Raw genomic sequence first — 53576 nt, 5'->3', positions numbered from 1 at the left:
TTACCATTCCGAACAGAGAAGTTAAGCCCGTTAGCGCCAATGGTACTACAATCGTGGGAGAGTAGGTCGCCGCCTTCCTTGAAAACCCTTCATTATAACAATGAAGGGTTTTTTTATGAAGTAAACTGAAGCTCTAGAGAATAAATAATACCTACTGTTAATAGCAACAAACAACATTTTTTAATCAAATTAAAGAGTGTATGGTTTATATTTTATAGCTATCAATTTAAATTAGAATACTGTAGTGTGCTTAATATAGGTATGATTTTTATTCAAAAATAAAAGCCCAAATTGTAATGTAATTTGGACTTTTAAAAGAGAATATTAACCAGTAGCTAATACCTTTGAAGCGATTATAATATAACTTAGGAGGCTTTAGAAATCTCTCCATTTAGATTTGTTTCAATTTTGTGAAAGAATTCTTCATTTTTATAAGGTTTTCTAAGGAAATCGTTGAAACCAGAGTTGGAGTCTAATATGGCTTGTACGGTGTCTTGTGTATCAGATGCTGTTAATGCTATAATAGGAACTGTAGGATTAAATGTTCTTATTATTTTTGTTGCTTCCATACCTCCCATATTTGGCATGTTTAAATCCATAAGAATTAGATCGTAATGGGTTTCTTTAACCATCTGTGTGGCAATAAGACCATCGTCAGCAATCTCCGAAGGGTATCCTTTTGTTTTAAGAACATTTTTGGTAACAATCTGGTTTATTTTATTGTCTTCAACGATAAGGATTTTATAATCTTCTTTATTTAGAAGTGGTATACATTCTTTCTGTTTATCAATAGGGCTCACATTTTCTTTAGTGGTATCAATTTCAAAATCAACGGTAAAGTAGAACGTAGTACCTTCACCTGGAGTACTTTTGATTTTTATATCACCACCATGTAGATTAACCAAGTTTTTCACAATATGTAAACCTAAACCAGTACCTGTAGTATGATCTTTAGCATCTGCTTGTGAGAATTTTTCAAATATTATTTCTTGTTTGTCTAATGGAATACCTCTTCCGTCATCTTTTATTTCAAATTTGATTGATACTTTGTTGTTTTTTACAATCGGATTGATGAAATTTAGCCATATGTTTCCATTTTTTGTGAATTTATTAGCGTTGCTAATAAGATTAATAAAAATTTGGGATAATCTTACTTGATCACCTATTAAATGATGTGGAATGTTTTCATCAAAATTTAAGTGTAGTGTATTTCCGTTTTTGTCTGCTTGATATTCAAATGAGTTTTTAATATCATCTGCTAATCCTTTTATATTATAGCTAGTCTTGTCTAAGGTAATCTCATAAGATTCCATTTTTGTTACTTGTAGCACGTCATTAATAAGGTTTAATAGATGATCCGCTGAGAATTTCATGAGTTTTATGAATTTATGATTCTCTTCATCTTTAATTCTTTCCATAAGAATAGAGGATAAACCAACTACACCGTATAACGGAGTCCTAAGCTCATGACTTACAGTAGAAATAAACTTTGTTTTGACAGCGGCTAATCTGTCGGACTTTTCTTTGGAAATTTTAAGTTCTTTATTCCTAATGGCTAATGATTCACCTAAAACCTTTGTTTTTCTATGATTATAGATAAAGAAACAAAATAGAATAAGACATAATACTAATAAAGACAATGTAAAAATTGAAATGTTTTGGGACTGTTTTGCTTTTTGGGTTTGTATGGTATTATTTTTATTACTAACGACTAGTTTTTCTTTAAACTCATTATTTTCTAATTTTTCTATTTCTAATGCCGTTTCATGATGCGTGGTATACTTTTTAAGAATAGCGTAAGCCCTATCTTGTCTTCCTAGTTTAACCAGCAACTCTTCATATTTTTTGTAAACAGTCATAGCCTGTCTAAACATTTTATTCTTTTCGGCAATGGACGCGGCCATTTCGAAATAACGTATAGCATTACTATAATTTTTGTGAATTACAAAATATTCTCCAAACCTTGTGTAGGTGGTTAGCAGGTTTACTGGATATTGAGAATTGGTCTTAAAGTATTTTTGACACTTTTCTAATAGAGTATACGCCTTTCGGTAATTTCTTGTCTTTAGATAAATGTTTGCCAAATTAAGTTCCACTACATGCAAAGAATGCATGTCTAAATCTTCTGAATATTTGTAAATTTCTTTGATTCTTTTTAGTGCTCTACCTGGTTTATTAAAGCCTTCGAGATATACTAATGCAAGATTGTTGTTTACTTCTATGGTAAGTTCAGAATTATCTTTTAATTCTTTTATAAATAATTCAGCAACTTTGTATTCTTTTAGGGCTTTTTTGTATTCTTTGTTTGAATAATAGATATTACCTAATAAATTGTAAGCATACCCTTTAATATAATACTCTTGTTGACTATTGAACTTAGAAGAAACATCGATAATCCTTTCAATTATCATTACACCATTAGCCCTTCCAATAGAGTTTAAATGTTCTTCGGTATCTGTAATGATACAGGTAAGTTCGGAAAATGACATCTCCTCATATTGATTTGCGTATAGGGCAGAATGAAATAGATTAATACATACGAAACATATAAAATACTGAGCTATTTTAGTACTTTTCATTGTTTATAACAGATTTTGGGGCAATCAAATATAGTTAAAAAAAACAAAATAACGGTTTAAATACTAATTAAATACGGTTAAAGTGTATTTTATTACGTTTTGATATCCTTAAAATAGGTATATTCTTACATTTTAAATCATTATTTACAAGTAATAAATTTGAGTAAGTACAAATCACTTTTTTATTTTTGTTTTAATGAAACAGCAATCTGATTTAGAAGAAAGGTGGAATTGGCTTAGCCATGGTTTAGGTTTTATAATGGCAATATTAGGTCTCTTTGTATTAATATATTATGACAATAGTAAAACACAGTTCAGCAGATTTTCAATTTACCTATATGGTATTTCTTTAATTGTTCTTTATTTTTCCTCCGCTTTATATCATTATATAACAGATCTTAATCTCAAGAATAAATTGAGAGTTATGGATCATATTGGGATCTACTTGTTAATCGCAGGAACTTATACTCCCGTAACTTTAATAGCCTTGATAAGTAGCAAGGGATGGCTGCTTTTTATCTTAGTTTGGTCACTAGCTGTATTGGGTTCTATTTTGAAATTATTTTTTACAGGTAAATATGAAGTTGTATCGGTTCTTCTGTATTTGTTAATGGGATGGTTAATTGTAATAGATTTTTCACAACTTACAGAAATAGTTGGTAAAAATGGAGTCATGTATTTGATTTACGGAGGTTTAGCTTATACTGTGGGGATCATTTTTTATGCGGTTAAAAAGCTAAATTATAATCATGTGATTTGGCATTTTTTTGTTTTGGCTGGAAGCGTTTTTCACTTCATGTTTATTTGGAAATTCGTTATCTAAGATAGCACTATATCAGGCAAATTTAAGCCTGATATAGTAATAGTATTTTATAATTGAAGTTTATCCTCTGCATCCTCGAATGACACCAAATACATAATCATCGGCTGCTTCATTAAACTCATCACCACAATTACGATCACTGCTTCCACCACTTGCGTTATTCACATTACTGCATTGATCATGATCCATACAATCTTTTGTCCAGGCACTAGGAATCCACCATCTTCCACAATCAGCTCCGCATCTTCCCATGCAACCATAGTTTCTTCTTGGTTTACTTCCGACTTTTACACGATCTCTATGACTACCGCTAGAATCATCATATTCTGCGGTTACATATGTGTTTTTACGGATACAAGTGATTCCTTCATTTCTATTTTTTAGATTCATAGAATTTGATGGTGATTGAATACTCCTTTTTGAATAGATATACCCAACAGGTGATTTACCCCAATATTCCATTAATGTTAGCAAGGTATACTCTGTCATTGAAATATTTCCTTTTTTAGAATCTAGTAAATACTCGGAGATGATTTTTCCTGTATTAAGTAATGCTTCTTTTTGAGATTCAGAAAAATTATTGTCGTGTCCATCTATACTCATATTTTCGTTACCAAAATTAATAAGAGCTTCAATATTCTTTTTGTCAATAGATATTGATACTTTAAATTCGAGCTCAGATATTGCTTTTACAGAATATTCGATAGTGCTATTGTTAGTGTCTAACTTACCAGATAGCATATCTTCATTTTGTATTTCTAGACCGATTTCTTGAGCTTCGGGAGAGCTATTTTCTTTAGTACATTGAAGACATAAAAATGAGCATAGCACGATTGCTATGGAGTTAACATAGTTTTTCATAATTATTGAGTTTGTGTTTTAGTTACTCGTAAGGTATGAAAAACTTTCTAAAATGATAATTTATTAAAATTTTAGCACGAAAAATTAAAATTTGTTACAAAAAGAGGTGTAAAAGTATTATAATGCTAATCCTGGATAATATCCTTGTATTCTAAAAAGAAGTTTTCAAGTCTGTCCATGTAAGTGTTTAGGAACTTCATTGTTGTTTCCCATGTTTTTTTGTTATGAATACTTACACCTAGTAACTCGATATATATTTTAGAAATTACTTTACCGTTTTCTAGAATATATCGTTCATCAAAGATAATGTTACTTATATATTCTTCTTTAAGAATATTCTTTAGACTTAAAAATTTATCATAATAATATACCCGAATAAGATCATCATAGGGTTCAATGTCAATAGATACTTGAGCGATTTTGGTAGTAAACGTAAACTTTAGTGTTACGTCTTTGATTTTGGTATTATATAATAACCATTTTCTAGGATATTCGGTACCAAAAGTGGTCCAAAATTCTTGTCTTATTTTTTTTGATTCTTCTTTACTAAACATCCTAAATGAAATAAGCACTAGCGGTTGCTGCCAAAATAACCATTAATTTGGTAATATTAAATTTATGGCCTTCGTTGCTTTCAAATAATATGGTTGTAGATACATGCAAAAAAATACCAATTACAAGAGCAGTGATTTCCTTATAATATTTTTGTACGGCTTCAAAATGTTCTGAAATCAATGTTCCTAAAGGAGTCATTAAAGCAAAAATAAAAAGTAAGCCGATTATAGTAGTTCTTTTTATTTGAGTATTAATTAAAAAGGTGGTTAGAATCATAGCAATAGGGATTTTATGAACTATAATTCCCACAAGTATTCCTTCGGTGTGATGAATAGGAAAACCTTCTAGAAGTGCATGAATTCCCAAACTTATAAATAATAACTTAGGGATTCTTGTTGTCTTTTTGTGTAGGTGTATATGTCCGTGTTCTGCTCCTTTCGAAAAGTACTCCAATATTTTTTGAAGTAGAATCCCTATCATAATCCAAACCCCTGTTTGTTTGGCATGCTGATGATCTTCGAAAACTTCAGGTAATAAATTAAATATAGTAATTGCTAATAAAAAAGCTCCACTAAATGCTAAAAGTAATTTTAGATTTTTCTGATTACTGGGTTTAAATATATATACAATTAAAGACCCTACAAAAACTGCTAATATGGAAAAAATGTGGTGATACACTATTTAAAAATAAGAATGAGTCTAGAAGAATTAGTTTTGTGAAATTTTTGGAGTTGGTAATTCCCAAAAATATCAATTAAATCTGCTTTAGCTTCGCTAAAGTATGCTTTAAAATCTTCTAATGTTATTGCTTTTACTTTTTCAGTAAAGAAGTAATCTTCATTATTGTCTTCGAATCTAATTTCTTTATGGATGTATCCTTTTTCTACATACCTTTTTATATGAAAGGTAATTCCTGATACTTCTTTAGTTTCTTCCGGAACAAGATGATCAATAACATACTCTACATTCATAAAATCAATTACTCCAAATCCAGTTTCGTTTAAATTTGATTTTATAGCTTTAATTGTATTTAGATTGCATTCTTCTTTTTCAAAATATCCAAAACTAGTAAATAGATTAAAAACTCCAGAAAACTTTTCATGATAAGGTTTAGACATATCATGAACTCTGAATCTCAATGTTTCGTTTTCAAATTTAGAAGCATATTTTATGCTGTTTTTTGAGAGATCTACTCCTGTAACATCATATCCTAATTGGTTCAGATAGATACTGTGTCTTCCTTTTCCGCAGGCAAGATCAAGTAATTTTTCTCCAGGTTCTAGATTTAAATAATTACTTAAGTTATCCATGAATTGCTGCGCCTCTTCATGACCTCTATCTTTATATAATATATGATAATATGGTGTATCAAACCAAGATGCATACCACATTGTAGAATCTTTTAGCATAGGGCGCAAAATTAATGTATTTTTGCCGTTTAATAATAGCGAATTAGAAGATAGTGAGCAATTCATTTAAAATGGTAGCCAAAACCTTCTTTGGTTTTGAAGAAATATTAGCACAGGAGCTTAGGGATCTTGGAGCTCTAAAAGTTCAAGTAGGGAACAGAATGGTTAGTTTTTACGGTGATAAAGGATTTATGTATAAGGCAAACCTTTGTTCGAGAACTGCGTTAAAAATTTTAAAACCAATCGGCACCAAAAAAATTCGGAATGAAAGAGATTTATATAACTTTATACAATCTATTCGTTGGGAAGAATATTTGAATGAAAATGATACTTTTGCAATTTATACTACGGTGAATTCAACGATTTTTCGACATTCTCAATTTGTTTCCCTAAAGTCTAAAGATGCAATTGTAGATAAATTTAGAAAGGAAAAAGGCAAACGACCTAATGTAAATACAGATTATCCAGATTTAACTATCAATATACACATACAGCAGGATTTATGTACTGTGTCATTAGACAGTTCTGGAGGATCATTACACCATAGAGGATATAGAACGGCAACAAATATAGCGCCTATTAATGAGGTGTTGGCAGCTGGTTTGTTATTGCTTTCCGGATGGGATGGAAGATCTGATTTTTTAGATCCAATGTGCGGTAGTGGGACACTTGTTATAGAAGCCGCTATGATAGCCTGTAATATTCCCGCTAATCTAAACCGTAAAGAATTTGCTTTCGAAAAGTGGTTGGATTGGGATATGGATTTGTTTGAAAAAATAGAAGCTGCTTGCCTAAATAAGACCAGAGAGTTTCGACATAAAATTGTTGGTTTTGATAAAGCACCTTCTGCATTAAGAAAAGCAATAAAGAATGTACAAAACGCTAATCTTTCGGATTTTGTAACTATAGAAAATCAAAACTTCTTTGAAAGTTCTAAAGAAGTAGAAGATAAATTGCATATGGTTTTTAATCCTCCTTACGGAGAACGTTTAGAACTTAATGAAGAAGAATTTTATGGTAAAATAGGGGATACATTAAAACAAGAATATCCAAATACCAATGCTTGGTTTATTACTTCTAATCTCGAAGCTTTAAAATATGTGGGACTTCGACCTTCGAGAAAAATAAAGGTGTTTAACGGTAAATTAGAATCTCGCTTGGTGAAATATGAAATGTATGCCGGGAGTAAAAAAGCAAAATTCCAAAAATAGATATAAACTAGATTACCTCTTCTTTTTATAAAATGGGATTAAATAACTAATTGTATAGGTGTATCCAACATTAAATTCACTGAAATCATTAGTTCTTCCAAATCCAGGGATGAATAAATTTTCAAATCCTGTGGGATCTTGTTCATTTACAATTCTTCTTAAAGATACATTCGCACCTAAATAAATGTTTTTGAATAGTTCTACTTTAAGACCTAATACCAATTCGATCCAGCCTGCTGTTAAGCCCGTGGACTCTCTTCCTTCACTTCTGAAGTTTTCTAGATTATCAGGAGTATCAAAAAAATCAGTACCAGTGAATATATTATAGTCATTAAGTGTTTGGTCGAAAGTTGAAAATCCATATCTAAGCCCAGCATAAATACTGTTCTGCATGCCATACCAATTCTTATAAGTATTATAATCAATTCCTAATCTCACATAGCTTCCGGATCCTTCTACATTTATATTAGTTTCATCTCTTAGTAGAGATTCATTACCTATTTCAGCAGCGATATAATAATTTTTATATACTCTATAATCTGCATTGATTTCAAATCCTGAATAATCATCATTTACAGCAGTTCTTATAAATCGGGCTATGTCTACGCCTAATCTTAAACCATATTTTTCTGATGGAGGCAAAGTATCTCTTGCAGTAAGATTCGGTTCTTCCTGACAATAAATAATACCTGAAATTAGGATGCTAGTGAAAAATAAGTATATGCGCATTTGTTTCATCGATAACATCGGGTTCTTCTATTATTATATTTTTAATCCAATTCTGATCACCTTCTGGTATTAGGTTTTCTCCAAGTTCATTGTATATTACTCTAAAACCACAAGCACTGCTAACGTACTCTTCTACAGGTGCGTAAACAATATTTATTACATCTGTATTCGGATCATCACCGCCATCTTCAGTATCGGAATTAATAGTTAATTCAAAATTGGTTAATAAAGCGTTTGTACGTAGTGGGATCAATATAGAATCTTGATTTGTTTCATAGGTGATAATATTCTCAAAACCTTCTGCTTTTACCTGAAGTTCATCGGGTTGTTTAATATCGGTAGGAGTATCGAAATCCATAAATTTGATTATCAAGAAAGGAGTAGTAGGTGTGTCTTCTGCACAGATATCATCACGTTCGCAACTAGAACAGAGATGCATAATGCTAAGACAGCAAGTTATTATAGTAATAGTTTTATATAATTTCATTTCTATCTTTTTTCTAATAAAACCACATTTTCCACATGATGTGTTTGTGGAAACATATCTACAGGTTGTATTTTGGTAACTTTATACATGCTATCTAATAACGACAGATCTCTTGCCTGTGTTGCACTATTACAGCTTACATATACTATTTTATTTGGTGATATATTTAGTAATTGTCCTAAGACATCCTTGTGCATCCCATCTCTAGGAGGATCAGTGATTACAACTTCCGGTTGTCCATGTGCTGCAATAAACTGAGCTGTAAATACCTTTTTCATATCCCCTACATAAAACTCTACATTGTCTATTCCATTATGTTTTGCATTTGCTTTAGCATCTTCAATTGCCTCGGGTACAGCCTCCACACCAACAACTTTCTTAGCTTTTTTAGCTACAAATTGAGCTATAGTTCCTGTACCTGTATATAAATCGTAAACTAATTCTTCTCCGCTAAGACCAGCAAAATCTCGAGTGATTTTATATAATTCATAGGCTTGTTTAGAATTCGTTTGATAGAATGATTTAGCATTTATCTTAAAACGAAGTCCTTCCATTTCTTCTTCTATATGATCTTTTCCGTGATAACAAATCACTTCTTGATCATAAATAGTATCATTGCCTTTAGTATTAATAACATATTGTAACGATGTGATTTCTGGAAATTCCGAAATAATATAATCTAGTAATAAGGTTCTCTTTTCTATATCTTCATAAAAAAACTGAATTAATACCATTATTTCACCAGTAGAAACTATACGCATCATTAAGGTTCTCAAAAACCCTTTTTGGTTTCTGGCATTATAAAAAGTAAGGTCATTTTGCGTAGCAAAATTTTTAATCTTATTTCTTATAGCGTTACTAGGGTCTTCTTGTAGGTGGCATTTATCTATATCTAAGATTTTATCCCACATTCCAGGAATATGAAATCCTAATGCGTTCCTATTTTCAATTTCTGTATCACTTTGTATTTCTTCTAGTGTTAACCATCTGCTGTCACTAAAGGAGAATTCCATTTTATTTCTATAAAAAAATTGATCTTCAGACCCTAAAATAGGGGTAACTTCAGGTAGTTGAATTTTTCCTAATCTTGTTAGGTTGTTAACCACTTCCTGTTCTTTATAGGCTAATTGATGTTCGTATGCCATGAATTGCCATTTACATCCACCGCAAGTTCCAAAATGTTTACAAGCAGGAGTAACCCTTTTTTCAGATTTTTTATGAAAAACTGTAGCAGATCCTTCATAATAAGCTTTTCGTTTTTTGATAGTCTGAATATCGACTATATCTCCAGGAACTGCATTGTTTAAAAATATAATCTTCCCGTCTGGAGCTTTGGCGATGCTTTTTCCTTTTGCACCAGCATCGATCACTTCTATGTTTTCAAAAACCTTCTTTCTATTCTTTCTGGCCATAGCGCAAAAATAAGAATAGAAACCATATACTTATTAAATATTCAACATATCTTATAAAAAGATTAAAAAAAATGAACCTAAAATTTATTTCTACGTCTATAGTATAAAGGTTACCATGAAAGATGCTGATAAAATATTTGATTCCTTATTGGTTTTGAGATGTCAATCAGGAGATAAGATGGCGGCTACAATTCTTGTAAAAAGGTGGCATAAGAGATTGTGTAAGCAAGCGAATTGGTATGTAAAAGATATGCATATTTCTAAAGACATTACCCAAGATTGTTGGAACACGATTTTTTTAAAAATATCAGATCTTAAGAATACAAATAGTTTTGGTAGCTGGGCATTATCTATAGTAAACAGAAAATCTATTGATTGGCTACGTAAAAATCAGAAAGAGAAAGAAGTATTAGATTCCTATTCGAAAGAAGTAAATACTCCAATTTTGGAATATGAGATAATTGATGAATCTGAAAATAGGAAACAATTATTGAAAAGGGCAATTAAAAAGTTATCTATTGAACAACAGATGATTTTAAATCTTTTTTACAAAGAAGAGTATAGTATAAAGGAGATAAGTACGATTGTAGGGGTTTCTTTAGGAACTGTAAAATCACGCTTATTCACCGCAAGAGAAAAATTAAAATCAATTTTAAAAACCAAAAATAATGAATACTGATATGGAAGATATTGATAAATTAATAAAAGAAATGCTTACAGAGGAAGAAGCTAAATTCTATGATGATTTAGACGAACAAACCATTTTTGAAATGATAGGAGGATTATATAAGACCAAAAATAGGTGGATCATTGTCGTAATGAATATCGTTAACTTGATTGCATTTGGTCTATTTATTTATTGTATTGTAAAGTTTTTAGAAACGGAAAATACTAACGAGCTTATAAAATGGAGTGTAGCTGGTTTGCTGAGTATTATGGTTGCATCAATGCTTAAAATATATTCCTGGTTACAAATAGACAAGAATGCTTTGATTAGAGAAATTAAAAGATTAGAACTACAGATTTCTTCTTTAGCTAATAAGAAATGAATGGTATTTCCTCAAAAGATGATATTAAAAAATAATCATGGAAATCATCTATTATTTTGAATAATTAAAAATTGTATGCTGTAGATACACGAAAATTAAATAATCCATAAAGATTTAGTAATTTGCGCTTCTCTTAGGGATGATTTCTCTCCCACGCTGAATTTTCGAGTCTTTTCGAAAGGATAAAGGTATAGAAGGAATGGTTATTTTGTCAATTTAAATTATTAAAAATGGCTGTTTTAGAAAAATTAACTTCTCAACAAGCAATCGATTTAGAAAACAAGTATGGAGCTCATAATTACCACCCTTTACCTGTGGTATTAAGTAAAGGTGAAGGGGTATATGTATGGGATGTCGAAGGAAAGAAATACTATGATTTTTTAAGTGCATATTCTGCAGTAAATCAAGGACATTGTCATCCAAAAATTGTGGGAGCGATGATGGAACAAGCACAAACACTTACCCTAACATCGAGAGCATTTTATAATGATAAATTAGGTGCATATGAAAAATTTGCATCAGAGTTTTTTGGTTTCGATAAGCTATTACCAATGAATACGGGTGCTGAAGCTGTAGAAACTGCCTTAAAAATATGTAGAAAGTGGGCCTATGAGAAAAAGGGTATTCATGAAAATGAAGCGCAAATTATAGTTTGTGAGAATAATTTTCATGGTCGAACTACTACTATCATATCATTTTCTAATGATCCGGTAGCAAGAAAGAATTTCGGACCTTATACTTCAGGTTTTATAAAGATAGCGTATGATAATCTGAAGCAATTAGAAGAAGCTTTGGAGGCTAATAAAAATGTAGCTGGTTTTTTAGTAGAACCTATACAAGGAGAAGCAGGAGTTTACGTACCGTCAGAAGATTATTTAGCTAAAGCTAAAGCATTATGTGAAAAACACAATGTCTTGTTCATAGCAGATGAAGTACAGACGGGTATCGCAAGAACTGGAAGGTTATTGGCAACTTGTGGTAATTGTTCTTGTAGTGATAAAAATTGTTCAGGTACTCCAAATGTAAAACCGGATATTTTAATTTTAGGGAAAGCTCTAAGTGGAGGAGCGTATCCTGTTTCAGGTGTACTGGCTAACGATACTATTATGGAAGTTATAAAGCCAGGTAATCACGGTAGTACTTTTGGTGGTAATCCTGTGGCTGCAGCAGTAGCTGTAGCAGCTTTAGAAGTAGTTAGAGATGAGAAACTCGCGGAGAATGCTTTTGAATTAGGGGAATTATTCAGAACAGAAATGAACGAGTATATCAAAACGTCAAATATAGTTACCTTAGTTAGAGGTAAAGGATTGTTAAATGCGATCGTAATTAATGATCATGAGGAAAGTGAGACAGCATGGAATATTTGTGTAGCACTTAAAGAAAATGGTTTATTGGCAAAACCAACTCATGGTAATATTATTCGTTTTGCACCACCGTTAGTAATGAATGAAGAGCAATTGCTGGAGTGTGTTGATATCATTAAGAATACACTTAAAGAATTCGAATAATATCTTATCTTTTCTATTTATTGAGCTTTGACATGATCCATACATGTGGAAATGTTATTGCGGCGATTGAGGTAAAGAATATTGAAATAAAAAGGCGATCTTGGTTTTGAAAAGCTATAAAAATAGTGATTAAACCGATAATAGATAATGTCCATTGTAAAAGGGAGGATTTTAAATATTTAATAAAATTTTCCCTTTTATAATTTCCATATAAAAAATATACTTGATCTGCTAATGATGGAATACTATGCCAAAAAATGAAGTAAATAGCAAAAGCCCACAGTAAAGAAGCAGTGTTAAAAATCACGTAAAATAATAATAAATAAAACAATTCTTCCCAAATATTGACTCTTATCAATTTCATCCTTAGGCAAGTAATAAGAGTCCCGAAAAATATTACAAAGGAAAACATAGATGTATATAGATACACATTTTTTGAAATGTTAATCCCTGTGATGTTATGAATGATTTTTGTTACCTCTACATTATTACTTAAAAAAAGTACTCCAAGAATAACCATGCCATAAAAAATATATAATAAAGGTTTATGAGGGGATCGTTTAATAAATTTAGAAGTCCAATGCTGTTCCCCAAAGTGGTAGGCGCTGAAAAGTATAAATACCAATAAAGCAAATTGAGACATGAAATAAAAAAGCAGAACACCTATCAAAAGAAATAATAAATAAGAATATAGAATCTTCTTACTTACTTTTTTTTTAGACCCCTTCTCAATCAGTTTTATATCATTAGTACCATGTAATATGCCAATTGACATTATTAATATAAATGCTAATAGGTTTTCTATTTCTTCTCTAAAATAAGTAGCAATCCAAAGAGAGAAAAAAGTGAGAATTAACATGAAATTTCTCATATCAGTAAAAAAACGGCTATATTTTTTCATTTTGTTTAATAAAATTTTCATAAAGTTAAACATTTTTTGTTTAATGTTTCATAATTTTAGTTAAACAAAATAAATAATTATACTATGAAAAACTTTTTAACACCTTTGTTTTTGTCTCCGGAAATTGCAACTGATGATTATGTCGGTTTTACATTCTTTGTTGGATGTATGGCAATGATGGCAGCATCAGTATTTTTCTTTTTTTCTATGAATAACTTTGATAAAAAGTGGAAGACCTCCATTTTAGTTTCTGCATTAATCACTTTTATTGCAGCGGTGCATTATTGGTATATGAGGGATTATTGGTATACCCATGGAAATTCACCAACATTCTTCCGTTATGTAGACTGGATACTTACGGTACCTTTGATGTGCGTGGAGTTTTATCTCATTTTGAAGGCAGCTGGGGCTAAAAAATCTTTAATGTGGAGATTGATATTTCTTTCAGTAATTATGTTAGTTACAGGTTATTTCGGAGAAGCGGTTTATCGAGACCAAGCTTGGTTATGGGGACTTGTTTCCGGAGTAGCTTATTTTGTAATTGTATATGATATTTGGTTAGGACGCGCAAAGAAACTAGCTCAAGAAGCTGGTGGTGCTGTATTAGCAGCCCATAAGACACTATGTTGGTTCGTGCTAGTTGGTTGGGCAATCTATCCGATTGGATATATGGCTGGTACTCCAGGATGGTATGAAGGGATTTTTGGAGGTCTAGCAATGGATGTGGTTTATAATATCGGTGATGCGATCAATAAAATTGGTTTTGGATTAGTTATTTATAATTTAGCCGTTATTGCATCTTCCAAAGAAAATGTTACTGTTTAAAGCATTATTATTAAATTTTAAAAATCCCATCATAAGGTGGGATTTTTTTAGTTAGTGCAACTACGAAATAATTAAAGATGATTCTTTAAGGTGCTAAATGACAAAAAGGAGGAGTTGCTATGTTTCTTAAGATCCAGTAGCAAATTATCAAAACAAAAACAGTAATTGAAAAGTATTTATTATAGGTCCAATCAACTACTTCTCTTTTAAAAAAAGCTTTGGAAATGTAGTAATATCCCTTAATTCCTAAAACGACAGTAAGAATTATAAAAAGCAGGTTGTGTTTTAGTGCTGCTAGTATACGACCGTTTAATAAGTCATGAATAGCTCTTTGGCTTCCGCAGCCGGGACAATGATACCCCGTAAGAGAGTGAAAAATACAACTAGGAAAAAAGCTTTCACCAGTATTAACCTCTGGGTCGTGTGATTGATAATATCTGACCAAAAAAAATATAGGTACCAGCGCTAACAAGTACCCATATTTTAAATATTTATTTGGTAATTTAAAATGCACCTTGACTTGCTCCAGTAAAGATAGCTATTCCAAAAATTGCAAAATATATAACTAAGAATATTACTCCAGCTCCAATGCCGATTAATGCCCATAGTTTTGCATTTTTTGATGCTTTAACAGCGCCTTCGTAATCTCCAGCATCATATTTCGTATTTACTTGAGTTGAATAAATAATACTCACAATACCAGTAATTAGACAACACAAAATTGTAGAAATGATTGCTAGTGCTAGGTGGTTGTTAGGTCTTGGTTGATTAGCTTCCATATATATAAACTTAATTAATAATTAGTATTTTATTAAAAACAAACTTAGAACGTAGGGGTGTCGAATGTTTCAGAGCTACAATATACACAATTTGAGTATTCCATAAATTAATGTGTGTAAAAAATCTAATATTTGATACTTTTGCGATATGGATAAAACAAAACTTAAAAGAATTTTTAGTATTGTGTTGATTCTTGGAGGAGCTATTTTTTTAATTTTAGAATTAGCATCTTCTGTAAAGAACTATTATTTGCAAGCTATTGGAATTGTATGTTTAATGACTGGTTTGTTTATTGTGAATACTGCTGTTTCTAGCAAGTCTGAAGAAATAGATGGAACATTATTGGAAGTATCAGAGGAAGAAGAATAAAATAGTATGATAAAGATCGGCGATTTTGTATCGGTTTTAGATGAACCTATTAGTGGTAAGGTAATTTCTATTAATGGAGATCAGATTACGATAGCTTCTACTGATGGATTTAATATGCATTTTATGAAGAATGAACTGGTTCTAGAAGAATCAGATAACTCCTTAGTGCCATCTTACGAAGAGGTTCAAAAAAATCTTCAGCATAAAGAGGTCTATAGAAAAAAGCCCAAAAGGAATATAACAAGGCCTAAAGAAAAAAATGTTCCAGCTATGGAGGTAGATTTGCACATTCATAAATTAGTGAAATCAACTAAAGGGATGTCAAATCATGATATGGTCACATTGCAATTAGATACAGCGAAACGACAATTAGATTTTGCTATTAGTAAACGTATCCCGAATGTTGTATTTATTCATGGGGTAGGCCAAGGAGTACTAAAAGAGGAGTTACGATATCTGTTTGGACGTTATGATAATCTTAGAATTTCCGATGCTGATTATAAAAAATATGGTTTGGGAGCGATGGAAGTTTATATTGTGCAAAACCCTAGAAGTTAATTCTAGTTTGTTATTGTGACACTGTCAGTTCCTAATACTAAAAGTTCTCTACGAATCGCAATGCCATTACCTTCTAAAGTAACATCATTTAGAGTAACAGTTCTTTCATATATGGTTTCGGTACCTGTTGTGTTTTGAAGAGTGTAACTGATTTCTACGGTTCCATTAGAGCTAATTAATTCTTGTGTTACATTTACATTGCTTACCGGTACGCTATTGCAAAAATAATCGTCGCCATCAATTACTGTGTCGAATTCTCTGTACAGTAATTGATTGGTTGTTGTATTTAAAGTTATAACTATTGGCTCATCTACCGAAATATCTGCAATAGTTGCAGGTTCGATTTCGAAATTAGAATCTGTGAAATTTACCGAAAGAGATCTGTTTGTGTCACCATCTATTACGAAAAAAACAAATGTATTATCATTTTCGTTTGAACAATTTTGGAGTTCGTCGTCACTAAAAATGTCTAAAGGAATTTCCAGAATATCTCCTTCGCTACAACCTATAAAAACAAGTGCTAAAACTAATACAGCTATTTTTTTAATCATTGTTTTAATCATTTTTTGGAGTAGTTATCGATACGGTTTCATCTCTAAAACCAAAAGAAAAATTTTCATCAGTAAACTGATCATTTTCCTCATTAAGAATTAAATTGGTAATGGTAACTGTAGTTCTAAAAATGGTAACTACCGTATTGTCTAATACAGGTAGATTCTCATCGTTTACGTTTACCTGGCCAATAACTGGATCGCTAGTATTATCATCCAGATAATCTGGAAAACCATCACCATCTGTATCTACAGCATTAACAGGATTACCGTTATTATCTGGATTAGCCCCTTCGTTAATTGTATCTATACCATCATTGTCATCATCTTTATCTAAGTAATTTGGTAATCCATCACCATCTGTATCATCGTTCCTCGGATCTCCGTCTCCATTTACGTCTTCGTTTATCGTGTAAATTCCATCTCCATCATCATCAATATCTTTATAATTAGGAATTCCATCTTCATCGCTATCTTCAAATAATTCAGTGCTATTAGGATCTGTGTTACGAAACTCTACACTAGTAAGTACGTTATCATTATCATCATCCTGATCTCTAAAGTCTGGGATCTGATCTCCGTCAGAATCATAATTATCTTCTATACCTAATGAATCGGCTGTTGCATTTTCATTTCTGATTGCGGGGTCATTCATTTCATCATCCAAGTAATTAGGTACTCCATCTCCATCAGGATCAGCTTCTGGATCAATTCCGTCAGGACTTTCTAAATTTGATTCTACACCATCATTATCATCTTCACTAACAATCACATTGGTTATGATAGCTTGTCCTCCTGTTCCAATAAGTTCATCAGTAACACTAATATTGCTGTTTGGGATATTATTACAGTAGTAATCCGCAGTAATAGCAGTGTTAAATTGTCTATAAATAAGATCGTTATTTGTATCTAAATCTAGGTCAATGATAATATCATTTTCCGTTTCTGTTGTTTGAGAATAAGTATCATTAATAAAACGGTAAGCAATCGCCTCATTAACAGAAGTGTTTATTTTAAAAAATACAAATTCGTTAGGTTCTGATCCCTCACAAAGTTGTAGGTTAACATCATCAAATTCAAAACTAGTAACGATAATATCACCATCATCACAAGAAATTATGAATAGAAAGATAAAAACTGATAGAATTTTTTTCACGTTAAATATTTAGAATTAATAACCTTTTTAAAACGTCTGAGATATTTAATCCAATTGACGAACTTGCTATAAAGACGATTAAAATAGTTAGATGTTCCTGATTTGATTAATTTTTTACAAACCTGAGCAAAAATAAAGTAATTGAAAGATTATAACGAGCAGTGTGGAAAATAATTTTATTTGAATTAGATTTGTGCTGTTTAAAATAGGGATATGATAAAATGATGTCCTTATTTGTATGGTTATCGTATTTTTCTATTGGTCAATAACTAAATTTTTAAATTTAATGCAAAAGGTTTATTTTGATAGTGCTGCAACTACCCAATTACGTCCGGAAGTAATTGAGAAAATGACTACCGTGTTAAGAGAAGATTATGGAAACCCATCTTCTACACATGGATTCGGTAGATCTGCAAAGAATCACATTGAACAGGCTAGAAAAAATATAGCTAAATATCTAGGTGTAAAATCTTCGGAAATTATTTTCACATCTGGAGGTACAGAAGCTGATAACCTTGCCTTAAATAGTGCTGTTAGAGATTTAGGAGTGCAGCGTATAATTACTTCTAAAATTGAGCACCATGCAGTGTTACATACTGTACAAGAAATACAGCTTCATACAGCTATAGATGTTCGTTATGTGGATATAAAATCCGATGGTAGTATTGATTATGATCATTTAGAAAGACTATTGTCAGATGCTAGTGCTAAAACATTAGTAAGCTTAATGCACGTGAATAATGAAGTAGGAACAATTTTGGATATTGAAAGGGTGGGAGAGTTATGCAAAGCTAACGAAGCTCTTTTTCATAGTGATATGGTACAATCTATTGGTCATTTAGATGTAAATCTACAGGAGTTAGAAGTAGATTTTACAGCGGTAAGCGCACATAAATTTCATGGTCCGAAAGGAGTAGGTTTTGCTTATATAAAAAAGAATTCAGGACTTAAGCCATTGATTTACGGAGGAGAACAAGAGCGAGGATATCGTGGAGGAACAGAAGGAGTGCATAATATTGTTGGAATGGACGAAGCTTTAAGATTGGCATATGAACATATGGTTGAAGAAAAACAGTATGTTTCAAATCTTAAACAATACTTTGTTGATCAATTAAAAGAACAAATACTAGGGGTTAAATTTAATGCGAATTGTTGTGATTTAGAACATAGTACATATACCTTAATTAATGTATGCTTACCTATCTCACAAGAAAAAGCTGGGATTTTGTTGTTTCAATTGGATATTAAGGGAATTGCTTGCTCCAAAGGGAGCGCTTGTCAAAGTGGAAGTGGAAAAGGATCTCATGTACTGGCAGAAATTTTATCAGAGGAAGATATGCAAAAGCCTTCCGTCCGATTTTCTTTCTCTAAATATAACACCAAAGAGGAAGTAGATTATGTGATAGAGGTTTTAAAAGAGTTTGTAGAAGAATAATTTTTAAAAACAATAAACATTAAAAAGGAGCGACTCATCGCTCCTTTTTGTTTTTAAAATGTTATAATGCAGGGCCCGCAACACAAATATTACCTTTTGGTACAAATCCAATGCAAAGACAAAGAGTGCCATCTAATGAAATTGCTTGCTCGCATGCGCTAAGATTACCTCCATTAATAGATTTTTGAGAGGCTTTGCTAATAGCTTTAAAACTATTGTTCTTTAATAACTTTTGCATAATAAAAATTTAATAAAATTAGAATATCCCACTTTTTATAGACATTGAGAATTCCTGTCTATAGAAACATTCCAATTATTATTATTTGTTATTATTAGTAAAAGTTAATTTTTTGTTAAAGAGGTGTTTTGAGATTAGATTCTAAAACCTCATTCCTAAGCGCACATTAAAAACACGTTGTGTTAAGAAGTTTGGAATCGAAAACTGACGCTGAGAAGCAGCATCCCTAACAAACGTATTTGTAATCGAATTTAGATTGTCAAAAAGGTTAAAAATTTCGAATCCAATACTTAAGTCTTTGAAGTTATTGAAAAAACTCCCTTCCTTTCTTCTAATTTTATTATCCACTATAATATAAGAAAACCCTAGATCTGCTCTTCTATAATCTCGTAAACGTGTTTGGAAATCATAAGGGTCTGCATTAGTAGGGGAGCCGCCTGGTACTCCAGTTTGATAAACGAGATTAAGATACGCTTTTAGATTTGGAATCGTCGGGACATAATCCTGAAACAATGCTCCAATCTTAATCCTTTGATCGGTAGGTCTAGCAATATAACCTCTGTTATCTAAGTTTTCTTCAGTCTTTAATAAGCCTAAACTAAACCAACTTTCTGTTCCTGGAACGAATTCTCCGTTTAATCTTAGATCAAAACCAGCTGCATAAGCTTCGGCATTATTGTTTGCTCTATATCGGATACGAACATTTTCTATAGTGTATGAATTGACATCTGTTAATTTTTTATAATAAAGTTCCGTTGTAAGCTTAAAAGGTCTTTTCCATAAATTAAAACTGTAATCATTTCCCGCAACAATATGAATTGACTGTTGCGCCTTTACATCGGGTTGCACAGTTCCTTGGAGATCTCTTAATTCTCTGTAAAAAGGAGGTTGATGATACCATCCTCCAGAAAGTCGAAATATCATGTCTGATTTCCAATCAGGTTTGATAGCAACTTGTGCTCTAGGACTGAAAACTGTCTGGGAAGAACTGCTAATTCCTTCACCTGATACATTCCAATTATGAGCTCTAACTCCTATATTAGCCCAAATTTCGTGATCCTTAACGTTTGTGCGTAAACTATACTGAGCATATCCAGAAAAACGGTCAATATTTACCATATTAGTTGCTCTTACACTGCTAAAAGGTACAATAGGACTTGCATTTGGATTATAAGGTTGATCATTCACAAAAGTCCCTGGTGGGCGGATCGAAAACCCTGCGGAATCGATCACTTCAAATTCTTGAATTCTGTCTCTAATATCCTCCGAAGTATATTTTACACCCCAATCAAATTGATGCTCATCAGCAATATAAGTACCTTTGTGCTCTATATTAAAAATTAACGCATCCAGATCATTTCTGGCATGAGTTAGTTGTGATCCAACACCTTGATTAAATTCTGCTTCTCCCAGGTTTTCACCTCCAATATCAGTATTTACGGTCCCGAGAAAATAAGCTGCAAATATGTCGAAATACTCTTGTTCTTGTGTATGGTATGCTGACCCTATTAATTTCAATGTCAAATTCTCATTCGCTTGATAGGTTCCTTTTAAAGCCCCAAAGTATGTTTGATAACGATCTCTTTCCTGTCCATCATAAAAAACAGTTAACGCAATTGGATCGGTAATAGGCCCAAAATTGGTTCTTCTGGTAAGTGGTTCATAATCATATCTATTTATAGCTATATTTCCTAGAAATCCAAGTTCAAACTTCTTTGATAAGTTATAAGAAAGATAGGTTTGTACATCCGCAAATCGAGGTCTAAAATTGGTTTCAGTTTGTCTAGCGTCAACAAGTAAGCTATTATCTCTATATCTTACACCAACCACACCAGCAAATTTCTTGTCTTTTGTAATGCCTCCAGCAGATATGCTCCCTCCAAGTAGACTTAAATCAGCAGATAAATCAAATCGTGTAGGTCTTCTGTAGGTAATATCTAACACTGATGATAATTTATCTCCATATTTTGACTGGAAACCACCAGCTGAAAAATCTACATTTCTTACCAAATCAGTATTTACAAAACTTAGACCTTCCTGTTGTCCAGATCTAATTAAAAAAGGTCTATATACTTCAATTTCATTAACATAAACTAGGTTTTCGTCAAAATTACCTCCTCGTACGGCATATTGTGTACTTAATTCATTATTGGAGCTTACTCCAGGCAGTGTTTTAAGAAGTCCTTCTACACCAGCGTTAGCAGAAGGAGTAATCCGAATAGTTTCTGGATCCAATGTTGTGATGCCTTCTACGGCTTTTCGTTCTCTTCCAGTAATAATTACTTCACTTATTTGTTCGAATTCCGTCTTTAACACGGGATTCAATTCATATTCTTGGTTTTCTTGTAAGTTAATAGTAAAAGTGATGTCTTTGAGTCCAACGTGACTAATTTTGATGGTAATATCTTTGTTGGCTGGAATACTTAATATATAAACACCATTTTCATCAGTTTTGGTGCCAGATGTTTCATAAGATACATTTGCATTAGCAACAGGTCTGTTGGATTCGTCTAGAACCACACCTTTTACAACAGCTTCTTGCGCTATAATGGAATGACTTAAAATAACAAGAAGAAAAACAAAAAGAACGGGTAGATTTTTCAAAGAGTATTTGTATTTACGGTTTTCTAAAGAATGTTGTTTCAAAAGTAGTATTATTTCCTACTTTATCTAACACGATAAGTTTGAATTTATTTTCTGTCTCTGAAATTATTTTATCATTAAAATCATAAACGAGCATTCCGGTTTTGTAATCATATTCCATTAATATAAATTTACCGTTGATCGTGGCACGATAACTTTTAATTCCGGAATCTGTATCATCGATTTTAATTTTCAAGAAATTGGCTTTTGATATCCATTTTTTGTCAGAAACATTAATAGGTACGATAGTTGGTTTTTCTGTATCTGCGAATAATGAATAACTTCCTAAAGTTCTTGTTCTGGCAGAAAATCGATTTCCTTTCTTATTTGTTTTTACATGATAATGTTTATCGTTATAACCAAGTCTTCCTATGTATAACTTTTTCTTATCTGTTTCGCTATAGTTGGAAACATCAAATACTATAGTCATATTCTTATGCAATGGAATTTCATCTTCATGGATTTTAATAGTGTCCCCATTTACACTAATATCCAAGTAAGCTTCTTCATATAGACTACCTTTGGGGATATATAGGTCGAATATGCCGGAGTTGTGCGTGAAGTTTTCAGAAGTCTTTACAAGGTAGGGAGTTTTTGGAGTTTCTTTTTCAATAATTTTTTCCATTTGTCTTCCTTGTATAGGAATACTAATTTGGGTAGTATTATCTTTAAAATCTTTTACAAATACCTTTGCAGTGTAGGATAAGCTGTCTTCGACGTGAAAGATACCTTTGTCAATAGTGTTATTATAAATGCTAAGTGGATTGTTTTTTTCAATAAATAATTTTATTATTTTGCTTTTGTTCTTTTTGTAATGGGTGTAATCTATTAATCGATTTATATAGCGTGTTTCAGAAAAAGAAAACCGTTTCATTTCCATTGAAAAGTTTTCCTGACCATTGATTTCGGTAGTGATTTTATAAACTCCGTTTTTATTAGCAGCAAGATTTTGTTGGTCAATCGTGGATACTCCAATACCAAGTTTTCCAATGGCAGTAACACCTTCGGCTTTAAAATTTCCATTTTCTAAAGGAATTAATCTGAGTTTCGTGGGTTTTTTAGTTCCATTAATATGCGCATTTTTATCTAGACTATAAAGCCAAAGACTATTTATAGTAGGCTTTTTAGTGTCCTTAACATCTATTCCAAATAGCATTGGGTTCATCGGACGAGCTTTGGCATCTCTTATTTCAAAATGCAAGTGTGGACCTCCGCTTCCTCCCGTGTTTCCGCTATAAGCCATGACCTCACCTTTGGTAACCGACAAGGTGCCAGCTTTTGGAAAAAGCTCTATTTCGTATGATTCTTTTGCGTATTGTCGCTTCTTTATATAAGCTTCTATTTCTGGTGCGAATTTCTGAAGATGGGCATATACACTAGTATATCCATTAGGGTGCGAGATATAAATTGCTTTTCCATATCCAAAATGAGAAATTTTTATCCTATTAACAGTACCACTGGCAGCTGCATATACAGGTAAGCCTTCTTCTCCATTAGTTCTTAGGTCTAAACCAGAATGGAAATGATTAGATCTTAACTCACCATAAGTACCAGAAGAAGCTAAAGGAATATCCAAAGGATTTGAAAAATAATCGGTAGGAATGTTCTTTTGACCGTGCCCAATGGTAAAACTGAGTGTCAATAATAATGTAAATACTCGCATAGGAGGTAAATGTAAATATTTAAGGATTAAAATTAAAGTGATGGTGGATGAAAAACTAAAAGTCTATAAATTAATTACTTGATTCACCAGATCTTTGACCTTTAAAATTAGTTTAAAAACTATTGGGTTTTTTCAATTGGTATGTTAACTTTGTGTAACGAAGTATTGCGTAAAATTATAATGAGTAATTTGATCGAAATTGTTGATTCTCTTGAGAATAGGATTAGTAAGCTGCTCCATAAATACGATTTATTGAAGCAGCAAAATACCAATCTTAAGGAAAAAATAAAGAATTTGGAATCTAATTCTGAAGTTCAGAACGATCAATTAAAGCAGTGGGAAGAAAAATTCAGTGCACTCAAAAATGCTAACGCAATGCTCGGCAGTGACGAATATAAAAGGGAAACCAAGCTCAAAATAAATGCCTTAATAAGAGAGATAGATGTCTGTATAGCACAGCTATCCGAGTGATAAAAGAATATGGCAGACAAATTAAAAATCAAATTATCAGTTGCGGATAGAGTATATCCATTAACAATCAAGCCAGATCAGGAAGAAGGTTTGCGTAAAGCTGCTAAGAAGATTGAAGCCATGATAAAGCAATTTGAGCAAAGTTATGCTGTTAGAGATAAGCAGGATGTATTAGCAATGTGTGCTTTACAGTTTGCTGCACAAGTAGAACAAAAGGTTATAGATAAAGATAGTGATGAAATAAATGTAACAGGAAGGCTCAATGCCTTAAATGATTTGTTACAAGATCACCTATCATAAACGTTCATTAAAATAAATAAGGTTACTGCCTGCACTAGTTGTTATTTTTTGATAAACTCAACAAGAATTATTTTAAAAAGGGTGAGTTTAAGTTGTAAAAGCATGCCGTGCTGATTGTTTCAGTTTCACGGATCCTTGACCAGCTTGTTAGCCCTAAACCTGTTTTTACAGAGTTTATACAAAACCCAAACTAGTGCAGGCTTTTTTTATATATAAACACTAACTAAAATTATGGATAACATTATATTTTTGATTATTGCTGCGGTTGCAGGTTTAGTGATAGGTTTTATTATCGCTAAAGTATTGGAGCGCAATAAAGCCTCAGAAATTGTCAAAAACGCAAAGAAGACTTCACAGAGTATTATTAGAGATGCTAAAAGCGAAGGAGAAACAATTAAAAAAGATAAAATTCTTCAGGCAAAAGAGAAATTTATAGAGCTTAAATCAGAGCATGAAAAAGTAATTTTATCTCGTGATAAGAAGATGGCAGAAGCCGAAAAAAGAACAAGGGATAAAGAATCTCAGGTTTCTAATGAACTTTCTAAAGGCAAAAAGCTAAACGCAGAATTAGAGCAGAAGATTAAAGATTATAATCATAGGAATGACTATCTTGAGAAAAAACAAGGTGAGTTGAAAAAGCTTCATAAAAGTCAGGTACAGCAATTAGAAGTAATATCAGGGTTGTCTGCTGATGATGCGAAAGAACAGCTTATAGAATCTTTAAAAGAACAAGCTAAAACAGATTCTATGGCTTTAATTCAAGATACCATAGAAGAAGCTAAGCTTACAGCACAACAAGAAGCTAAGAAAGTTATTATAAATACAATCCAAAGAATCGGTACAGAGGAAGCTATTGAGAATTGTGTGTCTGTTTTTAATATAGAAAGTGATGATGTGAAAGGACGTATTATTGGACGTGAAGGTCGAAACATCAGAGCTATCGAGGCTGCTACAGGTGTAGAAATTATTGTAGACGATACACCAGAAGCAATTATTTTATCATGTTTTGACTCTGTACGAAGAGAGGTTGCTAGGCTTTCTTTACATAAATTAGTTACTGATGGTAGAATACATCCGGCACGAATTGAAGAAATAGTAAAGAAGACAAGAAAGCAGATCGATGAAGAAATTATAGAAGTGGGTAAAAGAACCGTTATCGATCTTGGTATTCATGGATTACATCCTGAACTTATAAAAACTGTTGGAAGAATGAAATACCGTTCTTCTTATGGACAGAACCTGTTACAGCACTCCAGAGAAGTGGCTAAACTTTGTGGGGTAATGGCAGCTGAGTTAGGGCTCAATCCTAAATTAGCTAAGCGTGCCGGTCTATTACATGATATTGGTAAAGTACCAGATACAGAAACAGAAGTACCTCATGCGATTTTAGGAATGCAATGGGCGGAGAAATATGGAGAAAAACCAGATGTATGTAATGCTATTGGTGCGCACCATGATGAGATCGAAATGACAGCATTGATATCACCAATTGTTCAGGTGTGTGATGCCATTAGTGGTGCTAGACCGGGTGCACGTAGACAAGTTTTAGATTCTTACATCCAACGATTAAAGGATCTGGAGGATATAGCATTTGGATTTAGTGGAGTTAAGAAAGCTTATGCGATACAAGCTGGTAGAGAGTTACGTGTAATTGTTGAAAGTGAAAAGGTAAATGACGAAAGAGCGGCTAGCTTATCATTTGAAATTTCTCAGAAAATACAAACGGATATGACCTATCCAGGGCAAGTTAAAATTACAGTGATAAGAGAAACTAGGGCTGTAAATATAGCAAAGTAAAAAAGCACAAAATTATAAAAAGGGCATCATTTGATGCTCTTTTTTTGTTTGTCCTTTGGAGTTATAGTTTTGTAAGGATGTTTTTTTATCAATTGATCTTTCCAAGTTAAAGCTGATTCCAAATCATCAAATCTCTTAAATTCTTTTTTGAAGAACTTCTTTTCGTATTTGGTTAGAGTTTTTTGAATTGGATCATTTGATACCACCGCAAACCCCAAAAGAGAAGGAATTTTTGCGGTTTTGATATATACAATTGGATCTACAGAATACGAATTAATTCGGTTTGTTATATAGACAAAGGGAATGTTTTTAAAATGTTTCTCAGCTATTCTTATTAGGATAGCATTATTTTCAACCGAAACAACGATTCCTTCGTGCATTGTGGCCAATACATAATCATCATGTATTTCTAAGTCACAAAAATCTAATTCGTAAGATCTAATCATATGGGGAGTTTTCTCAATGTTGTATAAAATAAATGAATTATTTTCTTAAATCATAAACTATTTAATATTTTGTTTTTCCATATTAGAGCATCTTTTATATTATTGAAGTATGCTATTTCTTTATTAAAAAATTTACTTTCGAGTTCTGTTAGTTTTTTTTGTCTATGATTTTTTGATACGATTGCAATGCCTTTTAATGTGTCAATTTTTGTAGTTTCATGATAAACGGTAGGGTCAACGGCATAATTGTTTATCCTGTTAGAGATGTAAATAAATGACTTATTGTTAAAGTATTTTATAACAAATTCTAATAGTAGGTTATTATGTTCAGGCATGACTAAAAAGCCTTCGGAAATTGTATTTTTAAGATAATCTTGATGTATTTCTACTCTAGCGAAACCTAAATCATAGTATTTTGTCATATTTCATTTCAAAACTATTATTTAAGTATGGTTAATTTAGTATAATTTACAACAAAACTATTACTTATAAAAATTTTAAGTTTTTTGTATTCTAGAAATCAAGGGAATTTTTAAGCTAATGGTTTTGAATAATTTTGTAGTAATTCGTCTTTCCATATTAAAGCTGATTCTATGTCATCAAATCTTTTTAATTCTTTACTAAAAAAAACTTGTTCAAGTTTAATTTGTTTTTCTTGTAGAGGATCTTTAGATACAACAGCAAACCCCAGTAAATTACAGATTTTTGCGGTTTCTAAATATATGGTAGGATCTACGGCATAAGAATTAATACGATGAGTAATGTATAAAAATGGTTTATTTTTGAAATGCTTTTCTACCATTTCTAGTAAAACATTATTGTGTTTTGGGGTTATAGTTATTCCTTCATTTATAATAGATTTAATATAATCCTCATAAATTTCGATAAGCCCAAAATTTAGTTGATAGGTGGCAATCATTAGGGGTATTTTTGGTGGAGCAAATATATAGTTTAGGAATTAAAAACTATAGTTTTTTGATTAAAATTTTGGGATTTTTCCCTTGTTTGGATTCTTTTTTTTGATGATCTTTTTACGGTTGTTTCAAATGCTTTAATCTTGTCTTTTAAGAAGTTCCTCTTTCCAGATTAATGCAGATTTCATATCATGAAAGTGCTTAAGTTCTTTATTAAAGAACGTTTTTTCGATTTGCGTCTGGTTTATTTGAAGAGGACTATCGGAGACTACAGCAAGGCCAACTAATGTTTTAATTTTTGCTGTTTCAAAATATACCGTTGGATTGATAGAGTAGGAGTGTAATCTATGAGAAATATATACGAAAGGTTTGTTTTTGAAATGGTTCTCGACCATTTCTAAAAGTGTATTATTATCTTCAGGGGATACTGTGATTCCTTCATTAATGACCACTCTCATGTAATCATCGTATATCTCTGCCAGACCAAAATCTGTTTTATAAAAGGTAATCATTAGTTTTTGTTTGTTTCAAGTAAAGATATGTTTTTAAAGTATGAAACAGTAAGTTTTTTCCGTAATTCGATGAGAGGATGAAAATTTTATGAAGTGTTTAAGTTGCTTCAATTATTAGTTTTAAAGAATTATAAGTTTCGGCGATTACCAATCAATAAAAAAGACTTCTTTGTTAAAAGAAGTCTTTTTTATAAGTATAATTTTTATAGTTCAATTCTTTTCCTTCTTGGATAGAAATGCTATTAAGATTCGGTAGATTCCTCTGTTTTATCTATTCTTATGGTTAATTCATTAGAATTATCATCCAAATCCATAAAAATGCTATCACCTTCTTGTAATTGAGCATTGATAATTTCTTCAGCCAATGCGTCTTCAATATATTTTTGGATAGCTCTCTTTAATGGTCTAGCTCCATATTGCTTATCAAATCCTTTCTCGGTAATATAATCCTTAGCTTTTTCGCTTAAAGATAAATCGTATCCTAATCCTTTAATTCTTCCGTATAGTTTCTGTAATTCTATATCGATAATTTTATGGATATCTTCTCGTTCAAGAGCATTGAACACAATAACATCATCAACTCTATTTAAGAACTCTGGTGCAAAAGCTTTTTTCAAAGCATTTTCAATAACTCCTTTTGCATAGCTATCAGATTGTGTTTTCTTAGCTGTAGTTCCAAAACCAACACCTTGTCCAAAATCTTTAAGTTTACGCGCTCCGATATTTGAGGTCATAATAATGATGGCATTTCTAAAATCAATTTTGCGTCCAAGACTATCTGTTAAATATCCATCATCAAGTACTTGTAGCATCATATTGAAAACATCTGGGTGTGCTTTCTCAATTTCGTCAAGTAATACAACTGCATAAGGTTTTCTTCTCACTTTTTCTGTAAGTTGTCCACCTTCTTCATATCCTACATATCCTGGAGGAGCACCAATAAGTCTGGAAACTGCGAATTTCTCCATGTATTCACTCATGTCTATTCTGATTAGCGTGTCTTCACTATCAAAAAGCTCTTTGGCTAATACTTTTGCTAATTGCGTTTTTCCTACTCCTGTTTGACCTAAGAAAATAAATGAACCTATTGGTTTGTTAGGGTCTTTTAGGCCCGCGCGATTACGCTGAATAGCTTTTACAACTTTAGAAACTGCTTCGTCTTGACCAATTACTTTACCTTTTATTAGATTTGGTAATTCTGCAAGTTTGTTGCTTTCCGTTTGTGCGATTCTATTTACAGGTATCCCGGTCATCATAGAAACTACATCTGCTACATTTTCTTCATCTACAGTTTCTTTATGAAGCTTGGAGTCTTTTTCCCATTGTTCCTGTGCTTGTGCTAATTCTTTTTCTAGATTTTTTTCATCATCTCTTAGCTTAGCAGCTTCTTCATATTTTTGTTTTTTGACAACGCTATTCTTAAGCTCTCTAACCTCTTCCAACTTTTTTTCTAGATCTAATATCTTTTTAGGAACATCGATATTAGTAATATGAACTCGCGAACCGGCCTCGTCTAAAGCATCAATTGCTTTGTCTGGTAAGAATCGATCAGTCATATATCTATTCGTAAGTTTTACACAAGCTTCAATAGCACTGTCCGTATAACTTACATTATGATGCTCTTCATATTTTTCCTTAATGTTATTAAGTATTTCTATGGTTTCCTCAATGTTAGTAGGTTCAACTATAACTTTTTGGAAACGTCTTTCTAAGGCACCATCTTTTTCGATGTATTGTCTATACTCATCTAAGGTAGTTGCACCAATACATTGTATTTCTCCTCTAGCTAAAGCAGGTTTGAACATATTGGACGCGTCAAGGCTTCCAGTGGCGCCTCCTGCACCAACGATGGTATGAATTTCATCTATGAAAAGAATAATATCATCATTCTTCTCTAATTCATTCATAACCGCTTTCATACGTTCTTCAAACTGTCCTCTATATTTGGTACCAGCTACTAAACTAGCTAAATCTAAAGTAACTACACGTTTATCGAAAAGGATTCTAGAAACTTTTCTCTTAACTATTCGTAGCGCCAATCCTTCAGCTATAGCTGATTTTCCAACACCAGGTTCTCCAATAAGAAGAGGGTTGTTTTTCTTTCTTCTACTGAGTATTTGAGAAACTCTTTCAATTTCCTTCGTTCTACCAACAACGGGATCTAATTTTCCTTCTTCTGCCATAGCAGTAAGGTCTCTTCCAAAATTATCTAATACAGGCGTTTTAGATTTTTTGTTGGTTTTAGCACCGCCAGTTGGTGAATTAAAGGGATTTTCTTTTGAAGCATCTCCTGCCATATCATCATCATCAGAAAATGATTCAGCTTTTGGATCTTCTGTGTATTCGTCTTCGTTAGCAATCATAAATTTAAATTGATCTTTAACATTATCATAATCTACTTTAAGCTTGTTAAGTAACTTAGTAGTAGGGTCATTTTCGTTTCTTAAAATACATAACAACAAGTGCGCTGTATTGATAGACGAGCTTTGAAATAGCTTTGCTTCCAGAAAGGTTGTTTTTAAAGCTCTTTCAGCCTGTCTTGTTAAATGTAGGTTCTTTTTTTCGTTAGTAGCTATTGCTACATTGGGGTTTGCGGGGCTTAGAATTTCAACTTTTCTTCTCAAATTCGTTAGATCGATATCCAACGCATCAAGTATACTAATTGCTTTTCCACTTCCATCTCGCAACAGTCCTAACATAAGATGTTCTGTTCCAATAAAGTCGTGCCCTAGTCTTAAGGCTTCTTCCTTACTATAAGCGATAACATCTTTTACTCTTGGTGAAAAATTATCATCCATATAATTAGCTTCTTTCTTTTTCTCTGTGTTCTTTATTACTAAATATAGTAATTTTTAAAATTACTTTGTCAAAAACTATTCCTTTTAACCATACTTTACAAATAAGCTGACATAATATCCAGCCTGTGTCATACTTTTTTCAAAAAAAGATATTTTAATATGTCAAGTTTTAGAAAATGACAAAAAACTTTTTTGTTTTCCGAGTAAATAGACGAAAAAAGGATTAATAATCAAAATCTATATTTATTGACTTATTAACCATTTGGGTCGTTTAAGTTGTTAATAAATTACGTATATTACAAAGACTATATGCTGTTAAAACCGTCTTAATTTACTTAAATTAGCGCGTTTAATAAAATCAATTTTAGAATAAAATAATTTTTATGGCAGAAGGAGAAAAGCTAATACCTATCAACATAGAAGATGAGATGAAGTCTGCTTACATTGATTATTCAATGTCTGTGATTGTATCACGAGCACTTCCGGATGTAAGAGATGGACTCAAGCCTGTGCATAGGAGAGTTCTCTACGGTATGTATGAGTTAGGTGTAAGAGCAAATAGTGCTCATAAAAAGTCAGCCAGAATAGTAGGGGAAGTACTAGGTAAATATCACCCACACGGTGATACTTCGGTATATGACACAATGGTTCGTATGGCTCAGGAATGGAGTTTACGATACATGTTAGTGGATGGTCAAGGAAACTTTGGGTCTGTTGATGGAGATAGCCCAGCAGCAATGCGATATACAGAGGCTAGAATGCGAAAGATTTCTGAAGATATGCTTGCGGATATCGAAAAAGAAACGGTAGATCATACGTTTAACTTTGATGACACCTTACAGGAGCCAACGGTATTGCCAAGTAGGGTTCCTGGATTATTAATTAATGGAGCTTCTGGTATTGCAGTAGGAATGGCTACAAATATGCCTCCACATAATTTAAGCGAGGTTGTAGATGGAACGATAGCCTACATCGATAATAATGATATTGAGATTGACGAACTCATACAACATATAAAAGCACCAGATTTTCCTACTGGTGGAATTATATATGGTTATGATGGAGTGAGAGAAGCTTTTAAAACTGGTAGAGGCAGAATCGTAATGAGAGCCAAAGCAAGTTTTGAAGAGGTGAATGGAAGAGAATGTATTATTGTGTCTGAAATACCTTATCAGGTAAATAAGGCAGACATGATTAAGAAAACAGCAGATCTTATTAACGATAAGAAGATCGATGGTATTTCCTCTATTAGAGATGAATCCGATAGAAAAGGTATGCGTATTGTATACATTCTTAAGAGAGATGCGATTCCTAATATAGTATTAAATCTTTTATATAAGTATACTGCTTTGCAATCTTCTTTTAGTGTAAATAATATCGCACTAGTACAGGGAAGGCCTCAGTTATTGAATGTAAAAGATATGATTCATTATTTTGTAGAACACAGACACGATGTGGTTGTGCGAAGAACAAAATATGAATTAAGAAAGGCAGAAGAAAGAGCTCATATCCTAGAAGGTTTAATTATCGCTTCAGATAATATTGATGAAGTAATCAAATTAATTAGGGCATCGTCAAATGCAGACGAAGCGCGAGAAAAGTTGATAAAACGATTCAAGCTGACCGAAATTCAGGCGAAAGCGATTGTTGAAATGCGTCTGCGTCAGTTGACAGGACTAGAGCAAGATAAGCTGCGTGCGGAGTATGAGGAATTAATGAAGACTATAGAAGATCTTAAAGATATTCTCGATAAGAAAGAACGTAGAATGGATATCATCAAAGAAGAACTTCTTGAGGTGAAAGAAAAGTATGGTGATGATCGTCGTTCTCAAATAGAATATGCTGGAGGTGATCTTAGTATAGAAGATATGATTCCAAACGAGAAAGTGGTAATTACAATTTCTCATGCTGGATATATTAAGAGAACATCTCTTACTGAATATAAGAAACAAAATAGAGGAGGAGTAGGTCAAAAAGGTAGTACTACGCGTAATGAAGATTTCTTAGAACATCTTTTTGTTGGTACGAATCACCAATATATGTTATTCTTTACTCAAAAAGGAAAATGTTTCTGGATGCGCGTGTATGAAATACCAGAAGGAAGTAAAACTTCTAAAGGTAGAGCTATCCAAAATCTAATTAATATTGAAAATGATGATAAGGTAAAAGCTTTTATCTGTACGCAAGATCTTAAAGATGAGGAGTATATTAATTCTCATTATGTTATCATGGCAACTAAAAAGGGTCAAGTTAAAAAGACCTTGTTAGAGCAATATTCTAGACCTAGAACTAACGGTATTAATGCTATTACTATTAAGGACAATGACGAATTACTTGAAGCGAAACTAACAAATGGTAAAAGCCAAGTAATGCTTGCGGTAAAATCTGGTAAAGCTATACGTTTTGAAGAAGAGAAAACCAGACCTATGGGTAGAGGTGCGTCTGGAGTTAGAGGAATTCGCTTAGCAGATGATACTGACGAAGTAATAGGTATGGTGGCTGTAAACGATATGGAAAGTAATATTCTTGTTGTTTCCGAAAATGGTTATGGAAAGCGTTCTAGTTTAGAAGATTATAGAATAACTAATAGAGGAGGAAAAGGTGTTAAAACAATATCCGTTACTGATAAAACCGGAAAACTAGTTGCCATTAAAAATGTAACAGATGCCGATGACCTTATGATTATCAATAAATCGGGGATTGCTATAAGACTTTCTGTAGAAGATCTTAGGGTTATGGGAAGAGCCACTCAAGGAGTTCGATTAATTAATCTTAAAGGGAAAGATTCTATTGCAGCGGTAGCAAAAGTTATGCAGGAAGAAGAGGATGTTGATAATATTGATGAGAATATTGAAGAAATTGATATATCTTTGCAAAATGGAAACGATGCCAATGATGGCACGGCAATTGATGAAACAAAAGAAGAATAACAAAGAATCCCATAAAAAAACGAGTAATGAGAACTAAATTTATCTTGGCACTTTTTTTAACAGTTAGTGCACTAGGATTTTCACAAAAGAAAGCTTTAAATGCTGCAAAAAAGGCTCTTAAGTCTGGTAATTTAGAGGTTGCCAACGAGGCGCTGAAAGCGGCAGAAGGGCAAATAGAAACGGCGGAAGATAAGCTTAAAGCGCAATATTATTTATTAAAAGGACAAGCTACTGCAGCATCTCCAGATAAGTCTTTAGTTAAATTTGAAGAAGCGGCTAACGCTTATGCCAAAGTTGTAGAGATTGAAGAGGCTTCAGGATCAAATAAATTTTCAGCAGAAGCAACTACAGGATTACAAACGTTACGTCAATCATTGATTGAGAAAGCAGTAGCGGATCAAAATGCTGGAGATAATTTGGCAGCGGCTGAAAAATTATATTTAGGGTATAAGACTCAGAAAAAAGATACAGCGTATCTTTATTTTGCAGCTTCTAATGCTGTAAATGGAAAAGATTATGATAATGCATTGAAATATTATAACGAACTAATCGAGGTTGGTTACAAAGGTATTGAGAATAAGTATACAGCAGTTAATAAAGAAACTGGTGAGGTAGATACTTTTGATTCTAAAGAGTTAAGAGATTTTTCTGTAAAAGGAGGTACTCACATTAAACCTGAAGTTACCAAAACAAAATCAAGACAGGCAGAAATTACTAAAAATATTGCACTTATATATATTACGCAAGGTAAAGATGAGGAAGCAATAAAGGCAATGGAAGCAGCTAAGGCTCAGAATCCGAATGACCCAGCTTTAATGCAAGAGGAAGCTAACATGTTTTATAAGTTAGGTAATTTAGAAAAGTATCAGGAGCTTATGCAAGCAATTGTAGCTAATGATCCGGAAAACCCTAATCTTTTATATAATTTAGGAGTTAGTGCTTCTCGTCTAGGAGATAATGAACAAGCTATCCAATATTATGAGAAAGCATTAGAGATAAAGCCTGATTATAGTTCTGCGCAAATTAATATTGCTGCTATTATTTTAAGCGGAGAAACAGCGTTAAATGAAGAAATGAACAGTCTTGGTGGTTCTGCAGCAGACTATAAAAGATTTGACGTTCTTAAGAAACAAAAACAAGATTTATATAGAAAAGCTGTTCCTTATTTAGAAGGTGCTCTACAATCTAAGCCAGATAACGTAGAAGCAGTAAGAACGCTAATGCAAATCTTCTATCAATTAGATGATCCAAAGGCAGAGGATATGAAAAGCAAATTAAAAGCATTAGAAGGAGGCAACTAAACCCTTGTAAAGTTTTATGGATAAAAAAAGAGCGAATTGGTAAGATTCGCTCTTTTTTTTATACAGTTATAGGTTTTTCCAATAATTGAAGATTACTTTGTAACCTCTCTCTAACAATATTCATCATTCTTTTATTTAATGCCGATGAATTTTTTATGTATATCAAATATTCATCTACAGTAAATTGACCAATGATCATTCCTTTAAGGCTATTTCTGAATTTCATATCTTTTTGAACCGCATTCTCAATATAAATCAGTCTTTTTTCAACGGATAATTCATAAAAAGTGTTTTTTCTTTTTTTTATGTAATTTCTAAACACTTCAATTAATAATTCATTTTGTAATTTAATAATGGGCCGAATAGTCTTGTTCTGAAATTGTTCGTCTTCTGACATATTTTCAGTCACTCTGGCATTTAAAATTTGAGGCCTAATCGCCAGTAAATTTGATTCCCTGTTTTCCATAATAAAGAGCGTTTACTAAAAATACAGAATAGTTTTATCCAAAATTCATAATAACACTTATAGTTTTAAACCATTTATGAACATTTGATTCTACGTAGAATTATTGAATTTTTATCAAAAAAAAGCTCCCTTTTCTTGGGAGCCTTTCTGTATTGAAAATTTATTTTTTAAGAAATTCTTCTTTTGATTTAATATCTATCGGTTTCATTTCATTTTTCTCTAGGTATTTTGTCAGTTTAGAAATTCTCTTATCCTTTATTTTTTGGAAATCCTTTCTGGCTTGTTCAATTTTTTCTTGAAGAACTTTTTGATTTTTTAATTGTGCTGCAGAAGGTTTTTCGAAGCTGTTAGTAACCGAGTTATATAAATCAGTAATTTTTCCCCTTAGTTCGGGCTCTGCTTCTTGAACATAGTTATCACCTGTAGTAACTACCAAAGATTCTTTTAGTTTTGTTAATTCATTGATAACTGGTGTAGCAACTTTGGGAGATTTTTCCTTAATGGACTCTGCTTTTTTCACTGTTTGATCAATTTCATGCACTAAATAAGCTAAATCTTCAACCATAGTATATAGTTCTTGAGAAGCTTTTCTTTGTAATGCTCTTTCGGAAGGCGTTATTTCAGAATTCTTATCTTGTTGAACCTCTATGCTATGTTCGAAAGTGTTTTTTCCTTTAGTTAGTACTACTTTATATTTTCCAGCAGCCACTCTTGGAGGAGATCCAAACGATAGAGTTTTTCCTGATGCAGATTTTGGAGAAATACTTCTATAATTCCAACGAACTATATTTATACCTTTTGCTTTTCCAGGAGATAAATCTGTAATTTTATTTCCGTTTAGGTCCTGAATTTCCATTTTCATTTTCCCAAATGTGTGCCTCTTTTTTAAATAATATATAATTTTGAGGCTACTGCTTGGATTTGAACCAACAAACTGTGTTTCGGTGCTACCACCTCCAAATGCATTATCTTCTTTCATAATACCTGCTTTAGTATTGAAAAAATGAACATTTTTATTTAAAACATCTTGATTTATTTCACGTAATGAAGAAATATCGTCAAGTATGATTACACCTCTTCCGTGAGTACCTAAAACGAGATCGTTAGTGTTTTTCTGTAAATCAATAAAGTGAACTGCTGTAGCAGGCATATTGTTTGTAAAACGCGCCCAGTTTTTACCACCATTTATAGTTACAAAAAGCCCAAATTCTGTTCCTACAAATAATAAATCCTCTTGTACATAATCTTCTTGAATATTTCTGGCAAATCCTACGATTTCATCTGTTACTATGGATTTCCAGGTTTTTCCATAGTCAGAAGTCTTGTATACATATGTATTCATATCACCAGATGTGTGTCCATCAAAAACGGCATAAGCGGTACCTGCATTATGAACACTTGCTTCAATATGATAAACCCAAGTGTTTGCTGGTAAATTCGGGATGTTACTAACTGTATTGGTCCAGTTTTTTCCTCCATCTTTTGTAACCTGTACATTTCCATCATCAGTTCCTACCCAAATAACTTTTTCATCTATAGGGGATTCCGCAATGGTAAATATGGTCGTATGAGTTTCTGCTCCTGACTTGTCTTTTGATAATCCTCCTGATTCTTTGTCTTGTTTTGCGGGATCATTTGTGGTAAGATCAGGTGATATTTTTACCCAATTATTTCCCATATCTTCAGATTTATGAAGATATTGACTTCCCATATAAAAACGATCTGGTTGATGTTCGCTAATTGCCATTGGAGCATTCCAGTTAAAGCGAAGTTCTTCATCACCATCAGGTACAGGTTCTACGTTTTTGGTAGTATTTTTTTCGGTATTAATTCTCCATACATTTTGAGCTCCTTGCATTTCGGAGTATATAATAGGTTTTGTGGGATGTTTTAATACTCTAAATCCGTCTCCATATCCGATTCTTTTCCAATCACGCGCTTCTATACCACCTACAGATGAAGAAGGTCCATACCAAGAACCGTTGTCCTGTAATCCTCCATAGATATTGTATGGTTCTGCATTGTCAAGACTAATTTGATAAAATTGAGAAACAGGAATGTTTTCTACTATTTCCATTGTAGAACCACCATCCCAACTTCTATAGACTCCACCATCAGTACCTGCATACATTCTATCACTATCTTTTATGTCGAAAAGAATATCGTGAATATCTGCGTGCATGTTACCAAGATTCTTAAAGGTCTTTCCCCCATCTTTTGAGATGGCTCCAAGAAATCCTCCTTTTACAACAATGTCAGGGTTTTTTGGATCAACTACTAATCTTGAAAAGTAAAACGGACGAACCACTAGCTCAAAATCATTATTTAATTGTTTCCAATTATTTCCTGAATCATCTGACCGATATAGTCCTTTACTTTTGTCATCTTCACTTTCAATAGCAGCATATAGTGTTTTAGGATTTGAAGGAGCTATGGCAATTCCTATACGTCCTAATGTTCCTTCGGGAAAACCATTATGAATTTTATTCCAAGTTTTTCCGGCATCAGTAGTTTTATAAAGAGCACTGTTGGCTCCACCAGAATTAAAAGACCATCCAGTTCTTCTAAATTCCCACATAGAGGCATAAAGAACGTTTGGGTTTTTAGGATCCATTAAAAGATCTGAAATTCCGGTAGAAGTATTGGTGTATAGTATTTTGTCCCAAGTTTCACCTCCATCTGTAGTTTTATAAACTCCACGGACATCACTATCACCCCATAAAGCACCTAAAACTCCAATATATACTTCTTTAGAGTTTGTTGGATTAATAACAATGCTGCTTATACGTTCTGATTTTTCAAAACCTATTTTTTTCCAAGTATCTCCTCCATTTGTAGATTTGTATAACCCATCACCAATAGAAACACTATTTCTAGTCCAGATCTCTCCAGTTCCTACCCAAATAGTTTTATCAGGATCATTTGGATCTACAGCGATTGCTCCTATAGATTGTGCGTGCTCATCGAAAATTGGGCTGAACGTAGCTCCTCCATTTAATGTTCTCCATACTCCACCACCTGCTGTTCCAGCATAGATCACTCTCGCATTGGTAGGATGAGCTTCTAAATCAATTATTCTTCCGCTCATTAATGCAGGACCAATTTGACGAGCCTTTATATCTCCGAAGAGTTCTTTTCCATTTAAAGAGATTTCTTGAGCTTGCAAGCTAAAATTTATGCAAAATAGAAAGCATAAAGCTTTTATATATTGTCGTATCATAAATAATTTGTGTGATTAAAAAAAGCCTCAAACTTTTATGAGGCTTTTTATTGAAACATTTTATTTTTCTTCAGGAAACTTGAATAAGTCAGATTCTATTTCTGGATTTAATACAATTTCTTTTATTTCAATTGGCTGTGGCCCTTGAGATAATGCAAAAGGAAAGTACAATCCATCTACTTCTTGGTAATCACTCATGGTAATTGTAGTTTTATTACCGCCTTGAGTAGTTTCTATAAGGATTGGTACATAATTTTCAGTTTCAAAATAGTAGTAGCTAATACTCGGTGATTCTACTCCGTTTACCATTACAGGCTCCATTGTTAATTGCACTTTGAAAGTCTCTGTACCTTCTTTTGTTTCTTTTCCTAAATATTCTACTTTATATCCTTTTTCTTTATAACCAATAAAAGGGTTAGGGAAATCGTTAGCAGAAAGTTTCATGTTATCAGTAGTTTCTTTATCACTTTTTTCTGCTTTCATAGTCATAAAATTTGTGGACCACATGGTTTCTCCATCAAAAGCAAACTGAGTAATAGTTTTACCTTGTAACTCTATGACAACAGCCTGTTCTCCTTTATTACCAGAAAATATTGTAACAGGAATTTGCATTCCACCTTGATTTACCTGAGCTACCATTTTAGTTCCTGTAAGTTTTTTCCAATTCTCAACACCTCCAGTATTTTCTAAATAATTATTGATAATTTCATCTGCGGTTTGCCCATTTACAGGCGCAATAATTGCAATAATTAAAGCTACAATTAGTGATTTTAAAGTATTCATTGTTAAATTTTTATTATTGTTACTGTAATGTTAGTCATTCGAAACTTATTTTTGTTACACTTAATTAAATGATATTTTAAAAATATAATTATGAAGTTTGGTAGAGTAGAGTATCCAGAGCAAATCAATTTTGTATTACCCAAAGATCATAAGGATACCAGAGGAGTTTTGGAAAAAGGAAAGTCTAAGGATATCTCTATTTACGTTGGATGTGCTAAATGGAATAAACAAGATTTAAAAGGTTTTTATCCCAGAGGTACTAAAGATGAGTTGCAATACTATTCCAGACAGTTTAATTCTATTGAGTTAAATGCAACTTTTTATAGAATTTTTCCTGAAGATCAGTTTAAAAAATGGTATGATAAAACACCAAAGAATTTTAAATTCTTCCCTAAATTGGTTCAAAATATATCACACCTGAAAAGGTTAAATGATGATGTACAACCTTATGTAGACCAATATTTAGGTAGCGCAATTCATTTAAAAGAAAAGTTAGGAACTATTTTTCTACAAATGCATAGTAATTTTGCACCTAAATATTTTAATAGAGTAGTAAATTTTGTAGAGCGATGGCCTAAAGAATTACGTTTGGCTATCGAATTTAGGCATACCGATTGGTTTAATGATGATGTAGCAGCACATGAACTATATCAACTATTAGAAGATAATAATATAGCAAACATCATTACCGATTCTGCAGGTAGAAGAGATTTGCTACATATGAGACTTACTAATAAAGAAGCTTTTATTCGTTATGTAGGAGCTAATCATGAAACTGATTACGGAAGATTAGATGTTTGGGTCGAAAGACTAAAATCCTGGAAGGAACAAGGTATAGAGGATATTCATTTTTTTGTGCACCAAAATGTGGAAAAAGAATCTCCATTACTCTCTAAGTACTTTATAGAGCTTTTAAATAAAGAGTTAGGAAGCCAACTGCCCTTACCGAATCACTCTTCTCAGGGAGCTACGTTATTCTAATTATTGTTAGAATTACGGTTTTCACTTTCTTGTGTTGATAAAAAGTTGTAGAAAATAGTGTTAAAGTTTTAATATTTTTTGCACTTAATCTTGTTTTTGTGTATTTTGCCGATGTTTTTAAGGATTATTGTTAAGATTTTCCGACAAAACACTGAGGTAATGCTTTAATTTGAACTTGTATTAACGAACCTAAATCGCCCCTATGACTAAACTATTACACTTCGCATTATTATTTGTTTTTGTTTTTACCACTAATCATATCTGGTCCCAGGAAGATCTTTTAAAAGAAAAGGATAGTCCTTTTACAGCTCATACAGTTGATTTAAATGAATCCATTTTAGTACCACTCGCGAATTTTTCACAAAAAGAAGTTTTTTCCTACAAGGCTTGTAGTGATTCCCATGAGCATGAGGGTCATGAGCACCATGAAAGTGATTTACACTCAGATAGTTTTACATTAATAGACATTATTTCTTCAGATGAAGGAGCAGACTTTAACTGTTCTGGTGGTTTCTGTATGGATGAGTCTCATTTCCATAAAAGAGGGCTTACTCTTAAGAAACAATTATTCAATTACTTTATGAGTATTTCTTGTTAGTGTCTTTAACTAATCAAAAGGTATTTTATCAATTTTGTTGGGCAATGAATATATTCATCTATTTTTGTAGTCAAAAAATAGGATGAAGTTTTCTGAGTTAGGTATTCCCAAAAATTTAAATAAAGGTCTGAAAGAGATGGGAATTGTTATTCCCACTAAAATTCAGGAGCAAGCGATACCTGTATTGATTAACGAAGATGTTGATTTTATCGGTAAGGCTCAAACCGGAACAGGAAAAACGGCAGCCTTTGGTATTCCATTATTGGCGGGAATTAATCCTAACAAAAAAGAGGTCCAAGCTCTTATTTTAGCTCCTACCAGAGAATTAGGACAACAAATAGCTAAGCAGTTATTTAAATTTACTAAGTATACAGAAAAAATCTATAGCGAATCTGTGTATGGAGGTGAACGTATAGAAATACAGATATCCAGATTAAAAAGACCTACTCATATTATTGTAGCTACACCTGGTAGATTAATAGATCTTATGGAGCGCAAAGCTGTTGATATTTCTAAAATAAAGACAGTCGTTTTAGACGAGGCAGACGAAATGCTTAGTATGGGATTTAAAAAAGATCTTACAACAATTCTTAGTAAAACCAAAGGACGAAGAAATGTTTGGCTTTTTTCTGCTACAATGCCAGCTGCGCTTAACGAAATTATTAATTCTTATGTAAGTAGAGATGCGATTAGAGTTTCGGTGGATAAACAAGATGCAGTAAATAAAGGTATTGACCATCACTTCGTTGTTGGGGAAGAAATAAATAAGCTGGATACTTTAACGTATTTTTTGAAATCTCATAAAAAACAACGAGGTATTATTTTTACCAAAACAAAAGCCGCAGCACGAAAGCTATCAAAACAATTAATAGCAAAGAACTATGAAGTTGGTTTGTTAGAAGGTGATATGACACAAAAAGACCGAGATAAGGTAATGAGAGCTTTTAAAAAAGGTACTATGGAATTATTGGTGTCTACAGATGTTGCTGCAAGAGGAATAGATGTGGCAAATCTAGCTTTTGTAGTGCATTATCAATTACCAGATCAAATAGAGTATTATACACATAGAAGTGGAAGAACTGCCAGAGCTGGTAAAACTGGCTTATCATTAGCATTAATAGTAAAGCAAGAAATCAAAGCAATTAGGGAGCTTGAAAAAAAACTAGGGATTAGATTTACTCAAATTCGTTAAATTATCTTATAAAATACCTGAAAACAGGGGGCAATACTTACCCAAAAACGAGGTAAATATTTCTTATTCTATGTATTACTTTTGATTCGTATTGTAAATAATCGTTTAATTTTGAACAAAATATTAACTGGTATTACGTAAATACGATAATTTAGAGCCAGCAATGAGATAATTTTTTGCTAATTATTAGGTTATTTATTTACTTTACGAAAAACCAACTTCATGCAAATATTAGACTACAAATTGTCATCAAAAGTTGATAACGCAATTCACATAGCGCAATCGATCGCTAAAGAATATCATAATGATGAATATAATGCTGCTCATTTATTAAAAGCACTTTTACATAAAGATGTAGGTTTAAAAGATTTTTTTAATCAAATCGATGGTGATATTTACTACTATGAAGAATGGTCAGAGGTTAGAATTGAAGCACTTCCACGAGTAGTAAATGTGCCCGATACAATACAGGGCGATAAATCGATAGAAGCAGTTTTTAATGAAGCGGATACATTAAAGCTTAAGTTAGGAACTGATGAAATAACTCCACATGCTGTCTTAATCGCTTTATGTACTCCAGGAGTAGGGTTCTCATATGAGCAATTAAAGACCTTACCATTGAAAGCAGATGAAGTATTAATTGCTGCTTCACAAGGTAAATCAACTTCAGGAAATAAGGTTGTTAAAAATGGATTAGAAGGTTCGGGTGGTAAAAAAGTTGAGGCAGGAATATTAGATGAATATTGTATCGATAAAACTTTTGCTGCTAAAAACAAACAATTAGACGATGTGTTTGGTCGAGATGCAGAAGTGAAAATGATTACTGAAATCCTTGGAAGACATTCAAAACCTAATGTATTAATTACTGGAGAACCAGGAGTTGGTAAGACCGTTCTTTTAGATGGTTTTTCGGAGGCTGTTATTAATGGTAATGTTCCAGAAGGATTAAAAGAGACTCAGATATATGAATTAGATTTTATAAATCTGGTTTCAGGAGCTAGTTATAAAAGTGAAGTAGAAGATCGATTTAAAAAGATTTTAGCTGCACTGAAAGAGTTTGATAAGCCAGTTTTATTAATTGATGAACTCAATAATTTAACAGATAAAAATAGTGGTAATCAAGGTTTAGTAAATATCTTAAAGTCTGAATTGGCTAAAGGAGAAGTTACCTTTATTGCTACAGCAACGAATGATGCTTTTAGAAAGCATATTGAAACCGATGAAGGGCTTGCCAGAAGATTTGAAATTGTGGCGCTAGATGAACCTTCAGAGCAAGATGCGCTAACCATGATTTCTAATACTATTGATAAATATAAAAAGCATCATGGATTAGATATTATTGACGAGACTATTGCAGAAGCTATTAGACTTTCTAAAAGATTTAATAAAGATAGAAGTCTTCCAGATGCGGCAATAGATCTTATAGATAGGACTATGTCTGCCTCAAGATATATGATAGAAACTACAGCTAATAATGTAGAATCCTTGTTAAAGGAAGTTAAGGAGATAGGAGAGAACAAGACAGAAGAATCCGATAAGGTAAATTCTATAAGTTGGATGTATAATAATCTCAAAAGTAAGTTCAGTTATCTTTTGTTTACCGAATTAGGAGAGGAAGAGATGATATTAGGCGAAGAAACTTTTGAGAATTACAAAACTAAAGTAGTTTCTATTTTGGATCGCTTTTTTAAGAAAGCTTCCGAAGAAAAAACCTTTATAGATAAGAATGATGTTTCTGCTACTATTGCTAATAAAACAGGTATTCCAGTAGGGAAACTTCAGGCAGATGAAAAGGAACGTTTATTGAATATGGAAGATCACCTGAAGAAAAGGGTGATTGGACAAGATCATGCTATTAAAACAATTTCTGAAGCTGTACTGGAATCAAGATCAGGTTTAAGCAAACCAGGACTTCCTATAGGTTCTTTCTTTTTTACAGGGCCAACAGGTACGGGTAAGACCGAATTAGCCAAATCCCTCGCAGAGTTCTTATTTCAGACAGAGGATGCTATTATTAGATTCGATATGTCAGAATTTAAAGAAGAACATTCGGCAGCACTTTTATATGGAGCACCTCCAGGATATGTTGGATACGAAGAAGGAGGTTTATTAGTAAATAAGATCAGACAAAAACCATATTCGATAGTATTGTTTGATGAGATAGAAAAAGCACATCCTTCTGTATTTGATATTTTTCTTCAGATTTTGGATGAAGGTAAGTTAAATGACAGGCTAGGTAAAACCGGAGATTTTTCGAATGCTGTGATCCTTTTTACTTCTAATATAGGAAGTGAACATGTGGTGAAATCTTTCACAGATGGAGAAATTCCTGCATCCTCTGATTTATTAGAAATCATGTCGAGACATTTTAGACCTGAATTTTTGGGAAGGTTGACTGAAATAGTGCCTTTTGCTCCTATTACTAAGGAGAATGTAGTGAAGATCTTCAATATCCAATTAAAGGATCTGCACAAAGCATTGAATAAGCAAGAAGTTACTTTGGAGCTTACAGAAGCAGCTCAGGAATTTTTAGCATATAAGGGATTTACCCCCAAATATGGAGCAAGACCATTGCGTGGGGTGATTAGAAATGACTTAAGAGGTCCTTTATCTAAAATGCTGATTACAGGAAAGATAGGTAAAGGAAGTAACGTTAAGTTAGATATAAAAGACGAAAAAATGCAGTGGACATACGAATAAAAATCGTATCCTGCGATAAAATTAGTATATTTATAATTCACAATCATTATTCAGAGAAAGTATGAGCAATAACACATATGGATTAGGAGGAACAGAGGTAAAAACAGATGCCAGTGAAGCGATATTGGAAATTGGACAGAATAAAACGCTTCTTGTTCAGAAATTAACTCAGGATCAACCAATAAAACCACAGATAGTAAGTGGATTAACTTCTATAGATCACGTATTCGAGAATTATAAACCCGAGGTAGAGGTAGAATTTGAAGACGCTGATGGTGTTGAAAGTAAAGAAATGCTGAAATTCAATAACTTAGGAGATTTTGGTAAAAAAGGAATAACCAATCAAAGTAAATTTCTTAATGACTTAGACACAGAAAAAGATCAGTATCTAAAGGTTGTAAAACAACTAAAATCAAATAAGATCTTAAAAACGGCATTGGCAGATCCAGATGCAAAAGCAGCGTTAATTAGATCGATACAATCATTATTAGCAGAGTTACAACAAGATTAAAAAGGATAAACAAATCATTTTATGGCAGCAGGAAAACAAGCTCAAGAGAGTGTTAAAATAGAAAATCCAGCAAAGGAATTAAAAATAAATGAAGAGAAATTAGCTAGATATGGTGGTTTTGATCTTTTAGAGTCATGTATAGATGACGTTCAGAATATGAACCCAGATCGTAAGGCACGTAAAAAGATTTTTCTTACTGAGTCTACAAAAAAATTAGAAAGAGCCAAATTAGAAAAAACCTTAGAAATTTGGAGAGATGTTCTTTCTTCTTCGGATGATTTATCAGAAATGGTAGAAGAATCAGAAAAGCGTTCTGAAATTGCTGGTAAATCTTTAGAAAGAAATTTAGGAGCTGCTTTAGAGCAGACAAGAGATTTAGAACAATCGTACAGATCAGTTGCTTTATTCTTTAAGAATACAGAATCGCAGAAAGTAAAAAATATCAATATAATGAATGCTGAGCTTGAGCAGCTGAAAGATCTGGATAATACTAGATTTATTGATGCAGTTCAGGAAGAGCTAGTTCAAGGGTATGACCGTTTAGATCTTAGAGATAATTATGGTATTCTAGTGATACCAGGTTATTTAGGCTCTAATAAGGTTGTAGAGAAATGGGCTAAAATTGCTCATGAGAATAAGGTAATGATGATTACGGACTTTGAGCATCTTGATGAGCCAGATGATGTAATGGAAATGTTTGAAGCTGCGAATCTTACAGGTGGAGATAAGTACAGATCTAATGTAATGATGACCTGTAACTGGTTAGTAGGACGTGGAAAGCACGATGAGGTAGGAGAGGAAGATGATCTTTTTGTGCCACCATCTAGTGCATTAGCTGGTCAGGTATATAGAACATTAATGTCTCAGGTAGCTGCTGGTAAGAAACATGGTGGAATTAACGAGGTAGATGGTGTTCGTTTTGATCTTAAGAAGAGTGAAATTGCACAGTTAGAAAAGCTTGGGTTAGTGCCTATGGTAAATGAGTATGGGAAAGTTATGGCTTTTTCTGCTAAGACGTTATTTAATGGCGATAATCTAGGATTACAAACATATTCTGTAGTGAGGGTGTTTGATTACGTAACCAAAGTTTTAATGGACTTCTTAAACAGAAGAGCTTTTGAAAACTTTAATGCTAGAACTCGTAAAGAACTTATGGGACAAATAGTGAAGTTTTTGGATGGTATTACAGGTCCAGACAAGTTAATTGAAGACTTTTCTATCAAGCGTTTCGAACAAGATCCTAATCAGAAGGATAGAGTATATCTAGATATTCATATGAAACCTTATTTCCCGGCTAAAAACTTTATGATCAAAATGGATGGTCAAAAAGGTGATGATGGAACGGACTGGGATGCTGATTATGAGCAGCAGTAAATAGAAAATACTACTAAATCATATTTCTTAAAAAGCGAATGTTATTATTAATGTTCGCTTTTTTTATTGTTCATTTTTGATTGTACTTTGGCAATAGCCGATAATAACTTTTCGAAGTTTACGGGTTTCGAAAAATACTTGTCAAATCCAAGCTTTAAGAACTTCTGTGCATCACCAGGCATAGCATAGGCCGTAACAGCATATATGGGTGTGTTTTTAAGTAATTCTAGTTTTTTGAATCGTTTTAATAACTCGCACCCATCCATTTGATTAAGTCCTAAATTGATATCTACCAGGATTAAATCTAGAGAGGATTTCTTAACAATTTCTAGGGCAGATGGCCCATTTTCGGCTATAACCACATTAGATGCATTTTTGGTAAGCATCTTATTCATAACCATTGCGTTAATTTTATTATCCTCTACGTAAAGTATATTCATATGTTTTTCGGAATTGTAATCACAAACTTAGTTCCTTCATTTAATTTACTAGTTACTTTAATTTTTCCTCCCAAGATTTCAATATATCTTTTAGATAAACTTAAACCTATACCTGTACCTTCATATTTTCGACTTAAACCAATGCTCTCTTGTATAAAGGGATCAAATATCTTTTTTAGATTGTCTTTCCCTATTCCTATCCCAGAATCTTTAATAGATATTTTTACTGTCGACTTTTCATCCTTCACCTTTACCATCACTTTGCCCGTATCTGTATATTTTATAGAATTGTGAATGATATTGTTTAGTGCTGTGCTAAAAATATCCTCATCTATATTAGCAGAAGGACAACGTTCATCGAGTTTTAAAATATAGTCTAAATTTTTAGAATTCGCAAAATGGCGATATTCTCTAAACGAAGTTTCTACTGTATAGTTCATATCTACTTCCACATAATTCAGATTTTTTTGTATGGTTTCGATTTCGCTATAATGAGATAGATTATTGATGGTAGCAAGCAAACGTTCTTTACTTTCATCCAAAAACGCACTTAGTTTTTTGCGATCACCAGGGTTTTCTTCCTCTAGTAATAGCATATTACATATGGTCATAATACCATTTAGTGGTGTGCGAATTTCATGACTAAAATTCGAAAGAATGTTTGATTTTAGATTACTAAGTTCTTGTTCTTTTAGATGCGCTTCTTTAATGGCGAGTTCTGCCGTTTTCTGTTCTGTGATATCATGAAAACTTACTAAAACAGCATTAATACTATTGTTTTCATCTTTTATTGGAGTGTATTTTGATTCTAACCATTGTACAGCTCCTTTGCGAGTTGTTCTTTCTATCTCTTTTTTAGCAGTATTACCTTTTAGGGCTTCATTAAACTCATTGGCAAAAGTATTTTTAAAATTTACAGGCATCACATCTATAAAGCGGCATGTGGTAGTTGTGGGATCGACATTAAAATCCCTTTTGATAATGTTAATAGAGTCTTCATCTGCCATTAAAATTTCGCCACTTGTGTTAAGTAAAATGGTATAAGAAAAACCATTATTTACCATTGCGGCCAATCTACTTTTATCTTCGATGATGGTGCGTTCATTTATTTTTTTCTGGTGTACATCAATCAGATTTCCAATCATTCGAATAGTCTCACCTTCATTATTTTTTTTACGATAGCCATATACTTCATAATGTCTGTATTGTCCATCGAGATGTTTCAGACGGTAATGGTTAAAATAATGATATCCTGTTTTTTGAAGATTAGCTTTATGTCTTTCCATCGCTTCCTGAGCATCTTCAGGATGAATCATTTTTCTAAAAGCTGCTTCTGGAACAAAATCGGTGTCTATAGGTAACCCTAGCATTCTGCGGAAATCCTTGCTATAAAAAACCATGTTGGTTTTTATTTCATGATCAAATAATCCTGATCGTATTCCTTTAAGAGCAAGTTTCTTAGTTTCCTCGTTGTATTTGAGTTGTTCTACATAATTTTGTTGTTCGGTAATATCCGAGAAGCACCCATTGACGAATATGACTTTATCTTTGTGCTTTATGGCTTCACCTATAACTCTGATCCACTTTTTATTTCCTTTCTTAGTAATTATCTGATCTACATAATCATAAGAAATTCCATGATCGATGAGATTATCCCAATAGTTTTTTATACGTTCTCTAGAGGCTTCGGGATAGTAATGAAGTGCTTCTAACATATTTAGAGAAGTACCAACTTCCAAGTCGTGTAAGTGATAACATTCATCGGAAAAATATACATTATCATTTATAGGATCGTAATGCCAAGCTCCAGTTTTGGTTAAACTGGATAAACTTTTAAGAAGCCTGTGTTCTTCATGCTCTTGGGTTACATCAATACCAAATGCATATATTCTATCTTCACTATAGATCAAATCGAACTTAATATATAGAATAGCATCTGAAGCTAACGTGGCAAAACCAAAAGTTTTACTGATTTGTTCTTTGTTTTGATAGAGTAGAGAAATTGTATTTCTAAATATAGACTCTTCATCATCTAAAAGAAAATTATAGATGGATTGCCCTTTGATTTCATCTTTAGGAAGTTTAAAGATCACTTCACATCTTTTATTCACCTCACAAACGTTTCCCTTTTGATCAAAAATCATAAGAAACAAAAGTGTTTTTTCAGTGAAAAAACTAAATTCGTTTGTGTTTAATGTCATAAGTAGTAGATGGTAGTTCTTTTTTTAAAGTTACAAAATTGATTGAGATAAAGAAATTTTCTTCAAAATAAATAAAACTCAAGAATAGTTCAGTTTTGTTTAGTATAAACTAATATTTCCCCATTTTTAATTAATAAAATATTAGTTTCAATGTTTTTGTATTCTCATATAGAGGTTGTTGAAATACTTTTTGTGTTACATGTTTAATAAAAACATATTAAAAAAAAAGCTTATTTAGGTCGTTTTATGAAACGATATACAAGTATGATGATCCCAAAACCTATAAGGATATATAACCCATATGATTGCCAGAACGAACCACTTTTGGTAGTTAATAAAAGTGGAGTTTCCTTATTGTAGAGTACAGTTATTCGATCCCCTTCACTATCTAAGGGACCAATAAACGGGATATGCATTAGTTTTACGGTACTGGTAAGGCTATCACCTTCTTTGGTCTGATACGATACTTTGGCAGTAGCGGAAGATCTTCTAGATCTTACTTTAAAATTAATTTCTTTAATGATTGCTTCTGTTTCTATGTACTCTGGTTCGGTAGCATCTTGAGCAATCAGCATAATTGGCAGGAATAGTATAAGGAAGAATAAATGGTAGATTTTAAGATGTTTCATGATTGGTGTATTAATGCTTCTAAGATACTATATCGAACTAAGATTAGAAAATGAAATATACCTTAAAAAGAAGGTTGGTGATGTTCTGATTAGCTTCTGTGTAAAAATGAAAATGGTTGAGATGTTATTGATGTAAAACTTCAATATTTTCTATTTCGAATGCATCGTTTAATTGAATATAAATCGTCGAATTAGGGAAATTATTCTTTGCAGAGAAGAGTAAGGTGAAATCTTCTAAATAAAAATTAATCTGATCTATTTTTAATTCGTTTTGTAATGAGTTGAAGTCTTTTTCTTTTGGAATATATTCTGATTGACTGTAAGAAGATGTTGTAATCTGATCGGCTATTTCTTTTTTTAGGATTTCTAAACGTTCTAAATTTAGACGGGATATTATATCCCAAGAAACGTTAGCAAGAGGTCGAAAATCTTCTATATTCGACGTTTCTTTCTCGATATCTAGAGTTACTTTTACCCTATTACTATTTTCTAATATTAATGCATATCCTTCTAATATAGCATTATTTATATTTGGAGATTCTATAAATTCAAATGCATCGTAGTCGGAAGACATATACTATAATGTTTTTAAATATTGGGTTATTTCTTAATACAAAAAAGATATCTTCTTCTAAATAATGATAAAGAGTCTAATTAATTCAATTAAGTCCAAAATACCATTCAAGAAATTCATTAAAGCTATTCCATTTTGTATCAATTATTCCATCATGAAAATTCTTTAACTTTTGTCCTGCTTCAATATATATAACTGAATCGTCGTTCTTATTGTATAAATATCCCTGATTTGCTTCGAAAGAATTTAAAGGGATATAATTTTCAGTAATATTGAGAGATTTTTGTATGTTTTTAGTCTGATCTAAATAACTTGAATTTAAAATAAACCATCCCACTTGATATAATTCTAAATTTCCATTACTAAAATTCGGAGAATCTTCTGCATGAAGATAAAATTTTGAAAAATCACTTTCTAAAGGAACATTCATATTCATGAAAGCATCAGCATATTCTTGTGATGGTTCATCATACCACCAGTTATTACTTCTTAAATGATCAATTACTTTTTCAGATAACATATATTTTTAATTACATTTTACTTTAGCTATTATTTGATTTTTATTGCTAATTGTAGTGAAAAACATAATTCATTTAAAAGTTTTATTAAGAAGCAGTTTTAGCCCTCCAAAATTTGATGTTTTTTTTGATTTGAATATCTCCTTTCGGGATGTAAGGAGGGTATCGGTTTTCGTCATCACTGCTTTTTTCCTCTTTGTTACCAAAAATATCAATTAAAGTGGGATTACTTTTATCTCCGTATTCAAATTTAGTTTTTTCATCAGATGAAGGACTAAAATCTTCTTGTTTTTCTAATACGCTCCAATTCCCTTCTTTACCAAGCCAAAATAGAGAATGTGAATCAATTATCTGAGGTTGCAATAGCCTTGAATCAAAGTTGATATTTTTATAGTCATCTGATTTATTCCCAATATGATCAAAGATTTCTATACAATGCCCAATACTTACTTTAGATAGTACTCGTGCAAAAGCATACTCACTATTTCCTAAATCGATACCTAAAACATCACCACTTTCTAATGTTATTTTTTTCTGTTTGGGCATACTTAGTTTAAGAATTGTTTTTTGTTCCTGAATTTAGATTATTTTGTTGTGTTATAAATAATAAAAACAAGACCTTAGTCAATAGAATTATTGTTAACGATAACAATATTTTCAATATCCTTTAGTAAGGACTCTTTGTTGATTTCTGTATCTTTTTCTGTTAAATATTCTAATAAAGAATTAAAAAAAACTGTAGTCAATTCAGAAAGAAGATGCCCTATATCAGTGCTCTGTTTCCATGATTCATTTGATATAATTATTTCTGCAGAAGCAGTTTTATTTTTCTTGTCTAATCTATAATTATAAACACCCGTAGGTTCTTTGTAATTTTCTATTTCACCACTAATTCTAAGAAATACTTTTATTTTTTCAATAGATTCTGAATATGATTTATCATAAAGCAGTTTTAAAGATTTTCTCAGTGTTACTATTGGTTTTCTAAATTTACTTCCTGCATCGGAACCACCGATTTGAGAGGTTAATGTTATTTCCATTTAATTTAACTAATAACCAATATCAGATAATTGAACTTTGCCCGAAATAATGTCTACGAATGTTTTATAATCTTTTGGTAAATCTTTTTTGTCAAAGAGGATTTCTTTTTGCGGATTAACATTTTTACCTAACTTATAACAAAGATATAACCGCTCATTAAGATTTGGATATACTTCAACACTTGTTAACTCGTGATTTTCAATCGTATCATTATCGCTTTTGTCAATAGATTGAATTAGTATTTTATCAAAAATACCACTAGGATGTTCATACTTTTCTTTTTTTAGAATATCTTTTTCAACTAGACTTGCTCCCATTTTGCCCAAAGTAATAAACTCTTTTTCATATTCAGTCCCTTCCCAGATAATAACTTTTCTCATACCAGTATCAGAATGAATCCATCTGTTAGGAATATCTATATTCTTAACAGGAGTTATTTTTACTTCTTGAATATTACTTTTTTTAATAAATTGTTTTGTAACGGCTTGAACAAATAGAATTGGAATTTCGGATAAATTAATATTTTTCCAATCTGAACCTTCATTAAATGTATTAAAGAAGACTAAATACGGCGATTTTGTCATCTGTGCTATACAGTGTATTCCATCTTTTAGTTCAATACTAATTACTTTACCTTCTTTCCAAGTGATTCTGCTCATTTATTATTTCAATTTTCTAAATTAAGACTATTTTAAGAACATCCTACATTTCCAGATAAGTGTCTGTCTGCATGATCTAGATAGCTTTGTCTATTTTTATTATTTGGCCCAACAGGGTTTTGTGCATTATCCACATTAGTTCTTCCTAAGTCAGCCACATCCTGTTCAAAATATCTTTGTTCAAGACCTCTTGCAGTATGTTTTCCTTCGACTCCTGAACCACTGTAAACTGGAGTAGGAGCAACACCTCCAAAATTATCAAAATTTCCACCGTATCTACGACTTACTATTTCTTCTGGAGTTAATCCTTCACTACTAGGGGCACTTGCATAACCAGTATATGCTTTACCGTTACGAGTACCTCTATAGGTGACATGATCTCGACCTGCTCCGGTTTGAACATTATTCAAACCAAATATATCTAACCATATATTTGTATCTGGAACATAAGCATACATATTTGGATTTAATCCCCATA

Annotated in this window: 53 protein-coding genes, 1 rRNA gene and 1 other RNA gene (1 of these 55 only partly in view); 22 read left to right on the top strand and 33 right to left on the bottom strand. The window is 32.3% G+C overall.

The features are described 5' to 3' along the window. Positions 1-78, top strand: a 5S ribosomal RNA gene (rrf, locus tag ABD077_RS14365); the annotation flags it as partial. Between the two features lie 287 nt (positions 79-365). On the opposite strand, the gene ABD077_RS14360 is transcribed toward rrf, so the two are convergent. Further along, positions 366-2579 carry an ATP-binding protein gene (locus ABD077_RS14360; RefSeq protein WP_343912978.1) on the bottom strand — a complete coding sequence of 738 codons (2214 nt, stop codon included), beginning with the start codon at positions 2577-2579 and terminating at the stop codon, positions 366-368. A 196-nt stretch (positions 2580-2775) separates the two neighbouring features. Between ABD077_RS14360 and trhA the strand changes: the two genes are divergently transcribed. Continuing rightward, entirely contained in the window at positions 2776-3402 is a 627-nt protein-coding gene (gene trhA / locus ABD077_RS14355) for a PAQR family membrane homeostasis protein TrhA (protein ID WP_343912977.1), read from the top strand. A 60-nt stretch (positions 3403-3462) separates the two neighbouring features. On the opposite strand, the gene ABD077_RS14350 is transcribed toward trhA, so the two are convergent. From ABD077_RS14350 to ABD077_RS14335, 4 genes are all read right to left on the bottom strand, one after another. Beyond that, on the bottom strand, positions 3463-4263 hold the full coding sequence (locus ABD077_RS14350; protein ID WP_343912976.1) for a DUF8213 domain-containing protein: 801 nt from the start codon (positions 4261-4263) through the stop codon (positions 3463-3465). A 125-nt stretch (positions 4264-4388) separates the two neighbouring features. Further along, complete coding sequence (locus ABD077_RS14345; RefSeq protein WP_343912975.1) at positions 4389-4817, bottom strand: DUF4268 domain-containing protein; 429 nt, start codon at positions 4815-4817, stop codon at positions 4389-4391. A 1-nt stretch (position 4818) separates the two neighbouring features. Then, positions 4819-5496, bottom strand: coding sequence for a ZIP family metal transporter (locus tag ABD077_RS14340; RefSeq protein ID WP_343912974.1), 678 nt, complete (start codon positions 5494-5496; stop codon positions 4819-4821). After that, on the bottom strand, positions 5496-6227 hold the full coding sequence (locus tag ABD077_RS14335; RefSeq protein WP_343912973.1) for an SAM-dependent methyltransferase: 732 nt from the start codon (positions 6225-6227) through the stop codon (positions 5496-5498). The genes ABD077_RS14340 and ABD077_RS14335 overlap by 1 nt, the downstream gene beginning before the upstream one ends. 71 nt (positions 6228-6298) lie before the next feature. Between ABD077_RS14335 and ABD077_RS14330 the strand changes: the two genes are divergently transcribed. Continuing rightward, a complete protein-coding gene (locus ABD077_RS14330; protein ID WP_343912993.1) occupies positions 6299-7438 on the top strand; it encodes a THUMP domain-containing class I SAM-dependent RNA methyltransferase in 1140 nt (379 codons plus the stop codon). Positions 7439-7450: 12 nt separating this feature from the next. Here ABD077_RS14330 and ABD077_RS14325 read toward each other — a convergent pair whose 3' ends face one another. The 3 genes from ABD077_RS14325 to rlmD are packed head-to-tail and all read right to left on the bottom strand — an operon-like array spanning position 7451 to position 10066. Beyond that, on the bottom strand, positions 7451-8167 hold the full coding sequence (locus ABD077_RS14325; protein ID WP_343912972.1) for a DUF6048 family protein: 717 nt from the start codon (positions 8165-8167) through the stop codon (positions 7451-7453). Then, complete coding sequence (locus ABD077_RS14320) at positions 8142-8654, bottom strand: DUF6452 family protein (protein WP_343912971.1); 513 nt, start codon at positions 8652-8654, stop codon at positions 8142-8144. Before ABD077_RS14320 ends, ABD077_RS14325 begins: the two co-directional genes overlap by 26 nt. A 2-nt stretch (positions 8655-8656) precedes the next feature. After that, positions 8657-10066 carry a 23S rRNA (uracil(1939)-C(5))-methyltransferase RlmD gene (gene rlmD, locus ABD077_RS14315; protein WP_343912970.1) on the bottom strand — a complete coding sequence of 470 codons (1410 nt, stop codon included), beginning with the start codon at positions 10064-10066 and terminating at the stop codon, positions 8657-8659. Positions 10067-10181: 115 nt separating this feature from the next. On the opposite strand from rlmD, the gene ABD077_RS14310 reads away from it, so the two are divergent. The 3 genes from ABD077_RS14310 to rocD all read left to right on the top strand — a co-directional run bounded on the left by ABD077_RS14310 (position 10182) and on the right by rocD (position 12623). Beyond that, entirely contained in the window at positions 10182-10745 is a 564-nt protein-coding gene (locus ABD077_RS14310) for an RNA polymerase sigma factor (RefSeq protein WP_343912969.1), read from the top strand. Then, complete coding sequence (locus ABD077_RS14305) at positions 10735-11115, top strand: DUF6768 family protein (RefSeq protein ID WP_343912968.1); 381 nt, start codon at positions 10735-10737, stop codon at positions 11113-11115. The genes ABD077_RS14310 and ABD077_RS14305 overlap by 11 nt, the downstream gene beginning before the upstream one ends. A 230-nt stretch (positions 11116-11345) precedes the next feature. After that, positions 11346-12623, top strand: a complete 1278-nt coding sequence (rocD, locus tag ABD077_RS14300; protein ID WP_343912967.1) for an ornithine--oxo-acid transaminase — start codon at positions 11346-11348, stop codon at positions 12621-12623. A 13-nt stretch (positions 12624-12636) separates the two neighbouring features. On the opposite strand, the gene ABD077_RS14295 is transcribed toward rocD, so the two are convergent. Beyond that, positions 12637-13545: a Brp/Blh family beta-carotene 15,15'-dioxygenase gene (locus ABD077_RS14295; protein WP_343912966.1), complete on the bottom strand. Its 909-nt coding sequence runs from the start codon at positions 13543-13545 to the stop codon at positions 12637-12639. Between the two features lie 63 nt (positions 13546-13608). On the opposite strand from ABD077_RS14295, the gene ABD077_RS14290 reads away from it, so the two are divergent. Continuing rightward, the gene (locus tag ABD077_RS14290; protein ID WP_343912965.1) at positions 13609-14349 is read left to right on the top strand and encodes a bacteriorhodopsin-like; all 741 of its coding nucleotides are present in this window, start codon (positions 13609-13611) and stop codon (positions 14347-14349) included. A gap of 85 nt (positions 14350-14434) precedes the next feature. Here the strand turns inward: ABD077_RS14290 and ABD077_RS14285 are convergent, their stop codons facing one another. Next, entirely contained in the window at positions 14435-14863 is a 429-nt protein-coding gene (locus ABD077_RS14285; protein WP_343912964.1) for a DUF2752 domain-containing protein, read from the bottom strand. Further along, a complete protein-coding gene (locus ABD077_RS14280) occupies positions 14853-15128 on the bottom strand; it encodes a CD225/dispanin family protein (RefSeq protein ID WP_343912963.1) in 276 nt (91 codons plus the stop codon). The genes ABD077_RS14285 and ABD077_RS14280 overlap by 11 nt, the downstream gene beginning before the upstream one ends. A 148-nt stretch (positions 15129-15276) precedes the next feature. Between ABD077_RS14280 and ABD077_RS14275 the strand changes: the two genes are divergently transcribed. Next, positions 15277-15498, top strand: coding sequence for a hypothetical protein (locus ABD077_RS14275; RefSeq protein ID WP_343912962.1), 222 nt, complete (start codon positions 15277-15279; stop codon positions 15496-15498). Between the two features lie 6 nt (positions 15499-15504). After that, positions 15505-16056 carry a Smr/MutS family protein gene (locus ABD077_RS14270; RefSeq protein ID WP_343912961.1) on the top strand — a complete coding sequence of 184 codons (552 nt, stop codon included), beginning with the start codon at positions 15505-15507 and terminating at the stop codon, positions 16054-16056. A gap of 2 nt (positions 16057-16058) precedes the next feature. On the opposite strand, the gene ABD077_RS14265 is transcribed toward ABD077_RS14270, so the two are convergent. Together ABD077_RS14265 and ABD077_RS14260 are read right to left on the bottom strand one after the other, a co-directional pair. Continuing rightward, positions 16059-16607, bottom strand: a complete 549-nt coding sequence (locus tag ABD077_RS14265) for a hypothetical protein (protein WP_343912960.1) — start codon at positions 16605-16607, stop codon at positions 16059-16061. Positions 16608-16611: 4 nt separating this feature from the next. Beyond that, the gene (locus tag ABD077_RS14260; protein WP_343912959.1) at positions 16612-17763 is read right to left on the bottom strand and encodes a hypothetical protein; all 1152 of its coding nucleotides are present in this window, start codon (positions 17761-17763) and stop codon (positions 16612-16614) included. A 286-nt stretch (positions 17764-18049) separates the two neighbouring features. Here ABD077_RS14260 and ABD077_RS14255 point away from each other — a divergent pair, with 286 nt between their 5' ends. Next, positions 18050-19198: a cysteine desulfurase family protein gene (locus ABD077_RS14255; RefSeq protein ID WP_343912957.1), complete on the top strand. Its 1149-nt coding sequence runs from the start codon at positions 18050-18052 to the stop codon at positions 19196-19198. Positions 19199-19259: 61 nt separating this feature from the next. On the opposite strand, the gene ABD077_RS14250 is transcribed toward ABD077_RS14255, so the two are convergent. The 3 genes from ABD077_RS14250 to ABD077_RS14240 form a co-directional block, all read right to left on the bottom strand. Next, positions 19260-19436: a hypothetical protein gene (locus ABD077_RS14250; protein ID WP_343912956.1), complete on the bottom strand. Its 177-nt coding sequence runs from the start codon at positions 19434-19436 to the stop codon at positions 19260-19262. 141 nt (positions 19437-19577) lie between these two features. Further along, positions 19578-22040 (bottom strand): TonB-dependent receptor, encoded by a 2463-nt coding sequence (locus ABD077_RS14245; protein WP_343912955.1) that lies wholly within the window; start codon positions 22038-22040, stop codon positions 19578-19580. 13 nt (positions 22041-22053) lie between these two features. Beyond that, positions 22054-23742, bottom strand: a complete 1689-nt coding sequence (locus tag ABD077_RS14240) for a M23 family metallopeptidase (protein WP_343912954.1) — start codon at positions 23740-23742, stop codon at positions 22054-22056. Between the two features lie 180 nt (positions 23743-23922). On the opposite strand from ABD077_RS14240, the gene ABD077_RS14235 reads away from it, so the two are divergent. The 4 genes from ABD077_RS14235 to rny all read left to right on the top strand — a co-directional run bounded on the left by ABD077_RS14235 (position 23923) and on the right by rny (position 26310). Beyond that, positions 23923-24213, top strand: a complete 291-nt coding sequence (locus tag ABD077_RS14235; RefSeq protein ID WP_425545867.1) for a hypothetical protein — start codon at positions 23923-23925, stop codon at positions 24211-24213. Between the two features lie 9 nt (positions 24214-24222). Continuing rightward, positions 24223-24513 carry a cell division protein ZapA gene (locus ABD077_RS14230; protein WP_299600118.1) on the top strand — a complete coding sequence of 97 codons (291 nt, stop codon included), beginning with the start codon at positions 24223-24225 and terminating at the stop codon, positions 24511-24513. A gap of 55 nt (positions 24514-24568) precedes the next feature. Next, positions 24569-24689: non-coding RNA, 6S RNA (ssrS, locus tag ABD077_RS14225), on the top strand. Between the two features lie 55 nt (positions 24690-24744). After that, positions 24745-26310 (top strand): ribonuclease Y, encoded by a 1566-nt coding sequence (gene rny, locus ABD077_RS14220; protein WP_343912952.1) that lies wholly within the window; start codon positions 24745-24747, stop codon positions 26308-26310. A gap of 26 nt (positions 26311-26336) precedes the next feature. Here the strand turns inward: rny and ABD077_RS14215 are convergent, their stop codons facing one another. The 5 genes from ABD077_RS14215 to ABD077_RS14195 all read right to left on the bottom strand — a co-directional run bounded on the left by ABD077_RS14215 (position 26337) and on the right by ABD077_RS14195 (position 30980). After that, the gene (locus ABD077_RS14215) at positions 26337-26756 is read right to left on the bottom strand and encodes a hypothetical protein (protein ID WP_343912951.1); all 420 of its coding nucleotides are present in this window, start codon (positions 26754-26756) and stop codon (positions 26337-26339) included. Positions 26757-26806: 50 nt separating this feature from the next. Beyond that, positions 26807-27178 (bottom strand): SpoIIAA family protein, encoded by a 372-nt coding sequence (locus ABD077_RS14210; protein WP_343912950.1) that lies wholly within the window; start codon positions 27176-27178, stop codon positions 26807-26809. Positions 27179-27288: 110 nt separating this feature from the next. After that, entirely contained in the window at positions 27289-27675 is a 387-nt protein-coding gene (locus ABD077_RS14205; RefSeq protein ID WP_343912949.1) for a hypothetical protein, read from the bottom strand. Positions 27676-27807: 132 nt separating this feature from the next. Further along, positions 27808-28182, bottom strand: a complete 375-nt coding sequence (locus ABD077_RS14200; protein WP_343912948.1) for a hypothetical protein — start codon at positions 28180-28182, stop codon at positions 27808-27810. A 242-nt stretch (positions 28183-28424) separates the two neighbouring features. After that, positions 28425-30980: an ATP-dependent Clp protease ATP-binding subunit gene (locus tag ABD077_RS14195; RefSeq protein ID WP_343912947.1), complete on the bottom strand. Its 2556-nt coding sequence runs from the start codon at positions 30978-30980 to the stop codon at positions 28425-28427. Positions 30981-31363: 383 nt separating this feature from the next. Between ABD077_RS14195 and gyrA the strand changes: the two genes are divergently transcribed. Both gyrA and ABD077_RS14185 read left to right on the top strand, forming a co-directional pair. Further along, on the top strand, positions 31364-33910 hold the full coding sequence (gene gyrA, locus ABD077_RS14190) for a DNA gyrase subunit A (RefSeq protein WP_343912946.1): 2547 nt from the start codon (positions 31364-31366) through the stop codon (positions 33908-33910). Positions 33911-33936: 26 nt separating this feature from the next. Beyond that, positions 33937-35211 (top strand): tetratricopeptide repeat protein, encoded by a 1275-nt coding sequence (locus tag ABD077_RS14185; protein ID WP_343912945.1) that lies wholly within the window; start codon positions 33937-33939, stop codon positions 35209-35211. Between the two features lie 58 nt (positions 35212-35269). Here the strand turns inward: ABD077_RS14185 and ABD077_RS14180 are convergent, their stop codons facing one another. From ABD077_RS14180 to ABD077_RS14170, 3 genes are all read right to left on the bottom strand, one after another. After that, positions 35270-35677: a glyoxalase gene (locus ABD077_RS14180; protein ID WP_343912944.1), complete on the bottom strand. Its 408-nt coding sequence runs from the start codon at positions 35675-35677 to the stop codon at positions 35270-35272. A 160-nt stretch (positions 35678-35837) separates the two neighbouring features. After that, positions 35838-38843 carry a WD40/YVTN/BNR-like repeat-containing protein gene (locus ABD077_RS14175; RefSeq protein WP_343912943.1) on the bottom strand — a complete coding sequence of 1002 codons (3006 nt, stop codon included), beginning with the start codon at positions 38841-38843 and terminating at the stop codon, positions 35838-35840. Between the two features lie 114 nt (positions 38844-38957). Continuing rightward, the gene (locus ABD077_RS14170) at positions 38958-39680 is read right to left on the bottom strand and encodes a LolA-like protein (protein WP_343912942.1); all 723 of its coding nucleotides are present in this window, start codon (positions 39678-39680) and stop codon (positions 38958-38960) included. A gap of 90 nt (positions 39681-39770) precedes the next feature. Here ABD077_RS14170 and ABD077_RS14165 point away from each other — a divergent pair, with 90 nt between their 5' ends. The 6 genes from ABD077_RS14165 (at position 39771) to ABD077_RS14140 (ending at position 47036) form a co-directional block, all read left to right on the top strand. After that, on the top strand, positions 39771-40661 hold the full coding sequence (locus ABD077_RS14165) for a DUF72 domain-containing protein (protein WP_343912941.1): 891 nt from the start codon (positions 39771-39773) through the stop codon (positions 40659-40661). 202 nt (positions 40662-40863) lie between these two features. Further along, entirely contained in the window at positions 40864-41259 is a 396-nt protein-coding gene (locus tag ABD077_RS14160) for a hypothetical protein (protein ID WP_343912940.1), read from the top strand. 82 nt (positions 41260-41341) lie between these two features. Further along, entirely contained in the window at positions 41342-42451 is a 1110-nt protein-coding gene (locus tag ABD077_RS14155) for a DEAD/DEAH box helicase (protein WP_343912939.1), read from the top strand. A 222-nt stretch (positions 42452-42673) separates the two neighbouring features. Next, the gene (locus ABD077_RS14150; protein ID WP_343912938.1) at positions 42674-45151 is read left to right on the top strand and encodes an ATP-dependent Clp protease ATP-binding subunit; all 2478 of its coding nucleotides are present in this window, start codon (positions 42674-42676) and stop codon (positions 45149-45151) included. 61 nt (positions 45152-45212) lie between these two features. Next, positions 45213-45662, top strand: coding sequence for a hypothetical protein (locus ABD077_RS14145; protein ID WP_299600158.1), 450 nt, complete (start codon positions 45213-45215; stop codon positions 45660-45662). Positions 45663-45683: 21 nt separating this feature from the next. Next, positions 45684-47036: a DUF5458 family protein gene (locus ABD077_RS14140; RefSeq protein WP_343912937.1), complete on the top strand. Its 1353-nt coding sequence runs from the start codon at positions 45684-45686 to the stop codon at positions 47034-47036. A 47-nt stretch (positions 47037-47083) separates the two neighbouring features. Here ABD077_RS14140 and ABD077_RS14135 read toward each other — a convergent pair whose 3' ends face one another. From ABD077_RS14135 to ABD077_RS14095, 9 genes are all read right to left on the bottom strand, one after another. Further along, positions 47084-47476, bottom strand: a complete 393-nt coding sequence (locus ABD077_RS14135; protein WP_343912936.1) for a response regulator — start codon at positions 47474-47476, stop codon at positions 47084-47086. Further along, complete coding sequence (locus tag ABD077_RS14130; RefSeq protein WP_343912935.1) at positions 47473-49677, bottom strand: PAS domain-containing sensor histidine kinase; 2205 nt, start codon at positions 49675-49677, stop codon at positions 47473-47475. The genes ABD077_RS14135 and ABD077_RS14130 overlap by 4 nt, the downstream gene beginning before the upstream one ends. A 230-nt stretch (positions 49678-49907) precedes the next feature. Next, a complete protein-coding gene (locus tag ABD077_RS14125; protein WP_343912934.1) occupies positions 49908-50306 on the bottom strand; it encodes a DUF3592 domain-containing protein in 399 nt (132 codons plus the stop codon). 124 nt (positions 50307-50430) lie between these two features. Further along, a complete protein-coding gene (locus ABD077_RS14120; protein WP_343912933.1) occupies positions 50431-50880 on the bottom strand; it encodes a hypothetical protein in 450 nt (149 codons plus the stop codon). A gap of 85 nt (positions 50881-50965) precedes the next feature. After that, entirely contained in the window at positions 50966-51400 is a 435-nt protein-coding gene (locus ABD077_RS14115) for a hypothetical protein (protein ID WP_343912932.1), read from the bottom strand. 85 nt (positions 51401-51485) lie between these two features. Continuing rightward, positions 51486-51944, bottom strand: a complete 459-nt coding sequence (locus ABD077_RS14110) for an Imm26 family immunity protein (RefSeq protein ID WP_343912931.1) — start codon at positions 51942-51944, stop codon at positions 51486-51488. 74 nt (positions 51945-52018) lie between these two features. Continuing rightward, on the bottom strand, positions 52019-52438 hold the full coding sequence (locus ABD077_RS14105) for an Imm12 family immunity protein (RefSeq protein WP_343912930.1): 420 nt from the start codon (positions 52436-52438) through the stop codon (positions 52019-52021). Positions 52439-52447: 9 nt separating this feature from the next. Further along, positions 52448-53098, bottom strand: a complete 651-nt coding sequence (locus ABD077_RS14100) for a hypothetical protein (RefSeq protein ID WP_343912929.1) — start codon at positions 53096-53098, stop codon at positions 52448-52450. A 32-nt stretch (positions 53099-53130) separates the two neighbouring features. After that, a protein-coding gene (locus ABD077_RS14095; protein WP_343912927.1) for a DUF6531 domain-containing protein crosses the window boundary here: on the bottom strand, positions 53131-53576 show its 3' portion. It continues 3688 nt past the right edge of the window; only the last 446 of its 4134 coding nucleotides appear in the window; its start codon lies off the right edge, out of view — the gene reads right to left on this strand; its stop codon occupies positions 53131-53133.

Source organism: Aquimarina litoralis (assembly GCF_039523995.1).
Lineage (GTDB): Bacteria > Bacteroidota > Bacteroidia > Flavobacteriales > Flavobacteriaceae > Aquimarina > Aquimarina litoralis.
Note: the sequence above shows the minus strand (reverse complement) of the source record. Positions and strands in the feature narration are given on the sequence as shown.

Excerpts from the sequence above, each read along its gene's own strand:
- ABD077_RS14360 (WP_343912978.1), bottom strand. The coding sequence starts at position 2,579 with ATGAAAAGTACTAAAATAGCTCAGTATTTTATATGTTTCGTATGTATT.
- trhA (WP_343912977.1), top strand. The coding sequence starts at position 2,776 with ATGAAACAGCAATCTGATTTAGAAGAAAGGTGGAATTGGCTTAGCCAT.
- ABD077_RS14350 (WP_343912976.1), bottom strand. The coding sequence starts at position 4,263 with ATGAAAAACTATGTTAACTCCATAGCAATCGTGCTATGCTCATTTTTA.
- ABD077_RS14345 (WP_343912975.1), bottom strand. The coding sequence starts at position 4,817 with ATGTTTAGTAAAGAAGAATCAAAAAAAATAAGACAAGAATTTTGGACC.
- ABD077_RS14335 (WP_343912973.1), bottom strand. The coding sequence starts at position 6,227 with ATGCTAAAAGATTCTACAATGTGGTATGCATCTTGGTTTGATACACCA.
- ABD077_RS14330 (WP_343912993.1), top strand. The coding sequence starts at position 6,299 with ATGGTAGCCAAAACCTTCTTTGGTTTTGAAGAAATATTAGCACAGGAG.
- ABD077_RS14325 (WP_343912972.1), bottom strand. The coding sequence starts at position 8,167 with ATGCGCATATACTTATTTTTCACTAGCATCCTAATTTCAGGTATTATT.
- ABD077_RS14320 (WP_343912971.1), bottom strand. The coding sequence starts at position 8,654 with ATGAAATTATATAAAACTATTACTATAATAACTTGCTGTCTTAGCATT.
- rlmD (WP_343912970.1), bottom strand. The coding sequence starts at position 10,066 with ATGGCCAGAAAGAATAGAAAGAAGGTTTTTGAAAACATAGAAGTGATC.
- ABD077_RS14310 (WP_343912969.1), top strand. The coding sequence starts at position 10,182 with ATGAAAGATGCTGATAAAATATTTGATTCCTTATTGGTTTTGAGATGT.
- ABD077_RS14305 (WP_343912968.1), top strand. The coding sequence starts at position 10,735 with ATGAATACTGATATGGAAGATATTGATAAATTAATAAAAGAAATGCTT.
- rocD (WP_343912967.1), top strand. The coding sequence starts at position 11,346 with ATGGCTGTTTTAGAAAAATTAACTTCTCAACAAGCAATCGATTTAGAA.
- ABD077_RS14295 (WP_343912966.1), bottom strand. The coding sequence starts at position 13,545 with ATGAAAATTTTATTAAACAAAATGAAAAAATATAGCCGTTTTTTTACT.
- ABD077_RS14290 (WP_343912965.1), top strand. The coding sequence starts at position 13,609 with ATGAAAAACTTTTTAACACCTTTGTTTTTGTCTCCGGAAATTGCAACT.
- ABD077_RS14280 (WP_343912963.1), bottom strand. The coding sequence starts at position 15,128 with ATGGAAGCTAATCAACCAAGACCTAACAACCACCTAGCACTAGCAATC.
- ABD077_RS14275 (WP_343912962.1), top strand. The coding sequence starts at position 15,277 with ATGGATAAAACAAAACTTAAAAGAATTTTTAGTATTGTGTTGATTCTT.
- ABD077_RS14270 (WP_343912961.1), top strand. The coding sequence starts at position 15,505 with ATGATAAAGATCGGCGATTTTGTATCGGTTTTAGATGAACCTATTAGT.
- ABD077_RS14265 (WP_343912960.1), bottom strand. The coding sequence starts at position 16,607 with ATGATTAAAAAAATAGCTGTATTAGTTTTAGCACTTGTTTTTATAGGT.
- ABD077_RS14255 (WP_343912957.1), top strand. The coding sequence starts at position 18,050 with ATGCAAAAGGTTTATTTTGATAGTGCTGCAACTACCCAATTACGTCCG.
- ABD077_RS14250 (WP_343912956.1), bottom strand. The coding sequence starts at position 19,436 with ATGCAAAAGTTATTAAAGAACAATAGTTTTAAAGCTATTAGCAAAGCC.
- ABD077_RS14240 (WP_343912954.1), bottom strand. The coding sequence starts at position 23,742 with ATGCGAGTATTTACATTATTATTGACACTCAGTTTTACCATTGGGCAC.
- ABD077_RS14235 (WP_425545867.1), top strand. The coding sequence starts at position 23,923 with ATGAGTAATTTGATCGAAATTGTTGATTCTCTTGAGAATAGGATTAGT.
- ABD077_RS14230 (WP_299600118.1), top strand. The coding sequence starts at position 24,223 with ATGGCAGACAAATTAAAAATCAAATTATCAGTTGCGGATAGAGTATAT.
- rny (WP_343912952.1), top strand. The coding sequence starts at position 24,745 with ATGGATAACATTATATTTTTGATTATTGCTGCGGTTGCAGGTTTAGTG.
- ABD077_RS14215 (WP_343912951.1), bottom strand. The coding sequence starts at position 26,756 with ATGATTAGATCTTACGAATTAGATTTTTGTGACTTAGAAATACATGAT.
- ABD077_RS14210 (WP_343912950.1), bottom strand. The coding sequence starts at position 27,178 with ATGACAAAATACTATGATTTAGGTTTCGCTAGAGTAGAAATACATCAA.
- ABD077_RS14205 (WP_343912949.1), bottom strand. The coding sequence starts at position 27,675 with ATGATTGCCACCTATCAACTAAATTTTGGGCTTATCGAAATTTATGAG.
- ABD077_RS14200 (WP_343912948.1), bottom strand. The coding sequence starts at position 28,182 with ATGATTACCTTTTATAAAACAGATTTTGGTCTGGCAGAGATATACGAT.
- ABD077_RS14195 (WP_343912947.1), bottom strand. The coding sequence starts at position 30,980 with ATGGATGATAATTTTTCACCAAGAGTAAAAGATGTTATCGCTTATAGT.
- gyrA (WP_343912946.1), top strand. The coding sequence starts at position 31,364 with ATGGCAGAAGGAGAAAAGCTAATACCTATCAACATAGAAGATGAGATG.
- ABD077_RS14185 (WP_343912945.1), top strand. The coding sequence starts at position 33,937 with ATGAGAACTAAATTTATCTTGGCACTTTTTTTAACAGTTAGTGCACTA.
- ABD077_RS14180 (WP_343912944.1), bottom strand. The coding sequence starts at position 35,677 with ATGGAAAACAGGGAATCAAATTTACTGGCGATTAGGCCTCAAATTTTA.
- ABD077_RS14170 (WP_343912942.1), bottom strand. The coding sequence starts at position 39,680 with ATGAATACTTTAAAATCACTAATTGTAGCTTTAATTATTGCAATTATT.
- ABD077_RS14165 (WP_343912941.1), top strand. The coding sequence starts at position 39,771 with ATGAAGTTTGGTAGAGTAGAGTATCCAGAGCAAATCAATTTTGTATTA.
- ABD077_RS14160 (WP_343912940.1), top strand. The coding sequence starts at position 40,864 with ATGACTAAACTATTACACTTCGCATTATTATTTGTTTTTGTTTTTACC.
- ABD077_RS14155 (WP_343912939.1), top strand. The coding sequence starts at position 41,342 with ATGAAGTTTTCTGAGTTAGGTATTCCCAAAAATTTAAATAAAGGTCTG.
- ABD077_RS14150 (WP_343912938.1), top strand. The coding sequence starts at position 42,674 with ATGCAAATATTAGACTACAAATTGTCATCAAAAGTTGATAACGCAATT.
- ABD077_RS14145 (WP_299600158.1), top strand. The coding sequence starts at position 45,213 with ATGAGCAATAACACATATGGATTAGGAGGAACAGAGGTAAAAACAGAT.
- ABD077_RS14140 (WP_343912937.1), top strand. The coding sequence starts at position 45,684 with ATGGCAGCAGGAAAACAAGCTCAAGAGAGTGTTAAAATAGAAAATCCA.
- ABD077_RS14135 (WP_343912936.1), bottom strand. The coding sequence starts at position 47,476 with ATGAATATACTTTACGTAGAGGATAATAAAATTAACGCAATGGTTATG.
- ABD077_RS14130 (WP_343912935.1), bottom strand. The coding sequence starts at position 49,677 with ATGACATTAAACACAAACGAATTTAGTTTTTTCACTGAAAAAACACTT.
- ABD077_RS14125 (WP_343912934.1), bottom strand. The coding sequence starts at position 50,306 with ATGAAACATCTTAAAATCTACCATTTATTCTTCCTTATACTATTCCTG.
- ABD077_RS14120 (WP_343912933.1), bottom strand. The coding sequence starts at position 50,880 with ATGTCTTCCGACTACGATGCATTTGAATTTATAGAATCTCCAAATATA.
- ABD077_RS14115 (WP_343912932.1), bottom strand. The coding sequence starts at position 51,400 with ATGTTATCTGAAAAAGTAATTGATCATTTAAGAAGTAATAACTGGTGG.
- ABD077_RS14110 (WP_343912931.1), bottom strand. The coding sequence starts at position 51,944 with ATGCCCAAACAGAAAAAAATAACATTAGAAAGTGGTGATGTTTTAGGT.
- ABD077_RS14105 (WP_343912930.1), bottom strand. The coding sequence starts at position 52,438 with ATGGAAATAACATTAACCTCTCAAATCGGTGGTTCCGATGCAGGAAGT.
- ABD077_RS14100 (WP_343912929.1), bottom strand. The coding sequence starts at position 53,098 with ATGAGCAGAATCACTTGGAAAGAAGGTAAAGTAATTAGTATTGAACTA.